The sequence below is a fragment of the Chryseobacterium candidae genome (genome assembly GCF_004916905.1).
In the GTDB taxonomy this organism is placed as follows: Bacteria; Bacteroidota; Bacteroidia; order Flavobacteriales; family Weeksellaceae; genus Chryseobacterium; species Chryseobacterium candidae.
Map to the genome: position 1 here is coordinate 115,344 of NZ_SDLV01000012.1, position 49,386 is coordinate 164,729.

41 protein-coding genes (1 of these 41 cut by a window edge) are annotated in these 49,386 nt (G+C 36.1%); 28 read left to right on the forward strand and 13 right to left on the reverse strand.

Annotated features, from left to right (window positions below; genetic code table 11):
- The 3 genes from EK417_RS06960 to EK417_RS06970 all read left to right on the forward strand — a co-directional run.
- A protein-coding gene (locus tag EK417_RS06960; protein ID WP_136521721.1) for an aldo/keto reductase crosses the window boundary here: on the forward strand, positions 1-751 show its 3' portion. The gene continues 125 nt to the left of window position 1, outside the view; only the last 751 of its 876 coding nucleotides appear in the window; the start codon falls outside the window, past its left edge; its stop codon occupies positions 749-751.
- Between the two features lie 101 nt (positions 752-852).
- The gene (locus EK417_RS06965; RefSeq protein WP_076596250.1) at positions 853-1,557 is read left to right on the forward strand and encodes a DNA alkylation repair protein; all 705 of its coding nucleotides are present in this window, start codon (positions 853-855) and stop codon (positions 1,555-1,557) included.
- A 153-nt stretch (positions 1,558-1,710) separates the two neighbouring features.
- On the forward strand, positions 1,711-2,769 hold the full coding sequence (locus tag EK417_RS06970; RefSeq protein ID WP_136521722.1) for an NAD(P)H-dependent flavin oxidoreductase: 1,059 nt from the start codon (positions 1,711-1,713) through the stop codon (positions 2,767-2,769).
- 75 nt (positions 2,770-2,844) lie between these two features.
- On the opposite strand, the gene EK417_RS06975 is transcribed toward EK417_RS06970, so the two are convergent.
- Genes EK417_RS06975 through EK417_RS06990 form a run of 4 tightly spaced genes read right to left on the reverse strand, consistent with a single transcriptional unit; the run spans position 2,845 to position 6,103 of the window.
- Entirely contained in the window at positions 2,845-4,182 is a 1,338-nt protein-coding gene (locus EK417_RS06975) for a UDP-N-acetylmuramate--L-alanine ligase (protein ID WP_136521723.1), read from the reverse strand.
- A gap of 6 nt (positions 4,183-4,188) precedes the next feature.
- Positions 4,189-4,626, reverse strand: a complete 438-nt coding sequence (locus EK417_RS06980; RefSeq protein WP_110367873.1) for a hypothetical protein — start codon at positions 4,624-4,626, stop codon at positions 4,189-4,191.
- Between the two features lie 16 nt (positions 4,627-4,642).
- A complete protein-coding gene (locus tag EK417_RS06985) occupies positions 4,643-5,446 on the reverse strand; it encodes a lysophospholipid acyltransferase family protein (RefSeq protein WP_076596254.1) in 804 nt (267 codons plus the stop codon).
- Between the two features lie 27 nt (positions 5,447-5,473).
- The gene (locus tag EK417_RS06990; RefSeq protein ID WP_136521724.1) at positions 5,474-6,103 is read right to left on the reverse strand and encodes an NUDIX hydrolase; all 630 of its coding nucleotides are present in this window, start codon (positions 6,101-6,103) and stop codon (positions 5,474-5,476) included.
- A 481-nt stretch (positions 6,104-6,584) separates the two neighbouring features.
- Between EK417_RS06990 and EK417_RS06995 the strand changes: the two genes are divergently transcribed.
- The 6 genes from EK417_RS06995 to EK417_RS07020 all read left to right on the forward strand — a co-directional run bounded on the left by EK417_RS06995 (position 6,585) and on the right by EK417_RS07020 (position 11,993).
- Positions 6,585-7,403: a hypothetical protein gene (locus EK417_RS06995; protein WP_076596256.1), complete on the forward strand. Its 819-nt coding sequence runs from the start codon at positions 6,585-6,587 to the stop codon at positions 7,401-7,403.
- A 115-nt stretch (positions 7,404-7,518) separates the two neighbouring features.
- Positions 7,519-7,917: a hypothetical protein gene (locus tag EK417_RS07000; RefSeq protein WP_136521725.1), complete on the forward strand. Its 399-nt coding sequence runs from the start codon at positions 7,519-7,521 to the stop codon at positions 7,915-7,917.
- A gap of 7 nt (positions 7,918-7,924) precedes the next feature.
- Complete coding sequence (locus EK417_RS07005) at positions 7,925-8,659, forward strand: CsgE family curli-type amyloid fiber assembly protein (protein WP_228457902.1); 735 nt, start codon at positions 7,925-7,927, stop codon at positions 8,657-8,659.
- Between the two features lie 11 nt (positions 8,660-8,670).
- A complete protein-coding gene (locus tag EK417_RS07010; protein WP_136521726.1) occupies positions 8,671-9,081 on the forward strand; it encodes a curli production assembly/transport component CsgF in 411 nt (136 codons plus the stop codon).
- A 24-nt stretch (positions 9,082-9,105) separates the two neighbouring features.
- Positions 9,106-10,470, forward strand: coding sequence for a CsgG/HfaB family protein (locus tag EK417_RS07015; RefSeq protein WP_136521727.1), 1,365 nt, complete (start codon positions 9,106-9,108; stop codon positions 10,468-10,470).
- A gap of 11 nt (positions 10,471-10,481) precedes the next feature.
- On the forward strand, positions 10,482-11,993 hold the full coding sequence (locus EK417_RS07020; protein WP_136521728.1) for a carboxypeptidase-like regulatory domain-containing protein: 1,512 nt from the start codon (positions 10,482-10,484) through the stop codon (positions 11,991-11,993).
- Positions 11,994-12,265: 272 nt separating this feature from the next.
- On the opposite strand, the gene EK417_RS07025 is transcribed toward EK417_RS07020, so the two are convergent.
- The 4 genes from EK417_RS07025 to EK417_RS07040 form a co-directional block, all read right to left on the reverse strand.
- Complete coding sequence (locus tag EK417_RS07025; RefSeq protein ID WP_228457903.1) at positions 12,266-12,916, reverse strand: response regulator transcription factor; 651 nt, start codon at positions 12,914-12,916, stop codon at positions 12,266-12,268.
- A gap of 617 nt (positions 12,917-13,533) precedes the next feature.
- Positions 13,534-15,093 (reverse strand): Rne/Rng family ribonuclease, encoded by a 1,560-nt coding sequence (locus EK417_RS07030; protein ID WP_076596261.1) that lies wholly within the window; start codon positions 15,091-15,093, stop codon positions 13,534-13,536.
- A gap of 367 nt (positions 15,094-15,460) precedes the next feature.
- Positions 15,461-15,751, reverse strand: a complete 291-nt coding sequence (locus EK417_RS07035; RefSeq protein ID WP_002984212.1) for an HU family DNA-binding protein — start codon at positions 15,749-15,751, stop codon at positions 15,461-15,463.
- A gap of 317 nt (positions 15,752-16,068) precedes the next feature.
- The gene (locus EK417_RS07040; protein ID WP_076596262.1) at positions 16,069-16,740 is read right to left on the reverse strand and encodes a response regulator transcription factor; all 672 of its coding nucleotides are present in this window, start codon (positions 16,738-16,740) and stop codon (positions 16,069-16,071) included.
- 179 nt (positions 16,741-16,919) lie between these two features.
- On the opposite strand from EK417_RS07040, the gene tssO reads away from it, so the two are divergent.
- From tssO to polA, 14 genes are all read left to right on the forward strand, one after another.
- Complete coding sequence (tssO, locus tag EK417_RS07045; RefSeq protein WP_076596263.1) at positions 16,920-17,456, forward strand: type VI secretion system TssO; 537 nt, start codon at positions 16,920-16,922, stop codon at positions 17,454-17,456.
- An 11-nt stretch (positions 17,457-17,467) separates the two neighbouring features.
- On the forward strand, positions 17,468-17,992 hold the full coding sequence (locus EK417_RS07050) for a type VI secretion system transmembrane protein TssO (RefSeq protein ID WP_076596264.1): 525 nt from the start codon (positions 17,468-17,470) through the stop codon (positions 17,990-17,992).
- Positions 17,993-18,039: 47 nt separating this feature from the next.
- Positions 18,040-18,951, forward strand: a complete 912-nt coding sequence (locus EK417_RS07055) for a PKD domain-containing protein (protein WP_076596265.1) — start codon at positions 18,040-18,042, stop codon at positions 18,949-18,951.
- A 47-nt stretch (positions 18,952-18,998) separates the two neighbouring features.
- The gene (gene tssR / locus EK417_RS07060) at positions 18,999-21,404 is read left to right on the forward strand and encodes a type VI secretion system protein TssR domain-containing protein (RefSeq protein WP_136521729.1); all 2,406 of its coding nucleotides are present in this window, start codon (positions 18,999-19,001) and stop codon (positions 21,402-21,404) included.
- A 372-nt stretch (positions 21,405-21,776) separates the two neighbouring features.
- Entirely contained in the window at positions 21,777-22,184 is a 408-nt protein-coding gene (gene tssD, locus EK417_RS07065) for a type VI secretion system tube protein TssD (protein ID WP_076596267.1), read from the forward strand.
- A 171-nt stretch (positions 22,185-22,355) separates the two neighbouring features.
- On the forward strand, positions 22,356-24,287 hold the full coding sequence (locus EK417_RS07070) for a type VI secretion system Vgr family protein (protein WP_136521730.1): 1,932 nt from the start codon (positions 22,356-22,358) through the stop codon (positions 24,285-24,287).
- Positions 24,288-24,289: 2 nt separating this feature from the next.
- A complete protein-coding gene (locus EK417_RS07075; RefSeq protein ID WP_076596269.1) occupies positions 24,290-25,675 on the forward strand; it encodes a hypothetical protein in 1,386 nt (461 codons plus the stop codon).
- Positions 25,676-25,681: 6 nt separating this feature from the next.
- A complete protein-coding gene (locus EK417_RS07080) occupies positions 25,682-26,290 on the forward strand; it encodes a toxin-antitoxin system YwqK family antitoxin (protein ID WP_083688853.1) in 609 nt (202 codons plus the stop codon).
- An 88-nt stretch (positions 26,291-26,378) separates the two neighbouring features.
- The gene (locus tag EK417_RS07085; RefSeq protein WP_136521731.1) at positions 26,379-26,870 is read left to right on the forward strand and encodes a hypothetical protein; all 492 of its coding nucleotides are present in this window, start codon (positions 26,379-26,381) and stop codon (positions 26,868-26,870) included.
- 523 nt (positions 26,871-27,393) lie between these two features.
- The gene (locus tag EK417_RS07090; RefSeq protein WP_136521732.1) at positions 27,394-29,892 is read left to right on the forward strand and encodes an ATP-dependent Clp protease ATP-binding subunit; all 2,499 of its coding nucleotides are present in this window, start codon (positions 27,394-27,396) and stop codon (positions 29,890-29,892) included.
- A 59-nt stretch (positions 29,893-29,951) separates the two neighbouring features.
- Positions 29,952-30,815, forward strand: a complete 864-nt coding sequence (locus EK417_RS07095) for a lytic transglycosylase domain-containing protein (RefSeq protein ID WP_076596273.1) — start codon at positions 29,952-29,954, stop codon at positions 30,813-30,815.
- Positions 30,816-31,160: 345 nt separating this feature from the next.
- Positions 31,161-31,574, forward strand: coding sequence for a type VI secretion system tube protein TssD (gene tssD, locus EK417_RS07100; protein ID WP_062675331.1), 414 nt, complete (start codon positions 31,161-31,163; stop codon positions 31,572-31,574).
- A gap of 367 nt (positions 31,575-31,941) precedes the next feature.
- A complete protein-coding gene (gene tssD, locus EK417_RS07105; RefSeq protein WP_076596274.1) occupies positions 31,942-32,355 on the forward strand; it encodes a type VI secretion system tube protein TssD in 414 nt (137 codons plus the stop codon).
- A gap of 278 nt (positions 32,356-32,633) precedes the next feature.
- Positions 32,634-35,468, forward strand: coding sequence for a DNA polymerase I (gene polA / locus EK417_RS07110; protein WP_136521733.1), 2,835 nt, complete (start codon positions 32,634-32,636; stop codon positions 35,466-35,468).
- A gap of 83 nt (positions 35,469-35,551) precedes the next feature.
- Here the strand turns inward: polA and EK417_RS07115 are convergent, their stop codons facing one another.
- Both EK417_RS07115 and EK417_RS07120 read right to left on the reverse strand, forming a co-directional pair.
- Positions 35,552-35,950 carry an immunity 22 family protein gene (locus EK417_RS07115; protein ID WP_110367896.1) on the reverse strand — a complete coding sequence of 133 codons (399 nt, stop codon included), beginning with the start codon at positions 35,948-35,950 and terminating at the stop codon, positions 35,552-35,554.
- A 15-nt stretch (positions 35,951-35,965) separates the two neighbouring features.
- Positions 35,966-36,550: a hypothetical protein gene (locus EK417_RS07120; protein WP_076596277.1), complete on the reverse strand. Its 585-nt coding sequence runs from the start codon at positions 36,548-36,550 to the stop codon at positions 35,966-35,968.
- Between the two features lie 189 nt (positions 36,551-36,739).
- Between EK417_RS07120 and EK417_RS07125 the strand changes: the two genes are divergently transcribed.
- Positions 36,740-37,387, forward strand: a complete 648-nt coding sequence (locus EK417_RS07125) for an MgtC/SapB family protein (RefSeq protein ID WP_110367897.1) — start codon at positions 36,740-36,742, stop codon at positions 37,385-37,387.
- A 39-nt stretch (positions 37,388-37,426) separates the two neighbouring features.
- On the opposite strand, the gene EK417_RS07130 is transcribed toward EK417_RS07125, so the two are convergent.
- Positions 37,427-37,912 (reverse strand): copper resistance protein NlpE, encoded by a 486-nt coding sequence (locus EK417_RS07130; protein WP_228457904.1) that lies wholly within the window; start codon positions 37,910-37,912, stop codon positions 37,427-37,429.
- 450 nt (positions 37,913-38,362) lie between these two features.
- On the opposite strand from EK417_RS07130, the gene EK417_RS07135 reads away from it, so the two are divergent.
- The 3 genes from EK417_RS07135 to EK417_RS07145 all read left to right on the forward strand — a co-directional run bounded on the left by EK417_RS07135 (position 38,363) and on the right by EK417_RS07145 (position 42,644).
- Positions 38,363-40,501, forward strand: coding sequence for a S46 family peptidase (locus EK417_RS07135; protein ID WP_083688855.1), 2,139 nt, complete (start codon positions 38,363-38,365; stop codon positions 40,499-40,501).
- Between the two features lie 71 nt (positions 40,502-40,572).
- On the forward strand, positions 40,573-41,571 hold the full coding sequence (locus EK417_RS07140; protein WP_136521734.1) for a polysaccharide deacetylase family protein: 999 nt from the start codon (positions 40,573-40,575) through the stop codon (positions 41,569-41,571).
- Positions 41,568-42,644 (forward strand): GNAT family N-acetyltransferase, encoded by a 1,077-nt coding sequence (locus EK417_RS07145; RefSeq protein ID WP_136521735.1) that lies wholly within the window; start codon positions 41,568-41,570, stop codon positions 42,642-42,644. The genes EK417_RS07140 and EK417_RS07145 overlap by 4 nt, the downstream gene beginning before the upstream one ends.
- Positions 42,645-43,064: 420 nt before the next feature.
- Here the strand turns inward: EK417_RS07145 and EK417_RS07150 are convergent, their stop codons facing one another.
- Positions 43,065-44,573, reverse strand: coding sequence for an RCC1 domain-containing protein (locus EK417_RS07150; protein WP_136521736.1), 1,509 nt, complete (start codon positions 44,571-44,573; stop codon positions 43,065-43,067).
- Between the two features lie 793 nt (positions 44,574-45,366).
- Here EK417_RS07150 and EK417_RS21000 point away from each other — a divergent pair.
- Positions 45,367-45,864: a helix-turn-helix domain-containing protein gene (locus EK417_RS21000; protein WP_168801943.1), complete on the forward strand. Its 498-nt coding sequence runs from the start codon at positions 45,367-45,369 to the stop codon at positions 45,862-45,864.
- Positions 45,865-46,096: 232 nt separating this feature from the next.
- Here the strand turns inward: EK417_RS21000 and EK417_RS07160 are convergent, their stop codons facing one another.
- Complete coding sequence (locus tag EK417_RS07160; protein WP_136521737.1) at positions 46,097-48,964, reverse strand: M16 family metallopeptidase; 2,868 nt, start codon at positions 48,962-48,964, stop codon at positions 46,097-46,099.
- Between the last annotated feature and the right edge of the window lie 422 nt (positions 48,965-49,386).

Sequence of the window (49,386 nt, forward strand, 5' to 3'; positions counted from 1 at the left end):
AGCTATTCAGACGGGATATAGAATGATTGATACTGCGGCTATTTATCAGAATGAAACCGCGGTAGGTACTGCTGTGAGAAATAGTGGCATTAACAGAGACGAACTGTTTATCACCTCCAAAGTATGGGTTCAGGATCATGGATATGAAAAGGCGAAAAGTGCTTTTCAGAGAACATTAGACAGATTGCAGATGGATTATCTTGATCTATATCTTATCCACTGGCCATACGGAGATTTTCTGGGTACATGGAAAGCTTTGGAAGAATTATACCACGAAGGAAAAATCAAAGCGATTGGAGTATGCAATTTTACAGTAGAAAAACTGGAGGAATTGAAAGCTAACTCAACTGTTTTACCGGTTATCAATCAGATTGAACTGCATCCTGTATTTCAGCAGAAAGAACTGCAGGTGTATGACAGAGAAAATAATATCGTAACTCAACCTTGGAGCCCGCTAGGAAACGGTAATGCGAATCTTTTAAGCAATCCTGATCTGAAAGCTATTGCAGAGAAATATGGAAAAACAGTAGCACAGGTTATTCTGAGATGGCACTTACAGGAAGGATTTGTCGTGATTCCAAAATCTGTAACCCCTTCAAGAATTGAAGAAAACTTTAATGTATTTGATTTTGAACTGACAGAAGATGAAATGAATGTTGTCCGTTCTTTAGATACTGGGAAAAGATTATTCTTTGATCCTAAAGATCCTGAATGGGAGCAAAAAATGTTAAATTCCGTAGCGGATATTTAATCTGGAATTTATAAAAAATACATCCCGCAGCTTTCACAAATTTACAGATCTACGAATCTGAGCTATTGTGAGATCTGCGGGATTTTTAAATTAATATAACCATGACTGCAAAAGAATTCATAGAAACACTCGCATTATTTAAAAATGAAAAAGAGCTTAATAAAGCTGAGAAGTTTTTCAAAGGAAATGATGGTATTACCAAGAGTTTCGGGACGAAATTCGGAGATGTTTTTTCTACGGCTAAAGAATTTTCGGAGATGTCTCTGGAGGAAATCAATAAGCTTCTTGACAGTGATTTTTATGAGGTAAGAATGGGAGCGGTAAGCATCATGGATTTTCAGGCGAGAAGTAAAAAAACGTCTGAAGACCATAAGAAAGCCCTTTTTGATCTCTATCTCAACCGCCATGACCGTTTGAATAACTGGGATTTTGTAGACAGAGCTGCCAGAAGTATTATTGGAGAATATCTTATTGATAAACCGAGAGACATTTTATACAAACTTGCTGATTCCGACAGTCCATGGGAAAGAAGAACAGCCATCGTAAGCACTCATGCATTTATTCGGAAAAATGAGGTAGCAGACACTTTTGCCATAGCGGAAATCCTTGTTCACGATCCAAACGAGCTTGTGAATAAAGCTGTAGGAAGCTGGATTCGGGAAGCCGGAAAAAAAGACAAAAAGAAATTACACGGTTTTCTCACTGCTTATGTAAAAACAATGTCTGCCGTTACATTTTCTTACGCAACAGAAAAACTGGATCCGGAATTAAAATTATTCTACAAAGAACTCAGGAAGAAAAAGTAAATCTTTATTCATTTAATATAGAATAGAAGTTGATCAACAACCTTAAACTCTAAACATTGAACCTTGAACTTTGAATAAATAGTGAGCAATATCATATCTTGGAACAAAAACTATTGCTTTGTTCTTCGTACATTTTAATAAAAAATAATTCTTATGTTTTGGCCGGATACAATCAGTAGAAAACTAGGTGTAGAATATCCTGTAATTCAGGCTCCAATGTTTGGAGTGAGCACGGTAAAGATGGCATTAGCAGCCACAAAAGCAGGCTGCCTCGGATCTTTGGCGCTGGCTGACCTTTCTGCAGACCAGTCTGTGGAATTAATCAGGGAAACAAGAAAACTGACTGATAAACCGTTTGCTGCCAATATATTTGTCCATCAAATTCCTGAAGTGACGGATGCTTTAAAAGAAAAGTATAGTAAAACCAAGCAATTTATTGAGCAGCTGGCCAAAGACAATGGTATTGAAGTACATCTTCCGGATTTTGAAGAAATCAGAGTCAACGGTTATCGTGAACAGGTGGATGCTATCATTGAAGAAAATTGTAAAATATTAAGTTTTACTTTTGGAAATCTGGAGGATCAGAGTATTCAGAAATTAAAGGAAAATGGTGTTATCCTTATCGGAACCTGTACTTCTGTGAAGGAAGCTTTATTTCTTGAAAAATCCGGTATTGATATCATCTGTGTTCAGGGAATAGAAGCTGGAGGACACAGAGGAAGTTTTGAAGCAGAAAATATTCCACAGATCGGAGGTTTATCTTTACTATCGCAGATCTTTGATCAGGTAAATGTTCCTTTAATCTATGCAGGAGGAATTTACGGAGCAAGAACATTAAAGGCTGTGAAAGACTTAGGTGCGCAAGGTTTTCAGGTTGGAAATCTTCTATTAACTTCTCAGGAAAGTGCTCTTTTGCCTTTTGAAAAAGAACGATTGAAAAAAGTAACAGAAGACGAAATTGTTTTAACGAAGAGTTTCTCCGGAAGGTATGCCAGAGGAGTGAAAAATCAGTTTATAGAAACAGTTGAAAACTCAGAATATATTTTACCTTATCCTTATCAGAACAAACTTACGAATGCCCTGAGAAAAGCAGCTAAAGCTCTACAAAATCCTGAATTTGTAGGAATATGGGTAGGGCAGTCTATCCACCAATACAGTGAACTTTCCACAGAAGAAATTCTGAAAAACCTGATCAAAGAATCTGAAAGATAAATTCTGACGTTTTTAATGGGACGGAAATTACAAAACTTAGTAAAAAAGCTTCAGATATACTCTGAAGCTTTTTATTTATTTTGTTAAATCTAATCCGCCGAAATTCCCGGAACTCATCATTAAATAAACACCATCCGTTTTATCTAATGTATTCCAGTAGGCATGAAGATCTTCAGCATTCGTGAAAACCCTTAGATTTTCATTCCTGAATTTTTCTTTGATAAACTCAGGAGAAATAGGATCCATTCTCTTGATCTTCAATGCATCTTCAGAGTAGAAAACAATGGCTTCTTCCAAACCATCCATGGCGTGGTCATATTGTTCAAGGAAAGCAGGATTTAAGCTGGAATAGGTATGAAGCTCCAGGAATCCGTATTTCTTATCATTTTTAAATTGCTCTGCAAAGGCTTTTACAGCTGCTTTCACTTTACTTGGTGCATGGGCAAAATCTTTGTAAAGAATTCCTTTGTCTTCTCTTTCTACTTTTTCAAGACGCTTGGATGCTCCTTTGAAACTCATGATTGCCTCATAGAAATCTTCATCCATAATACCAAGCTGCTGGCAGATATGTCTTGCACCTTCAAGGTTCAGAAGATTGTGTGCTCCAAAAACAGAAAGAGGCACATCTCCCATTTCGGTTTTTAAATATACTTTACCATTGTTGATTTCGTATTCTGGTGTTTTATAAGGAATCTTTCTAAAATAGTTTTCTGCATTTTCCACTACTTTCACTACTTCCGGATCTTCTTCATTATACACAAGAACTCCGCCTGCCGTAATGCTTGCCACAAACTTTCTGAACTGCTCAATATAATCATCAAATGTTTTGAATACATTGATATGATCCCATGCAATACCGCTCATTAAAGCGATATTGGGTTGATACAATAAAAATTTCGAACGAAGATCAATAGGAGAAGAAAGATATTCATCACCTTCCAACACCATAAAATCATTATCCTGAGTCAGTTTTACCATACAGTCGAAACCTTCAAGCTGTGCGCCTACCATGAAATCCACATCTTTCTGATGGAAATTCAGAACATGGAGAATCATTGAAGTAATGGTTGTTTTACCATGTGATCCTGCAATGACAACTCTTGTCTTATTTTTAGACTGTTCGTAGAGGAATTCAGGATAAGAATATATTTTCAGGCCCAGTTCTTTTGCTCTTGCCAGCTCAGGATTATCCTGATGTGCATGCATCCCAAGGATGACAGCATCAATATCCGGAGTGATCTTTTCCGGGAACCAGCCCATTTCCTCGGGCAGAATTCCTTTCTTTTCCAATCGGGACTTTGAAGGCTCAAAAATAGCGTCATCAGAACCTGTCACCTGATATCCTTTGTCTTTTAATGCGATGGCGAGATTATGCATGGCGCTTCCGCCAATGGCAATGAAGTGGGTTTTCAATTGTATTTACTGTTTTTTAACATTAGTATTAATGATTTGCTGGAAAGCTTCAACAATATTGTTCCAGTTGGTCTGGTAATTCGGAATAATCATACTCGCATCCGATTTACTGCCTTCATTAGGACCTTTCTTTACATTGATGGACGTTGAAATATTGTCGTACAATTTTTTACGGTCTTCCTGTATTCTTCTGAAATTATTCTGAGAAAGAACCTGATCCAGTTTCTTTAAATCTTCATCGGAAATTTTAAAATCCTGCTTATATTTCTTTCCCTGTCCTTCAAAAGAGTAGTGTACATTATTGCCCTTTATAAGCAGATTTTCATATGCCGGAGCAAAGCCTCCGCTTTTCGAATAGCTGATATCGAAATCCGAATATACTTTTTGGCTGTTGCATGAAACTAATACTATGACTGCGAATAATATTCCAAGTATTTTTTTCATAATTTTTCTATTTACTTTAATTATTTGAGTCCTTTTCTAATTTTTTAGCTTTAAGTTCTTCATCATAACTGTGTAATAGATTGAAATCTTCTGTCTGCTCAATGGCTGTCATAATTTTCAATAAAATTTCCGGTGCTTTTTCATTATCATAATCAATATCCAAAGGAGCTTTGAATTCCATCGTAGGTTTTACACCGGTTACCTTTACGCGGAGTCCTTTTTTATCAAAAGCTCTTCTGAATCCGTTTATTTTGATTGGAATTACAATAGGACGCTGGTTTTTCACCAATTTGGCAGTTCCTCTTCGTCCCTGTGCAAAAGCTGATGTAGTTCCTTGAGGGAAAGTAGCTACCCAGCCATTGTCCAATGCTTTCATAATATTATCTACCTCACTCATGTCAACCATTCTGTTGACATTTTTCCCTTCAGCTCTCCAGGTTCTTTTTACTGTTACAGCCCCTGCAATTTTGAAAATTTTAGGAAGAATACCTTTGTTCATAGTTTCCTCAGCTGCTACATAATAAAAATCAATCTTTGGGTTCAGTAGGTAGATCGGGTTTTTTATCGTATTTAAATATCCGTTGTTTACAGCACAGAAGGCATGGTACATTGCAGCCACATCTGCAAAATAGGTCTGATGGTTGGATACAAAAAGTACGTTAGAGTCCGGAAGATCCACAAGGTGTTCTGTGCCGGTTATTTTTAACTTATTAAAGCCGTTGAATCTTCTGTATGATACAACTCCTAATATAAAAATAATAAACCTTTTCAAAAAATAAGGTGTTCCGAATGCATCGGTGAAAATATTTTTCTTCGCCATCTCTCAATTAAACACGGTAGTGCAAAGTTACATTTTTTTCAGCAACTGACTGAATTCACTTAATATCATCGCTGTAGCACCCCAAATGATGTATCCGTTGAAATTAATAACCGGAACTTCATGTCCGCCTGTACTTGGCAGAGCCATAATTTCCGGGGTGTCTGACAGGTTTAAAAAGGAAGTGATGGGAAATTCAATGGTTTCTACAGCTTCCGTCTGCTGAAGAACAAAGGCCGGATTTTTTTTAGTATAAGAGATATAGGGATATACATAAAAATTGCTCGGCGGAATATAGATAGGTGACATTTCTCTGATGATCCTTACATAATGTTTATCTATTCCGATTTCTTCAGAGGTTTCCCGAACGGCTGTTTCAGCAAAATCTCTGTCCATTTCCTCACGCTTTCCTCCAGGCAGGGATATCTGCCCGCTATGCCTGTCGTGTTCATTAATCGTTCTTTGAATCAATGGAAAATACCATTCGTTGTCCTTCAGATATAAAACAATATTAACAGCTGCAAATTTGGGATTCTTTGACAATACTTCATCATAAGTAAAAACGGGACGGTAGGGAGGTGAGAATACTCCATGGGCGTGTTCACCGGGAAGTTCCACGCTTTTTATTTGTCTCAATAAATCTTTTCCAAAATTTTCCATAGCTCAAATTTAGCAATATATCTTGAAGAAATAAGTGCCTTAACATTAATTAACCTATGAGAAACACTGTAGTGTAGCCGAAAATTTTTGCCTCTTAATCCCAATGCGATATCATTGATGATAAAATACAAAGAATTGCAATTTTTAATCTTTAATTTTTAATTCAAAATTGATTTTAGGTTGATAAAATAAATTTGAATGCAGTTTGTAAAAAAAGGCTTAAAACCCTGGGCTGTGATGTTTTGAACAGATAAAAGGTCGGGTTTACTTAGAAAAGATCATAATACAAGAGAATTTAATATTCACTGTTATTGGATTTTACTGTAAACCAATATTTTGTAACGATGTTTTTTTGTAACGGTAAATAATGACATGAGCAACTGGAAACCGTGATTTTCAAAATTTACACCTTGATGGTGGTTTTTCATTTTGATGGGCAAGCTAACTTTGCCTTACTATTAACCAATTAATTTTTACTAAGATGAAAAACTTACTTACAGGTGTACTTACACTATTTGCAATGAGTTTCGGATTCGCACAATTCAATATTGATGTGACTACCCAGACAGGAAACTTAAATGTTGCTACAGTAGACCAAACTGGTCTTTTGAACATGAATTCTCTTACACAAACAGGGAATCGTAATACCGCAGATATCGACCAGATAGGAATTTTAAATGTCAATAATGCACAAAGTATCGGAAACAGAAACTCTATAGATGTAGACCAGGTGGGTATTGGGAACTCAAATGAAGTGATGCAGACGGGAAACAGAAACTCTGCTTCAACATGGCAGTTAGGAGTACTTAACTCTACAGAACAAACTCAGACCGGAAGAAGAAATGATGCTTCTTCAGTACAGATTGGATTAGGGAACTCAGTTTTTCAATATCAGGATGGGAGAAGAAATGATGCTTCTGCTATTCAGGTAGGTATTGGTAATGCCGCTTATCAGGTTCAGCTGGGAAGAAGAAATGATGCTGGCGCTCTTCAGCTAGGTGATAATAACGTTCTTGTTCAGTATCAGGATGGTAATGATAACAGTGCTACTCACGTACAAGTTGGTACAGGTAATATTGCTGCCTCAGTTCAGGTAGGGGATGATAACAGTTCTTCAGGATTTCAGGTAGGTAATGCCAACCAGCTTTATCAGTTCCAGATAGGAGATTCAAACTCAGCTATTGATCTTCAGATGGGTAATGGTAACTTTACCTGGGTAGCTCAGAGTGGTGTTAGCCAGGTTCATGTAGGAACTCAGATGGGTAATGGAAACTCAATGATTGTGAACCAGTCGAATTAAGTCCTATAACAAAATACTGTAAATCTTAGAAATTGTAAAGGAGAAACTACAGTGTTTCTCCTTTTTACCTTCAGTTTGACAGATTTGTTATTCATGAAACTTTAATAAACAAGCTATGTTTAACTTAAGATGGAGTGTTTTGGCTCTTTTTACATTCTTGCCACTACATGCACAGGAAATAGACTGGGATAAGATAAACAGTAATACAATCTTTAATCTTATAGCCATGCAGCAGAAAGATCAGAGTTCTTATGGATACGGTATTATTCAGATGGGAGACTATAATAATGCCGAACTTTCCGTTAACGCCCGAACGAATATTGTAGTAAAACAGCTTGGAGATTTTAATACCCTATATTTTATCAATTCATTCACAGATAAAGAAGCAAAAGCTGCCATTACTGCACAGGGAAATAATAATATTATTGATGTTACAGGAAGCAACAGTATTTCGGATGGAATTCAGATTAATGTAAAAGGAGATAATAAAACAGTTTTCATGAGAAACTATTAAAACACAAATGATGAAAATTTTATATTCCCTCAGCCTGGGTACATTTTTTACCTTCCTGTCTGTATGGGTTTATGGGCAGGAAGATAAAAAAGTAAACGCCAGGATAGAGAGCAGTCTCCTTGAAAACCAGGTCAGGTTGAAAGCTGTAGTAATCAATAACACCGCTGTTTATAAAGAACTGAATTACCTTTTGGTTTCTATTAAAAAAGGGAATGGCGGAAATCTCTCCAATAATCAGCAGAATGGTAAATTTTCTGTCAACCCCAATGAAGTAAAGGTATTATCGGAAATCAATGTGAATCTCGAATCAAAAGATGCTCTTAAAGCTTTCCTTTACATCAGGGATGAAGAAACCCAGAAGCTGATTGCCAAAGACAGTCTGGAAATGAACAGTGATCTTTTTAAGAAAAAAACAGCTAAGATAGAAGAAGATGCTGCTTACGAACTCAGAGGGCTTACTATAGATGATACAAAAACCAAAGTAGGAAAAGACTTTTATGATATGTTTTACATGCAGTACAGTCAGCTTCCCGATAAAAGCAGCAGCGTAATTACTATTTCAGAACTTCCTCTCCGTGGAACAAGTGGTCAGATTAATATTCAGATGGAAGATAAAATTATTTACAGTTTTATGACCAATCCGGCAGAGGAATATTTAAAAGAACAGCTAGGTTATAGCTTAAAATACATCAAAGAATTTAATGCCAAAAAAAATCTTATAAAAAATGAATTTATCTATTAAAAATGTCCGCCATGAAAACCTTTATCATTATTTTGATATGTATTGCGGGTGTTTTCTACGGAAAAGCTCAGCAGCTCGTCTATAAGCCGGTAAATCCTGCTTTCGGAGGAGATACATTTAATTACCAGTGGCTTTTAAGCTCTGCTAATGCACAGAACCCGTTTGATGAAAAAAATGATTACAGCAATTTGCTGGATCGTGTGAATTCCCTTGATAGTTTTACCCAGAGTCTTAACAGACAAATTCTCAGTGAGCTTTCAAGAAAACTGTTTGATGAACAGTTTGGTGATGGAAACATAAAACCCGGAAATTACCTTTTCGGATCCCTTTATCTGCAAATTACCAATACTAATCAGGGACTTTTAATCAATATTTTGGATACCAGCAATGGCGATCAGTCCGAGATCGTAATTCCGAAATAGGAAATCACTAAAAATAAACTTACCATGACAACCTACACTTATACCAGAATCTTTTTCTGCACCTTCCTGCTATGCATTATGCAGGCCTGTAGTTCAATATTTGGCTTACCTTCGGATCCCGAAAAGCCAACAATGGGAGAGGTTACTTCTTCCACTGCGGAACTGAAAAATCTTCCGCTTCCCAAAGAAAAGATTGTAATAGGAGTCTACAAATTCAGAGATCAGACCGGCCAGTATAAACCTTCCGAAAATGGAAACAACTGGAGTACGGCAGTCCCTCAGGGAACGACTACCATTCTCATTAAAGCATTAGAAGACAGCCGCTGGTTTATCCCTATTGAAAGAGAAAATATTGCCAATCTACTTAATGAAAGACAGATCATCCGTTCCACAAGACAGGAATACATCAAGGATGCAGACAAAAACAATCAATCACTTCCCCCTCTTTTATATGCCGGGATTCTTCTTGAAGGCGGCGTTATCTCATACGACAGCAATATTCTGACCGGAGGACTTGGAGCAAGGTATTTCGGAATCGGTGCTTCCACGCAGTACCGCCAGGACAGAATTACGATCTATCTCCGTGCTGTCTCTACCCTTAACGGAGAAATTCTTAAAACGGTTTATACTTCTAAAACCATTCTTTCAACCAGTGTTAACGGAAGCTTTTTCAGATATATTGATACGGAAAGACTACTGGAAGCTGAAGTAGGGCTTACTCAAAATGAGCCTGTTCAGCTCGCCGTGACAGAAGCGATAGAAAAGGCTGTAAAAGCTCTGATTGTTGAAGGGATCAGAGATAAAATATGGGGGAAAGCAATAGATGAGAATGGAGGATATCAAAGCTTAATCAACGAATATAACAGAGAGCAGGAGCAAAATAATGACAGAGTTGTTGGAGGCAGATATCCGCAGGATTACAGACAGAAAGTATCCATATTTGCGAATGTGGAAGGGCAGAAAGTTAAAGATGACTATGTAAGTCCAAAGATGAATGTTGGTGGAAAAATAGGATTTAAATATTTTCTTACTCCCTATCTGAATATGGAACTGAACGCAAGCTATTTTACGCTTGAAAATTCAAATATTGTAAAAAGAAACTACTTCGGTCCTGAAGTGAATCTGGAATACATCCTTTTTCCGAAATACAGATTCAGCCCATTTGTATACGGTGGAGCAGGAGCGATGTATTCAAAATATAAACCTCAATATAAAGCACAGTTCGGTGGCGGACTGGAATATATGATCAGCCGGAATTTTTCACTGAGAGCCTCCGCACAATATGACCTTGGTTTCAAAGACGACTGGGAAGGTCTTGTTAATGGGAAAAGAAAAGATCAGGCTTTGCGCTTTGGAATAGGAATCAACTTTTACTTCGGAAACAAATAAAAACACGAACTATGAAAACTATAATTAAAATATTCAGCATATTCATCTTTGCTTTTTGTCTGTTTTCATGCAATGAAGACCTTGTGGAACAGGCTCAAACAGGAATGTTAAAAGGAAAAGTCGTGAAAAGAGGCAGTAATGTGCCGATTCCTAACGTGAAAATTTTCACTAATCCTACGACACAAACTGTTTTCAGCGGTACAGACGGTTCATTTGAGATCCCTGCCATGCCAGTGGGGAATTATTCTGTAAAAGCAGAACTTTCAGGATATATTACAAGCTTTCAGTCAGTCAATATTCAAACTCAAAATCAGGTAGTAACGGTAGTTTTTGAGATGGATGATGATACTTCATTGAATTCTCCTCCCGCTACACCCCAGTTGCTAAGTCCGATAGATAACGCAGTAAATCAACCCTTGAGCGTCGAATTAACCTGGAGCGCAACAGATCCTGATACAGCGGATGTCTTAAAATACAGTTTGACAATTAAAAATAATCTTGACACTAATGTGATTCAGGTTAATGATTTGACAGCAAACCATTATACGCTATCAAATCTGAAGTTTGGTGTAAGTTACTTCTGGCAGGTGTCTGTTTCGGACGGCATTCACCAGCCAGTTTTAAGCTCTATCAGTAAATTCACCACCAATACAGTTCCGGCCAACCGGTATCATTACGTTCAGAAACAAAATGGAAACTTTGTGATCATTTCCAGTGATGACCAGGGAAATAAGTTCCAGCTTACCAATTCTTCCTATAATAGCTGGCGGCCACGGAAAAACAATAATGCCGGCCTCATTGCATTCCTTCGTACAGAAGGGGGAAGTACCCATCTTTATACTGCCAACCCGGATGGTTCCAATCCTTTTAAAGTAACAACTGTTGCTGTTGCAGGTTTCAATAATTATGAAATGGACTTCGCATGGAGTACAAATGGTAAGGAACTTATTTATTCCAACTTTAATAAACTTTACAGAATTAATAAAGATGGAAGCGGTCTGAGCTTAGTGTATACAACTCCGGATGGAAGTATGATCTCGGAATGCGACTGGAGCTACGACGGTAGTAAAATAGCATTGAAAACCAATGATTATAACGGATATAACACTAAAATTTATGTGATCGATGTCAATGGTGCCGTTCTTAAAACTGTATTGTCTGGTACAGCAGGGGCCAGCGGAGGTTTGAACTTCTCGGTTGACGGACAGCTTCTTCTCTTTACCCGTGATGTTTCCGGATATTTGGACGGAAGCGGAAATTACCGTCAGCTGGATTCACATATCTTTATCTATAACCTTATTACAGATGCTGTAAGTGATATTTCTGCAGAAAGCGAAAAAGTAATGGGAACTAATGATCTCGATCCAAGATTCTCCCCGAACAATGCTCAGATTATCTTTATGAATACCTCCAACGATAATATTTCGCAAAGAAATATAATGGTAGTTGACCTCAATAGTACGATGACTGATCTTACAAGGGTAATACTGTTTAGTAATGGAGAAATGCCGGATTATGAATAATATATAACGTTTAGCGCTCAAAGTCCAAGGTTTTAGTTGTAAAGTGAGGTGGGAGAGATGATCTGTACCCATTAGAGATAAATTTAAAATGAATTAAATACTTTTTTAATTGTTAAGTCTCTTATTTCTCTGCCTCACTTTTTACCTTATAGATTTTGATTGTATGTATCAATAAAAATTTCCCTGAAGAATTATTGGAATTAAAATCAGGAGTAAAAAAAATTCCAGGCTTTACAAAGTCTGGAATTTTTTGAGTAATTCATGGAAGTCTTTCAGTCGATGATATGATTCTCTATTGCATATTTTACAATTCCGACTGAGTTTTTCGCATTGAGTTTCAAAAGAATTCTTTTTCGGTGTGTTTCTACCGTATTGATACTGATAAATAATTTTTCTGATATATCTTTACTGCTGCATCCGTCGCAGATGAGTTTAAGAATTTCCATTTCGCGACGGGTGAGAGGTTCTTTGATGTGTGGGTTGGGCTTGCCCTCTTCATTACTGATAAAATTGATCATTCTTTCCTTTGCATGATCGCAGATGTAGATCTCATTAAGAAGCAAAACATTAATGGATTTAAGAAATTCATCGTAGGTACAATTTTTATCGAGATAAGCTTTAATCCCTTTGTTGAAGAGTTTTCGGATGTCAATTACATCATATGAGTTTCCAATGATTGTGATTCTGGTATTTTTATGCTCTGAAATAATACTTTCCACCAACTTGCAGATTTCCGAAAGCATAAGCATATTGGAACTCATAACAAGCATTTCCGGGGGCGTTTCTTTTAAATTTTTGGAGAGGTTTTCTAAAGAATTACAAATATCTATAGTGCTAAAAATATTACTTTGTGAAAGTAGTCTTGATAATCCCTCTGTATACAGCATGGGTTCATCAAAAATGGTCAATCTTGGTTTCATCATGGTCTGTTTTGTTTATATAAAAATAGGAAAAAAACTTTACATTTTAATTAAAATTGATAAATATTTTAAAATTATTATGTTTTTATTGTTAGTAAAATGTTATTTTTATTGATTTTTCATTAAATAATTCTCTTTCTGTAGAGTTTTTTGGAGTTATTATTGTTAAAACCTAATATTAATGATCTTTTTTAGAGTTTATTTTGAAACGTGGTACTATATAAATAACATGCTGGGGATATGTTTTACCGGAAAATTATCAGAATTAGCTTATGATGTAGCTGTTCTGCTTTTCTTTCATAAATTATTGCCGCAGGAGGCAGGGTAACTTCTCTAAAATAACCAATTCCACTGGCTTTTTCTGCCATAATACCTGTGCTTTATCAAAAGATAAAAGATCTTGTCATTAAAATTTATCGGTTTCAGCCAAAACTTAAAGGGTAGATCATATTTTATATTTATAAATACAAAACAAAAAAGAGGCTGTCTCAAAAGTGTCATTCTGAACGAAATGAAATGTAGTGAAGAATCTCATATGTTTGGTTATCAATGAGATTCTTCCTTCGTCAGAATGACAAAAGCCAGATTGTTTGACTTTTGAGACAGCCTCTTTAAATTTTTTAATTAGAGAATTCTATCAATTCTTCTTTTTTGGCATTGTAGATTTTGTATTCTAAATATTTAAAAGAATCTCTCGGAACAATGGTTACCCATTTTTTGTATTTCATGAACCATTTCATCTGGATACTTTTAATGCCTTTTGTAAGGTAGGCTTCCACAAATGGGTGTACATGCAGGTAGATCTTTCCTTTTTCTTTCTGCAGGATGTTTCTTAGGGTTTCACCCATTCTTTCCACGATAACAATAGGAGCTACAATTTCTCCGTCTTTGTTCGGGTTTTCTTCTTTGGTTTCGATCTGTTTTTCCGGACGGTTTCTCTGTCTGGTAATCTGGATCAGGCCAAATTTACTAGGAGGAAGGATTTTGTGGCGAGCTTTGTCGCGCTTCATTTCCTCTTTCAGATGCTCGTAGAGATCTCTTCTGTGATCAGAATTCGGCATGTCTATGAAATCGATAACAATAATACCTCCCATATCGCGGAGGCGGAGTTGTCTTGCAATTTCTGTAGCAGCCATTTTGTTCACTTTCAGTGCATGCTCTTTGTTGACAGCCGTTCCGGTAGTAATATTGTTTCCGGAGTTGACGTCCACAACGTGAAGTGCTTCTGTGTGTTCAATAACAAGATAAGCTCCTTTGGAACTCGGAATGTTTACATGTTTCCCGAAGCTCTGTTTAAGCTGTTTTTCAACATTGTAATATTCCAGAAGCGGAATATGAGAATCATAAAACTGGACAATATTTTTCTTTTCAGGCGCAATTACTTCAATGTAATTCTTCATTTCGGTCACCATCTGCTCATCATCACAAATGATATTCACGAAGTCCTGGTTAAAATTGTCTCTTAAAATAGCTGAAGCTTTGTCTTCTTCGCTTAAAACTTTAGACGGAACTTTATTTCTCTGGATATTTTTGAAAGTGCTTTCCCATTTCTGAACCAGCTGGTTCATGTCATTATGCAGATCTGCTACTTTTTTTCCCTCCGCTACAGTTCTGATGATTACTCCGAATCCTTCAGGCTTAATGCTGTCGATAAGGGTTCTCAACCTTTCTTTTTCCTCAGAACTTCTGATTTTTTTGGAAATAGAAACTTTATTGTCGAAAGGAATTAAAACCAGAAATCGCCCTGTTAGTGAAATCTGGGTAGAAATTCTGGGACCTTTGGTAGAAATTGGTTCTTTGGTAATTTGTAACAGTACCAGGTCATCTTTTACGATCACTTTGTCTACCGTTCCGTTTTTGTCTATTTCGGGTTGTATCTCGAAATTTTTTAAGCTCGAAGTGCTTTGTTTTTTAGAAATAGTATCTTTTAAAAACTTTTTGTATGTAAGATACTGAGGCCCCAGGTCCTGATAATGCAGAAATGCATCTTTGTCGTATCCGATATTCACGAATGCTGCATTCAGATTGGGTGCCAGTTTTTTTACTTTTCCTATAAACAGATCTCCAACTATAAAATCGCTTTTGTCTTCTTGCTCATGAAGTTCACATAGTCTTCCGTCTTCCAGCAGCGCAATCTTTGTAAGATCATCTTCATGCGAAACTATTAGTTCTTTCTTCATTTTTTAATAAGATAAAATTGTTAAGATTATAGGAAGTGGATGTTTTTATCGATTAATTCATCTATTAAATATAAGGATTTTGAATGAAAACCATTATATGTTTATTAAAATAATATTTGAAACCCTCCGTTTTCCGCGGAATCTTATAGTTGCAAACAAAAATATAGTTAGTGAACTTTAAAAATTTAAATCCACCAACTATATTATTATATTGTAAATCTCGAAAAAAAGAGATTATTTTTTCTTATGTCTGTTTGCTCTTCTTCTTTTCTTTCTTTTGTGAGTTGCAACCTTGTGTCTTTTTCTTTTCTTTCCGCTTGGCATAATTTTAATTTTTTAGTAACTAGTTAATATTCAGTTAATGTTCTTATTTTACTGCAACTTTAGTTTTTACTTTCTCAACAAAAGATTTTGATGGTTTGAAAGCAGGAATGTTATGAGCAGGAATCTCAATTGCAGTGTTTTTAGAAATATTTCTTCCTGTTTTAGCAGCTCTTGTTTTAATGATAAAAGATCCAAAACCTCTTAGATAAACGTTATCCCCATTATACATAGAAGTTCTGATCTCCTGCATAAAAGCTTCTACAACTTTCTGTGTTTCATTCTTTTCTGTTCCCAACTTATTTGAGATGGTGTTTACCAATTCTGCCTTTGTCATTTCCTTATTTTAATTTTAAATTTTAGGTGTGCAAATTTAGTTAAAAAAATTGAATACTAGCAAATTAGTGGCAAAATATTTTTATTCAAAGAGTTGGACTTTTTATGTATACACTATATTAAGGGCGGGTGATAATAATTTAACAATAAAATAATGTAACCGGATAAAGGTATGAAAATTTAATGAATAAAATTTAATAAATGCTGGTTATAGCAGGCTTTACAACGCTTTCTAACCTTGAGCATAATATTTTAATATCCTCGTATCTACCCTCATTTGTAACCCGTAATTGAATTTTTTAACTGAAATCAGAAATTTTATAAACTGGAATTATAATATCCGTTTTCCACACAGAAACGGATAAGGTGAAGCTTGGTTTTTAATCCCAGCTTTTCTGTAAGCCTGTTGATGTAGGTATCTATGGTTCTGGTGCTCAGATTAAGTTTTTCTGCAATTTCTTTATTGCTTAATCCTTCATAGCAGAATCTCATAAGCTGTATTTCTGCCGGTGAAAGCTCCTCCTGTCCTTTCTTCTGCCTGTCCATATACTCCTGTACAGCAAGAGGCTGCTGCTCCCATTCTTTGGAATAAGCCTGATAGTCAAAGTCTTCAGAAGCAATACTTCCTTTAATGATATCCTTTATGATTGTACTTTTTTTCTGGCAGTAATAGATATTAGGAATTTTTGAAAGGATCTCGGCCATATCTTCCTGATAAGTGCCGGAATAGGTAATGATGGGTGTTTCCGTATTGTTTTTTCTGATGTACTTTATGGCCTCAATTCCGCTTAATACCGGCATGAAGAGTTCAATAATGAACACATCTTCCTGTCTTCTGTAGATTCTGTTTACCAGTTCATGCCCATTGTTACAGTCATTCAGAAGCATATAGAAAGGATTTTCCATAAGTGTTTTGATCATTATTTTTTTAAAATAAAAATCACTGTCAGCAATGGAAAAACGTACGGTATTAGATAATATTTTACTCATTCTTAATATCGATTTGGCGAATGATATTTGAAATTTAAAGGTCTAATTTATGAAAAACTTATCAAAGTGAAAATTAATATTAATTTAATCAGGGTTTTCACGAAACAGGCTTGGGGAAATTACGTATTGTGCATAAATTTTTTTTTTTATATTTTCACAGGCCAAACAAATCGCAAATTATGTCTTCTAACAGGGAAAAAAAATTAAACAAATCTGACGTCAGAACGGGCATTTGGAAGTTTATTCTGTCATTTGTCGTTTTGTCGGCTGTATCTTTTACTTGCTTATTTCTCTTCTTTAAGAGTTATGATATACAACGGGAAGGAATTAGCCGTGAAGCAGAAGCTTATAAAGAACTGATGCTTCGAAGTGATGTACTTAAGGACCACATTGATGATATTTACGACAAAATGAACCAGCTTAGCATTAATAAGGTGGAGAATGAAGTATTTCTCAGAACCAGTATTATGGATAATGTGAGAGATGCTAAAAATATTATGGGTAAAGACAGTGTACAAAGCTTTAAACATTATGCTGTACTGATGAAACAGATTGTACCCATGATGAATTTAAAAGCCAGGATCATTGAAGTGGAATATCAGAAGAAAACAGTGTTGAGAGATCTTGATGAATGTATGGGAAAGATCAAAGTAACCAATAATGAACTTAGAAAAGACCCTACAAGAAATTTCACAGGAAGTAAAAGAAGAAGATAAAAAGAAAAGATATGCAAGGACAAATCACATTATCTAAGAAAGAAAGGCATTATCAGTTTTTTTATTTAATACTGATGCTGGTAACAGCAATGTTATTTTTGGGAGTGATCTTTTTAAAAGGATTTGTATCTCCTTTTTCTGATGAAGATGTAAGAGGCATTCAGAATCTTGAACAGAAAGCCGAATTTGAACAGCATCAGAAAGTTGTTCTTCCCATCATGGACAGTACTTATACCATGATCACCAAACTTACCAATGACGGACCACAGCCTTTTATCGAAAACAATATCCAGCTGGGAGTGAATGATCTTAACAGCTATTTCAATAGTACTGACGTTGTGGATATCCGTAAAGATGCCTATCCACAGATCGCAAAATTTTATAAAATGTATTTTGATGATAAAAAAGTCATTTCAACAACCTCGGAAGACATTAAAATTTTCCAGAAACAGGTAGATGAATGCAGAATCGGATTTAAAGATAAGCAGAATAAGCTCTATCAGCGCGAGCAGGATCTGAAAGCAAGGATGCAGTAAGCAAATGGATACTAGGAATTTTAAACAACACATCACAATTATTAACTATGAATTATTTTCAAAAGAACAAGAAAAACATTATTATCGGTGTTATTGCAACGTTGCTGATTGCTGCATTGGTTGCTCTGTGGCTGCAGAAAAAGGTAATACATTCAGCCGATGATATTGTTGGGGTGGTTTATCCGTCTTCATTGGCGGTGGGAGATACACTTTTATTTGAAGATAAAACCCAGTTTGCGAAAACCAAAAGATGGAATTTCGGAGATGGAACAACTTCAGACAAAAACAGTGGTATTCACTTCTATAATAAGCCAGGATATTACCAGGTAAGTTTGATCGTGGACAATAAGTATACGAAATCTTTCCCTGTAATGGTAAGTGCAAGAAGCGTTCAGAAACCAAAAGATACTGCAACGGCAAAAACAACTATTGAAGCTGTGAGCCAGGCGATGCAGAACGAGAATGTAACCTTCCGTGCTATTTCCGAAGCAAAGCAGTTTGCATGGAAATTTGGTGAGTCCGGGAATACAGATGCTAAGGATAAATTCACTATCTATTCCTATAAAAAACCCGGAGATTATCTGGTAACTCTTTACACGGAACAAAGCCAGGATCCTATTTATCACCGTATTAAAATCCTTCCGGCTTATGATGCTCTTGCAGAAGATGAAGTTTCAGTAGAAGACTCTTATGCAAAAGTAGATAATGATTTCAAATATCACCTGCAGCAGATTGCTAACGGAAACAGTTTCAATATGCATTACAATTACCTGTTGAAAACGTATCTGTGTAACAATGAAAATACAGTGGTAAAAGTAAATGACAGCAAAGTAAATAATTTCTACATGTATTGTGCAGGCCTTCAGTTTGATAAAAATACAGTGATCCAGACGGTAAAAGTAAATCTGGATGATACACAGAACTGTGTAACGAAAGTAGATATTAATCAAAGCAAATAATTTCGTCCGGTCTTACGGATGCACCAATCATAAAAAGATTAAATAGGATGAAAAATACATTTCCTCTAGCAGCATATTATATAGGGTTATCAGTATTATTAACGAGTTGCCAGGTAAAGCTCCCGTCAAAGAAAACCCCGGAACCTTCACAGTATGGGCAGGTGGATGCTTCCCCTGTCGTTAACGGATATCCAAAAAAGTCAGTTCCATGGATTGTTATTTCAGACAGATCAAGAAATACGGCTTATCTGGATAAAGATGATGAGAAGTCTTACAAAGAAGTAAAATTTCTTGAACCTTTAATGGTTTTAAAACATAGAGACGGAATGGTAAAAGTAGCGGAATATGTTCCGGATGCTTTAATGAAAAAGATTTCTTCAAAATCAGTCAAAACATATGGCTGGATTCAGGAGTCTGATCTCCTTCTTTGGAATAACGCTTTAAAAAGTGAAAAAACAGGGTATCCTGTAAGAGTAGCAGTAGTACCGAATAACAGTGAAGTCATCAGAAATGCCGAGAGATACTACAAAAACGACTCTATTATGGTGTTTAATTCACCAAGTCTTATTGAAACAGCCAACGTGAAAATTCCTAACGGACAAATTGTTTACGTATACAAGATGGCTGAAAATAATAAACGTTTCCTGGTAGGTAAAAAACCATCTGTTGATATGGACAGTATCAACAAAGGACTTTACGGATGGGTAAGCTCAAATGTAATTTCCAGCTGGGGAGAACGTTCTGCGATCAAATTAAAAAATACAACAGGAATTAATGATACGGCATTAGGAATCCATGAAGGACATCCAGGCGGATCTGCTTCAGATGCTGATAACAAAACAGCTGTTCTTCTTACTGATGTAAACAAAAGAACACCTCTGGAAAATATCTTCCCGGTAAATCTTCCTTTAGAAGAAACTCCAACTCCTGATACCAAGACAAAATATTTCACCAATATTTTAGATTACAGCAAGAACTTTGTATCCAATGTATTGGGTGAGCCTATTTATTTTGATCGCTACAGAGAGATTACGGAAAGAGATAAAAATATCAATATTGTTTTTGCATTAGACATAAGTGCTGCCAATGCACCTTATGCACCTATCGTAAAATCACTTTTACAGGATCTTCAGCTGAGGTTTGAAAAACCATCTTATTTTAATCATGTTAAATATGGTGTGGTTTTATACAAAAACAATCCATGTGGAGATAATATTTCTGTATCCAACTTAAGTACAGACTACAGTAAAATCATGACATTTATTGATCAGAAAACCAATGAAATGAACTGTGCAAGCAATAATGGCTATCAGCCGGTAGGAGAGGCGCTTACTGCAGCAGGGAATCTTCTTTCAAATGTTTCTGATGAAACCAATATTGTTATAACTGTAGGAACTTCTGCCAATCAAAGCGGAAATATGTACAGTGTAATCAGTTCGTTAACACAGGCTCAGGCAAGATTAATCATGTTCCAGACCAGTGCAAGATCATCTGATACTTACAACGATTTTGTATTGATGGCAGAAAATGTGGTAACGAATACAGCTAAAAACATTGCTGAACTTAAAAAGCAGAAGATCATCAACCAATATGATGTTTTAACCAAAAATAATTTCAGCCTTGTGGAAGGCGATACGGGATTCTTCTCTTTAGCTTATCCTAAAGAGAGCATGTCTCAGGGATTTGTTATTTTCCCTAAAAAAGGAGATATTACCACTCCCGGATTCCTTAAAAAGTCTGTTGACAGTCTTATTGCACAAGTTACTTTAGATAATCAGACTGTTGATAAATCTCTTAATGAATATTTCCATTCATCCGTAGGAGCAGGGAGAACAGATGTAGATTTAAAATATAAATACCTGTATCCAGGGCTTACCAATCCGGTTTCTGCCGGAATTGCTGCACAGCTGATCAACTATGGAAGCCCGTTCCTTGTGAAAGGATATATTCCAAAAGAGCTGAAAGAGTTTACGCCAGGAATAGAAAAGGGAATCCTTATTTCTGAATCGGAATATGATAACTTAAAAGCTTTCTATACGGAAGTTTACAGAAATACTCAGGCAGACCGTGCAGACTTTAACCAGGCTAGAGCAGTAAAGGAGTATGTAAAGCTGCTGAAAAAGTATAATCCTACAATAAAATTCTTAGATAAAGGAGCACTTTATGAGCTGCCAATGTCTTACGCTATTGGAATGAGTACCGGATTTGACCTTTCTGAAGAAGAATTGATGGCTAAATATAAACTGAAAGGTTGGAAAAAATCAAAAGTGGTTCCTAGTGAAACGGTAAAAAATTATTTCCAGCACTACAAGAACTTAGCAGACAGACTGCTTGCCAACAGAAACAATCCGGCTGTAAAAATTCAGCAGAACGGACAGACTTTCTACTGGCTTAATGAGTACTTTACGCCATCCAGAATTCCAACAGAACAACCGGAATACACAAAGCATTAAGAAATTTATTTTATGATATTAAAAGCAGGAGTATATCTTCTGCTTTTTTTGTGTCTTAAAGTGAGGTCACATATATTGATTAATTGTAAACCTTAAACTTTGAATTTTTGAAACCTAAACTCTGTTTATTTCTCTTTAAAGTGTAAAAATATTTTTTATCTAAAAACTGAGATATAATTTAAAATACTTTATTAATGGATGTTATGGTGTGGTTTGTAAATCCATTGTCGTAGAATTACGACAACAAATCGTAGAACTACTACAAAATATCAGATTTATAAGGAAAAGTTTTTTTTAGCGGAAAAGAGCCTCTATATTTGCTAACACAATCACCGAATCACAAAATATTACTAACGATTAAATTTACTAATCATGGCCGAAAGAAACTCAAGAGGAATCTTAAAATTCAATAATGGAGAAGGGCAGAAGCTGTTAAAAATGAACTACAGCGTATCAAGATCTACAGATGTTTCAGGACGTGTAGCATCAGATCCTTCCAATGCATTAATCAAGGTTACGGTAGAAGCTACTGAAAAGTCAGATATCCTTGAAAGCTTACTAAACGGCAAATATAAGCCGACAGTAGGAGAAATTACTTTCAACAAATCTCACGAAGAAGGAACACTGATCACTTTGAAATGGGAAAACGGATACGTCATCCAGCATGAAGTAGACTTCGACGCAGTAGACAGCAACAGTATGCTGATCAGCTTCGTCATCAGTGCAGAAACCATTGATTACGGTACTTCTCAATACGCAGGGCTATGGCCATCCAGCTAAGATTGACACATATTATCAACATTCATAAGAAGAAAGACTGTCCCTATTTAAGACGGTCTTTTTTTGCCTGAATGAAAAAACTATACCTGAAATTTTATTCTATAACATATTTATATAGTGTCTGTTATGTAAATTTTGTTATCTTTAATACCCAACACAAACACAAAGCATATGAAAACCGAATCAAAGACCAAGGGATCTTCCTTCCGTCCTTCACAGAATGCAGACGGAATATCCGAGAATCATCACGCAGGCATCAACCGGCTGGTTAAATTGTCACTGGTTGTAGAAGGTAAAATTATTAAGTACTATAAACATTTCACCCTTAAACAAAAAGCGGGGCACCACCACGAATTCAATCTTATTCTTGCTCACGATGCTTTGGGAGAAAGGCAAAGCCATACCCTTGAAGAAGCCAACAAATTTCTGGGTAAACGTCTTACAGCGGTCATTTCCTACAAAGATATTGAGAAAAGTCCGGAAAGGAATTTTGTCGGGATCATTACCAAAGTAGGATTCAGTCAGGAAAAAATGAGTCTGGGAAATATTGTGCTTTCCGGATACAGCCCAACGATCTTGCTGGACGGGGCTCCGCATATCCAGAGTTTTGGCGGCAGCCAGCCCGTTAATATGGGAATCATAGCCAAAGAAGTAATAAAACAGGGAATAGATAAAGAGCGGTTTGATATAAGAGTCGATACCAATGATTATTCCCAGATTATTTACAGCAGCCAGTATAACGAAACCCATTATAATTATCTGGCGAGAATGGCAGAAGCTTATGGGGAACAATTTTATTATGATGGTGAAGTCTTGCATTTTGGAAAGCTTCCTCCGCAGAATAAGCCTATAAAATTATTATATGGGAGCAATACAGATAATATTAAAATAGAACTAAAAGCTGTTCATACAAAGCCTCAGTATTATGGCTATAACAGCAGTAAACATGAAAAGCTGACTTCAGGAGAAACTCCGGTAAGCCATTTAGGCGATCTTGCCCGTACAGCATACAGTCACAATGACAAGATATATAAAACCCCGGCACTGCAGGTTGCACCTATCAAAGCAACAACGCATCTGGATATAGAGCATTCTCAAAGAAGTTCATCAGGAAGCGAGGCTGTTAATGTATTTTCAGTTTCCGGATCTACAACCGTTCCTTTTTTGCATCCCGGATGTATTGCGGATATTCATATGAGAAAGCCGGACAGCAGTGAAACATCTTATTTTACGAAGGTTATGGTGACAGAAGCCATTCATGAAATTGATACGATCGGACATTACACAGGAACTTTCGAATCCATTGCCGCAGACACGGGTTTTCTACCCAAACCGGAATTTACGGTACCGGCTGCCCAGCCACAGATTGCAACGGTAATTTCCAATACCGATCCGGAAGGCCAGGGAAGAGTTCAGGTAAGATTCGACTGGCAGATGAATGATAACACTCACTTTGTAAGAGTAATGAGCCCCGATGCAGGAGGAACCGATCAGATCACTCAAAATCGTGGTTATGTAGCTATTCCCGAGATAGGCGATCAGGTGATGGTTAATTTCATACATAGTCATCCTGACAGACCATTTGTAATGGGAGGGATGTTCCATGGAGGAATTGGCCTTGGCGGTGGAGCTGACAACCGTGTAAAATCCATACAAACGCGAAGCGGCCACAGAATCGTTTTTACAGAAGACGAAAGCATTATTATTACAGACAAAAGCGGAAATGAGATCCATCTGGATACAACCGGAAGTAATATCAACATTACAGCACCGGAAACCATGACCCTGAACTGTAAGAATATGAATATTAATGTTGGAGAGAATATGACGACGACGGTGGGAATGAATAAAGCAGACAGTATCGGATTAAATAATACTGAGACTGTAGGCGCTATGAAACTAACTTCGGTCATAGGAAATGTAAGTACATTCATTACAGGTAAACTTACTGAAATTATTGAAGGAGATGTACACAGCGAAACAAAGAAGGAAAGAAATGAAATTTCTGAAAAAGAAATTAACATTACCTCCAATGCTTCCATCAATAAACACGCCCAACAAGAAGTACAAAACAACAGCGGAGAGAGATCTAAAGCCTATTAATTATGAGCAGAACGAGAATTGTAAAAGGCACCTACAACAAAATCTCTCATGAAAATCATAATATGTATTCTCAGGAGAGTATTATTTCACGTGCCATGAAATGGATTTTTGAAAAGGGTAATGATAAAGGAGTGAGCCATAATACGCCACAATCTCCACCACTACAACAGCTTATACAATTGATTGTACAATTCAGACCGAACAAAAACTGGAAAGGGGAGTTTGGCTTTGATTGGATGAGAATAGGGGATACGAGCCTTTTTAATGATCAAAAATTTGAGGATATTGTAGCCTATCAATATGAAGATGCCAAGTTTACTACAAAAGTAAAAAATGGCAATAAATATGATGGATACTTTGAGGTTAATGAAACGATGTTTAATAACCTGAAAAAAGAGTATAATCCTTTCTCTGTTGCATGGAAAACAAAAAAAGATAAAAAAACAGGAAAAGATGTTCCTGAAGAATATTTTATACCGTGGCTATCCATCCTAAAAGATAAAGAAGTTAAGATTACTTTTTTTGCAGAAATCCAACAGGAAGCTGATTATTTGGAGTTTACCAAATCTGATTATTTTACTTTTACTCCTGATAAAATAGAAATAAAAGGTAAAAAGAAAATAGCTTTGAACGATTATGAAGTAACAGTCAAATGCATAAAAGAGTTTACAAGTAATCAGATTATAGAGTTAAAAGCATTTAAAACTGAAGCAGGTGCAACGGTTGAATCAATTGCCGGGAAAATAAATGTCTGGGCAAATGATAATACGAAACAGAAGAAAAAGGATGTAGTATTTGTTGAAATAAAAACTCCGGAATTGTCAATTGGGTCAGGGAAGAATAAACCTAATATTAATGATGAAAAAAATAGGATTAATCAATATCTTGAGCAAGCATATATCAAATTATCGGATGATTCAGATATTGTTGAATTGGATTTAACAGCAGATAAAAATTTTATTAATTTCGTAACCAATAGTGAGGTAGATCCTGATAAAAAGAGTGGTGGAAAAGAACTTCAGGACTATTTGAAAGTCCAATTGGAAAAGGCTTATCCTAAGAAATACACAAAGCATTTCAAAGCATTTTATTTTGCTGAGCATGGTTACGATGTAGGTGGACATGTTTCCGGATATTCAAATTATGGAGCAGATTATGTGGTCGTATTTAAAAGTAAAAACGATCAGACAGCAGCACATGAATTTCTTCATTCTATGAATTTAGCCCATACATTTGCAAATAAGGAAGCATCTTCTCATGCATTGTATACGTATGAGTACAAAAAGACAGATAATTTATTAGATTATTCGCATCATGGAGGGAATGACAATAAGCGATGTTCATTATATTATTGGCAGTGGAAAAAAGCCAATTCATCTATCAAATAAGTAGTTATGAATAAAATAATAATGTTAATGTGGTTGAGTATATTTATACAATGCCAATCTCAAAAAATAGATAAATATATGATACCAAGTGTTGATAATAAGTATGAAAAATTTGATATTGAAAATTTCCAAAAGAAATCAATAAGAGGTTACTTGAAAGTGCGGGAGGATAGCAATACCTACATTCAGGATTTTCAATCACCAGGTTACAGAGAAATAATTTACAATGATAATTTGTTTTATAAGGTTACTAAATTTTTCTATGGTAATGGTAATATTGAGAAAAAAGGATGTTTGTTCAATGAAGGCTCAGTAGTTGGTATTTGGTATCATTTTGACGAATCTGGCAAACTCCTTAAAGAGGAAAACATGGATGAAGGCTATGACTTAAAACCTGCAGATATTATTGCATACTGTGAAAAGAATAAAATTGATCTACCTAAAGGCTACCATGATTCTGGTTACCAAGCTAGAGTATTAAAAAAGGATTTTGAAGGCAAAAAAGTATGGAGAATTTCTCATCAAATTGCAGGCGACAAAATTGAGGAAATCATTCTGGATGGTAAAACAGGAAAAGAACTTCAAAAGAAGACAGTACCATTTTATAACCCGTAATTGCTAATACTTGTATGAACAGAGTACTAGAGCATTTAAAGAAAAAAAATAATAAGCATTTAAAATGGGATTCTACCGAAACAGTTTTATGGAAAATTCAAAGAAGATGATGTACTGTTTTTTATTTTTACCATTTTTTATTTCTTGTAAGCAAGAAATAAAAAATAAAGAGTACATAACCATAAAGGAAAGCATATTGTATTTCAAACATTTTACTTTTAGTAATATAATAAAACAGGAAGGCAGCTATAAAAAAGATGATTCTATTTTTTTCAGCAAAGTGTTTTTTGAGAACAAGAATATTTCAAATAATAAGATTATTGATCCAGAAACATTTGATGTTTTATATAATGACATTAATGATAGGAAAAAAGTATCAAATGATTATTATCTGAGAGGAGATGATTATTACTTTAAAGATAAAAATTACTTATATATTTATCAAGATGATATATCTGATAAAAATAAGTTTCCTCTTTTTTTTGTAGCTGGAAAAGTAAATGAATATAGTGTGATTGGAGGTGGATACTTACGTGTTGGAAACAAAATTTATTGTAAGGGAAATGAATTAGTAGATTAGTAGATGTGGATATTAATACTTTTAAAATAGCTATGATGAGATTGAAACATTCTGAATGATTCCAAACAATAGGATTTGACAAAAATTCAATCTATATGGAAAGTAAAAAAGAAAATAAGGAGAAATTAGATCAATATAAGAAAGATATAATAGGAATTAATCTGGATTCTCTCCAAAAAAGATATTCGGAATAATATGATTACTATTTTTAGTACTAAGCAAATAAGTTGATGGATGAGATTCAATTGTTTTAAATAAACTGTACAAAGCATTCCTATCCAGAAAAGTAATTTACTACAATATATCACCATCAGAACTAGGATTAAAAACAAAAAGACACCGTTATTATTTCTCTGATTAAAGAATTAACTATCTTTATATCATTTAGAATAAAATAGCTAATTTTAGCTACACAAAAAGAATAATTTTTGATTCTTTGAAAAAAGAGGTGAAAAACATACTTTAAAATCATCAAATCGCAAGCACAGCAGAATGCAAATATATTAATATAAGAAAATTATAAATGGGAGTACTAGTAACCAATGAAACAGTAAAGCAACTATTTCACATTGCTCAGTCGATAGCGAAGGAAAACTATAATGGAACCTATGGAGGCCCGCATATCCTGCAGGCTTTAATGCATAAAGATATCGGGCTTAATGAATTCCTGAAAAGTATAGATAAAGATCCAGGTTATTTCTATGAATGGGCAGATGTCCGTATTGAAGAATATCCGAAAACCAGCCATCTTCCGGATGAAGTAGGACAGGATGATGCGGTAGATACCCTTATTGAAGAAGCTGATGATATCCGTTTAAAATTAGGACTGGATGAGATTACTCCTATCTGCATCCTTACAGCCATTGTAAAACCTCAGGTTGTATTTTCTCTTCAGCAGTTAAAGTCACTTCCTTTGAGAGAACATGAGATCTTCAACCTGTACAGAAAAGACACTCCGTTTACCGTGTCTGAAGACGGTGATTTTTCATCATTATTTTCAAATGGTACATCAGACTACTCAGATTCTTCATTTCCTTCCATTAAAAGCTACTGTGTAGACAGAACAGCACAGGCAAGAAAAGGAGAAATCGAAAATATTATCGGCAGAGATAAAGAACTCAGAATGCTGGTGGAAATCCTTTGCCGAAGAAGCAAACCGAATGTGATCATCATTGGAGAGCCGGGAGTAGGAAAAACAGCTTTGGTAGAAGGTTTTGCTACAGAAATTATCAAAGGAAATGTCCCCGAAATGCTTAAAAACGGGACTCTCTTAGAACTTGACACCGGAGCTTTATTAGCAGGAACTTCTTACAAAGGTGAAATTGAAGACCGCCTGAAAAAAGTAATTAATGAATGCAAGAAAATTGAAAAAGCCATTCTCTTCATTGACGAAATACATACCCTTCTGGACCCGAAAGGAAGCATCGGAAACGTTGCCAACCTTCTGAAACCTGAACTTGCCAGAGGTGAAATTACCGTAATCGGAGCTACTACACAGGAAGAATACAGAAAAATTATAGAACCGGAACAGGCTTTTAACCGCCGTTTTGAAGTTTTGACGGTTCATGAACCCGATGAAAAGACTTGCGTGAAAATGATTGACGTGCTTCTTGAAGGCTACAAAAAACACCACGGTATTGAAGTGGAAAAAACAGCCCTTCCAGAATGCGTGCGTCTGGCTAAAAGATATGCAAAAGGTAAAAAATTACCGGATGCTGCTATTGACTTATTAGACAGAACAATGGCTGCCATCAAAATGCTGGATGAATTATCAGAAAAAGAACTGGACAGCTGGAAAGAAAGCTATGATGCGATTTTAACAGAAGAATATGCAGACAGCAAAGATAAAGCAGATGAACTGATCTGGACTTACAACCTGCTAAGAGACAAAATAAGCCCGATTCTTTGGGGTTCACTGAGTGAACAGCCAACTATTGACAACTCTATGCCGGTAGATCAGATTCAGAAGATCATTGAAGATACTTACGCAGAACTTTTACAGCATGCAGGCAAAAAAAGAGAAAAAGTAGACAGGCTCGAACTCGCTGCTGTAATGGCCGCCAAAACCAATATTCCCATTGGGAAGATCCAGGCTCAGGAAAAAGAAAAACTCCTGAATATGGAATCTCTTCTGCTAAACAGAGTCGTAGGACAGGATCACGCATTAAAAATCCTTTCTGATGCCATTGTTGAAAACCGGAGCGGATTGAACAAACCGGGACAGCCTATCGGTTCGTTCTTCCTTCTGGGACCTACCGGAACCGGTAAAACCGAGCTGGCAAAATCGATGGCAGAATTACTTTTCAACGATGAAAAGGCAATGGTACGCTTTGATATGTCAGAATTTAAAGAAGAACATTCCGCAGCCTTGCTATACGGAGCGCCTCCTGGATATGTAGGATATGAAGAGGGTGGTATGCTGGTTAATAAAATAAGACAGCAGCCTTACACCGTTGTTTTATTTGACGAAATTGAAAAGGCCCATCATTCAGTTTTTGATGTATTCCTTCAGATTATGGACGAAGGAAAAGTTCATGATAAATTAGGTAAAGAAGGAGATTTCAGCAATGCACTAATCCTGTTTACCTCCAATATCGGAAGTGAAGAAATTGTAAAACAGTTTGAAGAAGGAAAAATTCCGGAATCATCTTCACTGATGCAGATCATGTCGAATTCAGGACGATTCAGACCTGAGTTCCTGGCAAGAATTACAGAGATCATTCCTTTTGCACCTATCACAGAATCCATTGCAGAAAGAATCTTTAACATTCAGCTGAAATCACTTCATACTTCTTTAACAAGATTAGGAATTGCTTTAAAAATTACAGACGAAGCTGTGAAAAACCTTGCATTAGGAGGCTTCAGCAGCAAGTACGGAGCAAGACAGATCTCCGGAGTAATCCGTGCACAGCTTGCAAGACCCATTTCTAAAATGATTGTTAGAGAAGAAGTGAAATCCGGCCAAACGATTCATGTAGATTGGAATAAAGACGAAGAAAAACTGAGCTGGAAAGTAGATTAAGTATAAAGCAAAGGGGATTGGCCATCAGCTTTTACCCTTTACTTATAAATGAAATTACAATGAAAACGATTGTCAGAAATATCTTTACAGGTTTTCTATTATTAGGATCCGTTATCATGATCAACGGACAGTTTCTTGCCGCTTCCGATACCTCGGAAAACAGTGTGAAAAAGTATAAAGGTATCATTAATGCCAATAAAGATCTTGTAGAATTTATTGAACAGTTACTCCTTCAGAAAGGTCTTCCCAAACATTTGAGAAACCTGGCCCTGATTGAATCCCATTTTGACAGAAATATTACCTCGGGAGCAGGAGCAGTTGGTATCTGGCAGTTCATGACAGCCCATGCCAACCAGTATGGACTTACAGAGCAGGGGCGTACAGATATCTATAAAAGTACCAAAACAGCTACTATTTCCTTAAGTAATCTTTATAAAAAGTACAATAACTGGGTGACAGTGGTTGCGGCTTATAACTGCGGTGAAGGAAATATTGCCAAAGCAATGGAAGCCGCAGGTTCCTCCCAGTACCATGAGTTTTATAAATACCTTCCGGCAGAAACCATTAATCATGTGAAGAAATATCTTAATGCATGCTATGCAACCGGAGAGCTTCAGAGTGTATTGAATAATTATAATTCTGCAAGACTCAATAAGATTTTCTTTGAGGGAGACCGTAAAGAGACCGCTGCTTCGCTTTCAGAAACAGAGATCAATGCCGGGTTCAACCTGAACGTGGTTGCTGCTGAATTGAACGTTGATGTAGACAAAATCCTTGCATGGAATCCCGGAATCGAGGAAGAACTCCAGAAAAAAGGGGAAAGTCCATTCTATCTTCCCGTGGATCTGATGCCGGATTTTCTGCTGAGAAAAAATAAAATATTGGTTCGTTCCTTAAAAGAAGGCGGAAAGACCCAACAGTAAAATAACAGCAATACCATACAAAGCAATCAGTTGATCTGGTTGCTTTTTTATTAAGTAATCTGCTGAAAACAGATCTATTTTTTATTGATAAATTCTTAATATTTCTCACCTAAGTGTAAAATTATTGTTTTTGTTGTTGGTTTTTAGTTGATTCAAAACCTTTGTTGATGAGGTTTTGGATAGCTTTGTTAAATCCATTATCGTAGAATTACTACAAGAAATCGTAGAACTACTACAAATTTTCAGATTTCCGTTCAAAAGCTTTTTTTAGCAGAAAAGAGCTTCTATATTTGCTAACACAATCACCACATCACAAAATATTAATAACGATTAAATTTACTATTCATGGCCGAAAGAAATTCAAGAGGAATCTTAAAATTCAACAACGGAGAAGGACAGAAGCTGTTAAAAATGAACTACAGCGTATCAAGATCTACAGACGTTTCAGGACGTGTAGCATCAGATCCTTCTAATGCATTAATCAAGGTTACAGTAGAAGCTACTGAAAAGTCAGACATCCTTGAAAGCTTACTAAACGGTAAATATAAGCCGACAGTAGGAGAGATCACTTTCAACAAATCTCATGAAGAAGGAACACTGATCACTTTGAAATGGGAAAACGGATACGTCATCCAACACGAAGTAGATTTCGATGCTATTGACAGCAACAGTATGCTGATCAGCTTCGTCATCAGTGCAGAAACCATTGACTACGGTACTTCTCAGTACGCAGGACTATGGCCTTCAGCAGGTAAATAAGCCTATTCATCATCTTAGTAAAAATAAAATTGGTACAGAACAGCGGACAAGAGACGCTGTTCTGTTTTTTTATTTAATAATTAGGTTTTTTGGAATAATATTTAATATAATATATCTCTTTATAGTGTAATAATATTTATTTAGATTCTGTTGTTAATGTATTTATTATAAGGTGTTTATGTTGTTTTTTTTCAACTTAATGTCGTAGAATTGCGACAACTAATCGTAGAACTACTACATCAAATCGTATAATTACGACACTTTTTCAGATTTCCTTTCAATTGCTTTTTTTTCAAAACCAGGGGCTTTATCTTTGTTATATAATTATTGAATTACAATTTATTACTAACGATTAAAATTTACAATCATGGCAGAAAGAAACTCAAGAGGAATCTTAAAATTCAACAACGGAGAAGGACAAAAGCTGTTAAAAATGAATTACAGCGTATCAAGAGCTACAGACGTTTCAGGACGTGTAGCATCAGATCCTTCCAACGCATTAATCAAGGTTACAGTAGAAGCTACTGAAAAGTCAGACATCCTGGAAAGCTTACTAAACGGCAAATATAAGCCGACAGTAGGAGAAATTACTTTCAACAAATCTCACGAAGAAGGAACACTGATCACTTTGAAATGGGAAAACGGATACGTCATCCAGCATGAAGTAGACTTCGACGCAGTAGACAGCAACAGTATGCTGATCAGTTTCGTAGTAAGTGCTGAAACCATTGACTACGGTACTTCCCAGTACGCAGGGCTATGGCCTTCTTCAGGTAAATAATCCCATAAACTTAAATAAAAAAGAAACAGTATGCCTTTGGGTATGCTGTTTTGTTTGTATAAAAGTAGCTGTACAAAGCAAAAAATGGAAAACAGTCGAAATGAAAATAGACCAATCAGTCTTAAAACCACCGCTGCTGAAAAGTGATTGTCATATTACGTACCCCGCAACTCGGGCCTCGTACTCTGCACTCCAAAACTCAAATCCGATACCCGAAACCCTTTAACAGGCTACCAATTTTTACTCCTATTTTCTTATATTTGTTCATTATTCAAAATATGGACGCAACACAAGATAAAAGGCTGTTTCTCATCGATGCTTATGCGATGATTTTCAGAGGATATTACGCATTGATCAGGAATCCGAGACTCACCAGTACAGGTTTGGATACTTCTGCCATCTTCGGTTTTACCAATTCTCTCATAGAATTGATCAGAAGAGAAAAACCAACACATCTGGCAGTAGTTTTTGATGTAGGCCAGGCCAGTGTGAGGACGGATGACTACTCAGATTACAAAGCCAACAGAAGCGAGACTCCTGAAGCGATCAAAATTGCTGTTCCATACATCCATAAAATTCTGGAAGCAATGCATATCCCGATTCTTGGAGTGGAAGGATATGAAGCCGATGATGTCATTGGGACTATTGCGTGCAAAGCAGAAAAAGAAGGATACACCACTTTCATGGTGACGCCGGATAAAGATTTTGCACAGCTGGTTACCGATAAAATTAAAATTTATAAACCAGGCTTAAAAGGCGGTGATATTGAGATTCTGGGAGTTGAAGAAGTAAAGGCAAAATATGAGATTGAAGATCCAAAGCAGGTGATTGATTTCCTGGCCATGATGGGTGATGCAGTAGATAATATCCCTGGACTGGAAGGAGTAGGAGAGAAAACTGCCATGAAATTCCTGAAAGAATTCGGAAATATTGAAACGTTGCTTGCCAATACCGATAAGCTTAAAGGAAAACTGAAGGAAAAAGTAGAAGCTTCTGCGGAGCGTGGTATTTTGTCTAAAAAATTAGCGACTATCATCTGTGATGCTCCTGTAGAATTCCATCAGGAACAATATGACCTTGAAACTCCGGATTTTGAAAAAGTAAAAGAAGTCTTTGATGAAATAGAATTCAGAAGACTATATGAAAATCTATACAGAGCTTTTGCTCCTTCCACTACAGAAACATTAGTGGTGAGTGAAGTAGAAGTGAAGCAGAGTCCAACAGGAGCAGAAGTTAAAGGGCAGGCGATGCAGCTTGACCTTTTTGCCAATTTCGAAGAATTGGAGCAGGCTACTTCTACAAAGTCTACCATTGAGAATAATGATCACCTTTATCAGTTTATCAATAATCCGAAAGCACAGAAAAAACTGGTCGAAAACCTGCTCCAGCAAAAAGTAGTTTGTTTTGATACAGAAACTACTTCATTAAATGAGCTGGAAGCAGAATTGGTAGGAATGAGCTTCTCTTACAAGAAAGGACTTGCTTACTATATTCCACTTTCTGAAAACAGAGAAGAAGTGTTGCAGACCCTGGAAATTTTCAGACCGTTTTTCGAAAAAGAAGACCTACTGAAAATTGCTCACAATCTTAAATACGATTATAAAGTTTTAAAACAATACGATATCACCGTGAAAGGGGCCATGTTCGATACCATGATTGCCCATTACCTCCTGAATCCGGACGGAAGACACGGGATGGATTACCTTTCAGAAGTATACCTGAACTATAAACCTGTATCCATTGAAACCATCATCGGAAAAAAAGGAAAAAAACAGGGGACTTTCAGAGATGCTGATCTGAGAACGCAAACAGATTACGCAGCGGAAGATGCAGATATAACTTTCCAACTGTATGAGCTTTTTGCACCACAGCTTAAAAAAGAAAATCTGGAAGAGCTTTTCTACAATATTGAGATGCCTCTGATGGAAGTGCTCGCGAAAATGGAACTGGCAGGAATTTCTCTGGATGAAAAATGGCTGGCTCAGGAAAGTGTTGACCTTGAGAATGACCTGAAACAACTGGAAGCAAAGATTTTTGAACTTTCAGAAGAAGAATTCAATATGAATTCACCTAAACAACTGGGAGAGATTCTTTTTGAAAAATTACAGCTGGATCCGAAAGCCAAAAAAACAAAGACCGGACAATATGCAACCTCAGAAGATGTTCTTCAGAAGTTATCTTCAAAACATGAAATCATCAAGCATATCCTGGAATACAGAACCTATCAGAAATTAAAATCAACCTATGTAGACGCTCTGCCTTCACAGATTGAGAAAAAAGATAACAGAGTACATACCAACTTCTCACAGACTACAGCCGCTACAGGCCGTTTGGCAAGTGTAAACCCGAACCTGCAGAATATTCCGATCCGAACGGTGAGAGGGCAGCAGATTCGTGGAGCTTTTGTTTCCGGAGAAGGGAAAAAGATTATTTCTGCCGATTATTCACAGATTGAACTTCGTTTAATTGCTGAAATTTCAGGAGAGGATAATATGATTAAAGCCTTCCAGGATGGAGAAGATATCCACGCTTCTACAGCAGCCAAACTCTTTAAAATTCCTTTGGCTGAGGTGTCTAAAACCCAGAGAAGTCAGGCTAAGACTGTAAATTTTGGGATTATCTACGGACAGGGAGCTTTTGCTTTGGCTGAGCAAACGGGATTATCCCGTACAGAAGCTAAACAAATGATCGAAGCTTATTTCGAAACGTATCCGAAACTGAAGGAATATATGGCAGAGCAGGTGAGTAAAGCGCGCCAGTTAGGATATGTGGAAACCATATTGGGAAGAAAACGTCATCTGAAAGATATCAACTCTAATAACTTTGTGGTAAGAGGTCATGCAGAAAGAAATGCTGTAAACGCACCTGTTCAGGGAAGTGCGGCAGATGTTGTAAAGCTTGCCATGATTAAAATAGACCGAGAATTGGAAGAGAAACAGCTTAAAACAAAAATGCTGCTTCAGGTACATGACGAACTGGTGTTTGAATCTCCGGTAGATGAGATTGATACCGCTTCAAAACTCATCAAAACTGAAATGGAAAGTGCCTTAAAAACACAGGTTCCATTATTGGTAGAAATTGGAGTAGGGGACAACTGGTTAGAAGCACATTAATAAACAGAACGTATCCCTAACGATATAAAAAACTTCCGCCTTTTGGGCGGAAGTTTTTTGTTGTACTGATTTTATCTTCTTTTTTAAATATCGTATTCTATTTCTCCCACATAATGCAGTGAAAAATCATCATTTTCTACAGAAACCGGATTAGGAATAACAAATCGTGTCGCAAAGATGATCGCATTCACGGGCGTGTCCAGACTAAGTTCATTCAGCTTTTTTTCTAAGATCGGAATCCATTGGTCAGCATAAGAATATTCTGCAAATTTGTCATAAAGACTAAGGCTTTCATCCTCAAAACCATATTCTATAAAGTCATCGTCAAACCACTTGATATTCTGTGATTCTGCAAACTTGGAAACATACTGATCATCAGTTTCTTCCTCTATATAATAATTTTCATCCTCCTCTACGAAGCTATAGAAATCTTCTTCATTTTTGAAATATCCTAACCAGAAGTGTGAAATTTCTTTATCCATAATTGTATATAAGTTTTATTTTTTAATATTTTTTAGCAAGTGAGATTTTTCACCGCTGATAAGCATACTGGTCATTATTGTGAAGCCTGTTTCATCTCCTATATTCACATTGATTTTTTCTGAAAACTGCTGAATGAAATCTCCATTATTAAGATCATAGAGCCGGAATAATGAATTTCCAAAGGTCATTCCCATAGATTGGTTGATATTGAAAACAACCGGAAGCAGTAATAGATCTGCATTGCCGAATTTTTCTTTAATATAGTTCATTTCCTCACCAGTTATTATGCCTGTAAGATTAGGAAACATTTTTACTTCTTTGGATTTATAATCTTTCTCAGCGATTTTCTTTAAAATATCGATCACCCTTGTATCCATATTTGCCCGTAAAACAGCTGCATCTTTAAATTTTAATTGAAGAGTATCCCTTAAAATTTGATTTGTAATATCGTCATTATCTTTAAAATCATTGATAATGGGTACAAAAGCAACCGTTGACCCATCACTTTTAAAAGAATAATTTTCATTAAATACTTTTTGGGCATGTAAAAATGTCATTCCGGATAATACGGTAAATAATGCGAAAATAAGGTTTTTCATAGGCGTTTTTTATGACAATCTCTTTGTTGAATCCCTTTTATGCAAGGAAATTGCTGTAACTAAAATATAATATTACAAAAGTTTTTTCCAGAAATACATTTTTTGAGGAAACAACATAAAATCCCCGCAGCAAAGATAGTTCCTTAATAGTATTTATTGTAAATTTATTATCTGTTTAAATTGTAAAATATGGATTTTCTTCAGGATCATTACGCCATTAAAAATGAATTGCTGCTTATCCTTATATCTGTTATTTTAGGACTGTTCATTGGTGCCGAAAGAGAATACCGTAATAAATCGGCTGGTCTCAGAACCTTTATTCTTGTGTGTTTTGGAGCCTGCCTGTTTACCATACTTTCTATAAAAATAGGTGTTGCCAATCCGGATCGTTTGGCAGCCAATATCATTACGGGAATCGGATTTCTGGGAGCAGGAGTTATTTTCAAAGGAGATAATAAAATTGAAGGAATTACCACAGCAACCACTATTTGGGCCACCGCTTCTATAGGAATGGCGGTAGGTTCCGGCTATATTTATATTGCGCTCCTGGGAACGGCGTTAGTTTTAATTGTTTTGAGTGCCTTAACCTATCTTCAGAATTTTATTGATAATTTCCATAAAGTGAGAGAATATAGAATAACACTTACCCATTCAGAAGATATTAAATATTGTGAAAATATTTTTAAAGAATATCATTTAAACTATCAGATGATCAAGCAGCAGTATTCACAGGGAAGTTTGGCTGTCATATGGAGACTGACAGGTAAAAATACCCATCACGAAGAAGTAATCAGAAGGCTGGTAGACGATCCGAAGATTATAGCCTATCAGTTTTAGGATATAAAAGCAAAAAAATAAAGGCTCAAGCCTTTATTTTTATTTTTTCTTGAATACATAAAGATCCTTGTTTGGGCCATCAATCTCTTTTCCTTCCATATCCAGTTGGATCAGCATATTCTCACCTACTTTATATTTATAGTTGGCAGATTTCCCTTTTAAAGTAATCATGCTTCCTGTAGCATCCCATACAAAAGAACCTTTATCCTGGTTTTTTGAATTTCTCTCAAGGTATTCCTCGGTAATACTGAATGTTTTATCATCATTTAATGTCAAAGAAGTCTTTATTCCCGGGCAGTCGGCGCAGGGAACTGTTGCTTCATAAGTTCCCGCCCAGTCCAGTGCATTTTCAGAGGTATCACCTGCAGCTGTAGGAGTAGCTTTAGTGATGCTGTCTGTAGCAGCAGGTTGTACAGCCACAGCAGAATCTGTAGTGTTGGTCGTTTCAGTAGCTTCCTTTTTAGAACATGAAGCGAGGAAGAGAACAGATGTCATTCCTAACACAAACATTTTGCTTTTCATCATAATAATTAATTTAAGGATGTTTTTTAACAATAAAGTTACTTCCAATCAACAAAAACTGAGCCAGAGGAACATTGAAGAGCAGATTTCAGCAATGGTGAATAGTCAATTCGCTTTACTTGTCAATTTTTATTTTTTGCATCAATTTTAAATGAGTAAATGATGAATTGGAAGTGCCTTCTGAGAAAAAAATCACCATTCACTTGCGAAGCAAATTCACCATTGACTATCCAACTTTTGAATGCATTGTGAAGAGTGAATAGTCAATTCGCTTTGCTTGTCAATATTTCATGAATTTACTTCTGTCTGATCATAAAAATTCACCTTTCACTTGTGAAGCAAAATTGGCCATTCACGATCAACCTTTTTAAAAAAGACCTCGCAACAGTTTTTCCATCTCTTTTATAAAGCCTGTTCATATTTTTCTTTGTAAATTGGGGCAAAATTTTGATTATGACAAAAAAGATACTTTTATCTGTATTTCTTTTGCCGGCTGCAATGGCATTTGCGCAACAATATGGAGGAATGTGGATTCCTACAGAGCTGAATGAAAAGGAAATGAAGGATTTAGGAATGAAGATCTCTGCAAAAGATATTTTCAATCCTCAGAAACCAAGCATTAAAGATGCGGTTGTACAGTTTAACGGCGGATGTACTGCAGAAATTATTTCACCTAAAGGATTGCTTTTAACCAACCATCACTGTGGTTTTGGGCAGATTCAGGCACACTCTACCGTTCAGAATGACCTGCTTTCAAACGGATTCTGGGCAAAAAATACAGCAGGAGAACTTCCCAACCCGGGAGTAAAAGTAGATTTTATTGTAGATATAAAAGAAGTTACTGATCCCATATTAGAAGGTACAGATAACCTTACAGAACCTGAACTTACTAAAAAGATCAACAACAATATTGAGGTGTATAAAAACTCTCAGAAAATTGAATCTTACCAGTCGATCATGGTAAAGCCAATGTATTATGGAAACAAGTACTATGCTTATACCATAGAAACGTATAAAGATATCCGTCTTGTAGGAGCACCTCCTCAAAGTATCGGGAAATTCGGAAGTGATACTGACAACTGGGTTTGGCCGAGACACACAGGGGATTTCTCTATGTTCAGAATTTATGCGGACAAGAACAACAAACCTGCAGAATATTCAAAAGACAACGTACCTTACGTTCCAAAACACTACTTACCGGTTTCTATCAAAGATAAAAACGAGAACGATTTTACTTTTGTTTTCGGATTCCCGGGAAAAACTACAGAATACCTTCCTGCAATCGCTGTAGAGAAGATCATGAAAGATATTGATCCTGCAAGAATTGCGGTACGAGATGTTGCTTTAAAAACGTTGGATGAAAAAATGCGTGTTGATAATGAAACACGTATCAAATATGCTTCAAAATATGCTTCCGTTGCAAACTACTGGAAAAAGTGGATTGGTGAAATAGAAGGATTGAAAAAATCCAATGCAGTAGAAAAGAAAATAATGTATGAAGGTTCTTTGGTAGCTAAAAACCCGGAGATTAAAACTACTTTGGATCAGCTGAATAAACTGTACAATGATCAGGCTCCTTATGCATTAAACAATGCTTACTTCACAGAAGTTATCAAAAATGCTGAGACTTTGAAATTAGCTGGTGATTATTATGACTTCGTTGCTTCTGTAGAAGCAGGGAGAATGGATGAAAAGGAACTTTCAAAACTGAAAACAAAATTAACTTCTTTCTATAAAGACTACAGTGCAGAGCTAGATGCTAAAGTAACAGCAAAACTATTGGCTTTATACGTTAATAAAACGGCACCTCAGTTTTTACCAACGGGATTCAACAAATATAAAGATGAAAATGCCAATATTCCTGTTATAGAAGATATGTCTAAAAACTCTGTTATTACAGGAAGAACAGCTGTAAACGGAGGAACATTGACTGCCGATATTGATAAAGCATTTTCTAATCAGGATAAACTGATAAAGACTTTAAAGAAAGATCCTATTTATCAATTATATGTTTCGATGAAAGAAACCTATACGAAAACTGCAGATCCGCAATATACTTCTATGCAGGCAAAAATTGATGCTTTACAGAAGAAATTCATGGCACAGCAGATGAAGACGGATAAAGACAGAAAATTCTTCCCGGATGCGAACTCAACACTTCGTGTAACGTATGGTAAAGTAAAAGGTTCTACTCCCAGAGATGCGGTTTCTTACGGATACCAGACTCATCTTGCAGGGGTAATGGAAAAGTACGTTCCCGGAGATTATGAATTTGATGTTCCAAAGAAACTGATTGATCTTTACAACAAAAAAGATTTCGGAATCTATAAAGATAAAACTGGTGATGTTCCTGTAGGGTTCACTGCAACGAACCATACTACCGGAGGAAACTCAGGAAGCCCAGCTCTTGATGCCAACGGAAACCTTGTCGGATTGAACTTCGACAGACAGTGGGAAGGAACAATGAGTGATATCAATTATGACCCGCGTTTCAGCCGAAATATTATGGTAGATACAAAATATATCCTTTTCATCATTGATAAGTTTGCTGATTCAAGATGGCTTGTTGATGAAATGAAAATCATAAAATAATTTTAAAAGTTATACCTTTAAGAATCTATTTGAATTTAATTTTGAATAGATTCTTTTTTATTTAAAATAGGATGAAAAACAGAATCATCAATGTTTTGGCAGCTTTTGAATCTGAGAATATCGGGAAATCATTTCCGCTGGATTATTGTCTGCCGCTTTATCATAGTGTTTCAGACAAAGAACTGCCTCATTTAAAACATGTGATCCGCTATAAGACGACCCAGCAGTTTGAAGACGATCTCGATCATATGGCCGGGAATTTTCAGTTTGTGAATTGGCAGGAGTTTAAAGAATTTACGTCCGGGAATTTCAAGCCTCAGAAAAAGATTGCCATGCTCACTTTTGATGATGGTTTCAGAGAATTCTATGATATTGTCGTTCCTATTTTGGAAAGAAAGGGAATATATGCCTGCAATTTTATCAATCCCGCTTTCATAGACAATAAAGATATGATGTTCAGATGCAAAGCAAGCCTTCTTGCCGATGCTGCTGAAAAAAAGAAAACCATTGATCCCGAAATTTATTTTATCTTATCGTTGAAAAATGCAGACAGAAGCATTTTACAAAAGAAAATTTTATCTGTAAATTATCAGCAAAAAGATATTTTGGACAGGCTTGCTGAAAAATTTGAAATAGATTTTAAAGCGTATTCAAAAGAATATCAGCCTTATCTAAGCACAGAAGAATTAAAAGAACTTACCCGTAAAGGTTTCGGAATTTCTTCGCACAGCTGGGATCATCCGAAATATGGAGACTTATCTTTGAAACGGCAGATGGAAACAACAGATAAAACCTTTGATTATTTAAAAGAAAATGGTTTTTTATACGAAAGTTTTGCCTTCCCTTTTACCGATTTTGAAGTAAAGAAAGAATTTTTTGATGAACTTTATAAAAATGAAGACATCTACTGCAGCTTTGGGTGTGCAGGTATAAAACTGGACAGCGTAAAGAGAAATTTCCAGAGGATTCCAATGGAAATGGGAGAGAGCGGAGCACAGATACTGAAAAGGGAAATCACTTACTTCAGACTGAAAAGCCTTATTAATAAAAATATGATAGTGAGAAAATGATAGCGCTGAAAACTTTCAATAGAAACCAGCTGGACGATTTTATATCATCCGGAGCTTTCCGGCAGTATGATTTTCTTCCGATTACCGGACATCGGGCGCTGTCTCATATTCAAAATCCAAAAGCATCAGATGAAGATGTACTTCTTATTCTTGCCTTTTATGAAGAAAAACTGGTAGGTTATGTGGGATGTTTTCCTGATTCCTTTATTATTGATGGAAAAGAAATCCGTTATGCCTGGCTCAGTACTCTGTATGTAAACCCGGAATACAGAAAAAAAAGACCAGCCAAAGCATTACTGAAAAAAGCTTTTGAAGAATACGAAGGCAGAATTGCCATTACAGAATTTACCAAAGAGGCAGAAGCACTCTACAATATTATGGGTGTTTTTGAATATGTTTTTCCTAAAGAAGGCAAACGATATTACTTCAGAACCGATGCGGCGAAAATGATTCCTGAAAAGAAACCGGGAACGAAACCTTTGAAACCTCTTTTTCAAATTCTGGATGCTGCAGCCAATGGACTGATCTCAATAAAGAACCTGGCAGTACAAAAACCAGATTTCAAATATGAAGTTCTGAATAGGATCGACAAAGAAAGTACAGATTTTATTAATGGATTTTCTGGGAGACGTGACGCATATGAAATCAATACCTTTATCAGTTATCCCTGGGTTTTGGAAGGTAAAAAAGATGAAAAATACCTGTTTTCAAGTTTTGCTGACAGCTTTAAGTTTTATTGGATTAAAATTTTGGATCAGGATAATAACATTTCCTCTTGCTTCCTGTTGCAGCTCCGTGATGGCTATCTTAAAATACCTTACCTTTTTTCAAAATCTGATCTGGCTGAGGTGGTTCGGTTTTTAAATTATTTTATGATAATTCATAAGGTGAAAGGCTTTACCAGTTATCAAATCAGGCTGAATGAAATGATCCGGCATTCAAGCGCATTTTCCCATATCTACGAACGTAATTTTACCAGAGAATATCTCTTCCATACGGACTTACTGAAGCTGCTTCCGGAGGGTTTCAGCCCCAGTTATCAGGATGGAGATGCAGATTGTATGATGGTTTAACAGATCTGCAATATATTTAATCTGGGTTTTGAGACAATAAAATTAATATTCGGGCTATTGAACGCTGGAAAAAAGACTGAAAGTTACTTTCTGTCCTTGTTATTTGCAGAGGTTATCCCGAATCCAATTAATGTTTAGAAAGTTACAATACAGAAAAGCTGGTCTTTATTACCAGAATAGTTTTTTTTATAGTTCTGGTCTTCACGCTGATTAGAACAGGAAGTTCTTATCTCGGACTCAGGCTGTTTAGCAAAAATAGAAATGATAGCAACAGGCTCTGTTTTGCCGGTGTGTAACAAAAAAGGAGATCGAAATGATCTCCCTTTCTGTATTTAGTGTGTTCAATAAGTATTCCTCCGAATATTTTCTTGAGTAAAAGTAAATAATACCTTATTTCCACAAATCACACATTATCTTTTATTAGTACAGACCGTAAGTAGGGGTTGAAATATTTGTGTTGCCGCTTGGTGACAATTGCCTGTAAGAGTTACTGCCGGAAACAATTATTCTGTTTGAATTTTCAAGATCGGTTCCCACCAGCATAGCATTATAACCTAAGTCTACAGAAGTAAGCTGGAGAACTCCATCATAAAGCTGGCTTTGCACCTTGATCCATATATTAGATGTTCCACCAATTTGGGAGAACCTATTAGATAGATCTGTTCCGAATATCCATACATTATGGTTTGTAATAATAACCCCACCATTATCACTAAGGTCAAAGTCTACAATTTTTTCTCCTGCATCCATAGTGATATAGCTGGTAATGTCCTGTAATTCTGAGGTGCTGGCAGTACCAGTTCCCAAGCCGATATTAGATTTCGGAGCATTCACGGATTGAGATGCCCATATGGAGCCGTTGCTAAACATCGCAAGAGTTCCGTTATGTCCAATCATTACTTTCTTTATAACACCCGATGATGCAGTTGCTGATGCAAAAGATGCTGTGATGTCTATCGGAGTAGGTTTATTTCCATTATTTCCAAGGCTGGAACTCATACCTGCTCCTAAATAATATCCCCATGCATATATTTTATGATCATTAGTAATTGCAGTGAACATACTGGAACCGCTAAGGTCTTCGCCTCCCCAGATAGATTTTACATTGCTAAGGGTTGGGATTTTGGTAAAGGTTGGTGTATTACCAGTAGTAATACCTAAACCGGTTTGTCCATTTGTATTAGATCCTGCAGAATATACATAACCTTTGTTAGTAAGAATTATGGTAGCATTCGGTGATGTCTGTACCTGAATGGCTTTCTCGTCAGTAGCAGCTCCTGTTAAAGTAACTTCCTTCCATGATGTGTTTATATTTGAAGTGTTTCCTGTTCCAAGTTTCCCACTAGTATTAGATCCTGTAACAAAAATTTTTCCATCCGTATTGATCATAACATGAGATGATTGGCTTCCGCTTACAGTAAGAACATTACCTTTATACAATCTCTTGGCAGGAGATACGCTGGTTGCTGTTGTTGGTAATCCCAGACCATTAGTAGCATATCCTGAACCAGTGATATATCCATTGTCAGCCGCATTACCAAACACCGCCGTATACATATTGACACTAAATTTTTTCTGCATTAATGGCTCTGTTAAGTTAGAAAAAGAATTGGCTACCCAATAAACACTGCCCAAAGCCGTTATGCTTACACTCGACTGGTCTATAAGACAGTTGGACCATCCTGTTCCTGTTTTTACACGGATACATTGGGAACCCTGGTCATATACTAATGTGCCTTCTACAGCAGTGTTTCCCGATGGGGTGAGTGTATTATTAGCATCATCAACGATGGGGAGAACCAGCCCATTCTTTTTGCCGGTTTGGTTTTTGATGTCCATTACACCCTGAGGATCATGGGTGTAAATCCCGACCTGCGCATTGTATATACAGGATAGCAAGAACATAAATAGAAATACATTTTTTTTCATTTGTAAAATTTTATAGTTTAACATTTATATTTTTAAGATTTGTGATTTTATAGAATATTGCTCTGCGAAGGTAATAGGGATTTTAAATTTTAATCACAAAAGATTAAATCAAAGTGTAAAAGAATGAATCATTTTAATAAAGTGCTGTAAAATATGATGTTATATGTTTTCAGAAAATGTTTAATTGTTTTTTTTATTTGTGAAAATGATTTTTTTTTGAAATTTAATTGTTTAATTGATCTCTTTGTATATTAGAAAATGAAAAATATTGTTAATTTTAAAAATGGAAACAAGTGAACTATTATATGTAAAGGAAAGAGAATTCATGAAGAATTTCGTTTTTTGTATGTCTCCTTTCTACTTTTATATGGGATGCTTTTACTATATTGTGGACCCAAATGGGATCACGCATCTTATAATATTCACTTATTTTGCATCGATTTTAATAGGATTATGGCTTGGATTAAAATTGAATATGACGTTTAAATTTCTCACAACTCTTCATATTCTGGTCTATACTCTGATGCAGTATTGCTTTTATATTACCTACAATACTTTTTTAATACAGGCACTGTACTATATTCCGGCATTTTTGATACTTAATTATCTTTATAGCCTCAAAGTACTGATTCTCTGGTCGGCTTACATAGTGATTTCTTTTCTCAGCCCTTTTGTTTTGGATAATTTTTTTAACTTTTCACATCCGTTGAAGCTGAGCCGGACAGAAGAAATGATCCAGAATATATCTACTTTTGTAGCCGTTATTTTTGGTATATTTTTTATTTTTCATTACTTGAAAATTTTTAACAAAATAAAACAGGATGGATTGCTGAAAAAAGGAAATGAAGAAATTCAGTCAGCTGAAAACCACTCTGAACCTGAAGCTGAACTCCTGGAAGACCATTCCATGGCTCATATTGAAATACCATCAGATTATGCAGATAAATTTGATGAACTCTACCAGCGAATCATTGCTTATATAGAAGAAAATAAGGTATGGCAGAATGCAGATTTTTCTATCAGCCAGTTAGCAGAAAAGCTGTCTTCTAACCGTACATACATTTCTAAGGCTCTGAGAGAAAAAGGAAAAACAAATTTTAATAATCTCTTAAATACTTACCGTGTCCGGCAGGTTTTACAGGATTTTGAAAATCTGGAGCACAAAAATTATAAAATCTCATTTATTTACAGAAAAGCAGGATTCAGCTATCAGGCTAGCTTTAGCCGCGTATTTAAAGAAATTACAGGATATACAGCCACTGAATACCTGAAGCGTAAAGAGAAAATGTAAAAGTTGTCAGAATTCAGTAATACGCTATCAAGATCCATGATCTTATATCTTATACCATCAGAATATAATGAAAAATCTTCAACAGTATATGCTTGAAAACTCCCATAAATTTTCTGTAAACATTAATGATAAAATGGACAAAGAAAAAGGATGTACTAAACTTTGGTACATCCTTCTTTTTGTTATTTAAACATAGGAGTTCGGGATAATGTCTAACAGAATCTCAGTTTATTTAATGACCAAAAATATCCTTAAGACTTACTTCTTTAAATGCTCCCATTTTGTTGACTGCTTTCATATCAAGATTCTCTTTCTTGCCGATAATGGCCGTGTTAAAATGTATTGATTGAACTTCTGTCTTATAAAAATGGTTGATATCCTCAAATTTCAGCTGCTTGATCTGTTCATAAATATCCTTTCTGAAATCATGATAGATATTCAGTTTCTGTAATCTTAAGGTATTGAAGAATATATTATTTCGGGTAACTCTTGTGGAGGCAATCTGTTTCAGCGCTGCATTTCTGGCATTTTCAAACTGAATGGGTACTTCAGGAAGTTCGTTCATCAGTTCATTCAGAGTGTCTACAGCGATCATCAGCTTGTCTGGCTGGGTTCCGATATAGGTAGTCACATAGTCAGGATGGTTCAGCTCAGAGTTTGCAGCATAAGAAACATAAGCAGAGTAGGCCAGACTCTTACTTTCCCGCATCTCCTGGAAAACAATAGAAGACAATCCTCTTCCAAAATATTCATTGAAAACATTGATCTTTCCGAAATGAAGCGGATTCACCTCGTTTCCTTTACCAATCTTGCTCATTTCCATCTGAACCATATCGTAGTTGATGAAATTCACCTTTCCTCCCGTTTCTGGTTCCGGATATTGCTTGGCTTCCGGGATCTGAAGACTTTCAGGCCTTATATAATGACCGATGTATTCTTTAAAGTTCTCAAAGTTTTTACCGTAGAAGAATACCTGATAAGGATATTGGAAAAGCTTTTTCATTCTGTCTGTGAATACTTCAGAATTGCTGTTTTCAAGTTCTTCTTTAGAAATGACATCTGTAAAACGTGAGTTGCTGCCCAGTTTCGTATAATTGTTCAATGCCGTTATAATACGGTTTTTATCTTTCTTGATGGCCTCTCGGTTTTCCAGTACTGTGCCCACAAACTGATTATAGATTTCCTGATCAGGTTGTACATCATGCATCCAGTGCTGAAGAAGAGCAATTCCTTTTTCTATATTTTCTTCCAGTCCGCTTAGGGATATGATCAGTTGGTTGTTCGTGGTTTTAAAATCATTGCTGATTCCGATTTTGAAAAATTCCTTTTTTAAATCCTCCGGTGAAAGGGTATCAGTTCCCAGATACTGCAAAAGCTGAGTAGAAATTCCTAAATCTCTGTCATTATCACTTCCAAAAGGGAAAATAAAATGTACCTGAGCAATATCGTTATACTTATTCTTTACAAAGCTTAATTTCTTTCCGTTACGCTGATCCGTGATGATCTCTTTTTGATAATCAATAAATTCAGGTTTAATATCTTCAGTTTTATCCGCCAGAATCTCTTTTAAAAATTCCGATTGAGTATCACGGTTGATTTTAACAGGAGTAATTCCGGGATTCTCAACCCTGATCAATTTGTCATTCACCCCTTTTTCTTTATTGACAACCACATAGTTTTCTTTGAAAAACTCATTGGCAAAATTTACGACGTCATCTTTGGTGAAAGCAGCATATTCATCCATTTCATTCAGATCCTCTTCCCAGGTTCTTCCTTTTATATAGCAATCGTAAAGATTGGTGGCAAGACCTTCGGCGGTTTCAAGACCTTTCATTCTCTGAAGTTTGAAATCATTGATAATGGCTGGCAGCATCCAGTCCGGAAAATCTCCTTTCTTGATCAGCTCAATTTCATCCAGTACCATATTCTTTGCATCCTCCAGAGTCTGTGTTTCCTTAGGAACTGCAACGATGGAAAAATATCCATACTTTCTTAATCCTACAGAAAAAGCCTGAGCCCAAAGCATCTTCTGGGTCTGATTAATATGCAGATCCAGTAATCCTGCTTCCCCTCTGTTGCTGAGGATATTCGCAACCACATCAGCCAGCATTGCTTCTCTTGTTCCATAGCTGTCTGTTCTCCACGCAAGCTGAGTACGTGGAGTAGTAGGGCTTTTTACCGTTCTCACTACAACTTCTGTAATAGGCTGTTCAGTAATGGGTGTTTTTGAAGGAAGCTCCTTATAAGGTAAAGTTCCGAAATACTGATCGATTAATCGGATCGTCTCATCAAAATCAAGGTCTCCCACCAATACCATAGCATAATTATTGGGAACATAATATTCATCAAAATACTTATGAATAGCTTTCATGGATGGATTTTTCAGATGTTCCGGTTTTCCCAGCGTTGTTTGCTGCCCATTAGGATGAGTGGGGAAAAGAGCATCCATCAGTTCATAGCTCACAAGTCTTGTGTCATTGTCCTGCGCTCTGTTGAACTCCTCATATACCGATTCCAGCTCAGTATGGAAAAGACGAAGAACAATTTCAGAGAATCTTTCCTTTTCTATTTTAAGCCATTTTTCAAGTTCATTGTTCGGAATATTGTTTTTGTAAACCGTTTCATCAAACCAGGTATGCGCATTGGTACCACTTGCTCCCAGAGAAGAAATTGCTTTGTCATATTCATTGGCAATAGCATATTGGCTGGCTTCCTGCGAAACTTCGTCTATCTTTTTATAGATTTCCCTTTTCTTTTCAGAGTCCTGTTCTGCCTTATGTTCTTCATACAAAGCTGAAATCTGATCAAGAAGCTCTTTTTCCTTTTCCCAGTTCTGAGTCCCGATTTTAGATGTTCCTTTAAACATCATATGTTCGAGATAATGCGCCAATCCTGTATTATCAGAAGGATCATTATTACTTCCTGTTCTTACCGGAATAAAGGTCTGTATTCTTGGTGCATCAAAATTCTGAGCAAGAAAAACCTTTAATCCATTTTTCAAAGTATAGATTCTGACCTTGTTTTCGTCATGTGTTACTGTAATATATTCGTAGTGGTTTTTATCTGTATGAACCGTCTCCTTATATTTTCTGTCTATCATATATAAAACTCATTTCATTCCTTAGAAACCGGAATGCACTACAAATGTAAGCAATCAAAAAAAATGTTAGCCTCTTTTTATCATTATTACATCTATTGTTATAGTTGAAAAGGTGAATCATTCACTATAAACTGTTTCTCAAACCCGAATATCATCATATATATGGTAACTATAATTTCATACTCTCACCCTTAAGAGTATAATTCTCTATTTCTTACCAACCCTCTCACCCTCTCACCCTCTCACACTCGAACTCTCGAACTTTTTTTTGGGAGCTTAATCCTACTCTCCATTCCTACTCCTCAGGCTGTCACCCAGAGCGAAGTCGAAGGGTTTCCCACGCTCCAACCTACCGACTCTCCCACGCAAGCTGCGTGGTAACCATTTCTATCAGGGCTAGGGGGGGAGTTATAAATGATAAA

Excerpts from the sequence above, each read along its gene's own strand:
- EK417_RS06965 (WP_076596250.1), top strand. The coding sequence starts at position 853 with ATGACTGCAAAAGAATTCATAGAAACACTCGCATTATTTAAAAATGAA.
- EK417_RS06970 (WP_136521722.1), top strand. The coding sequence starts at position 1,711 with ATGTTTTGGCCGGATACAATCAGTAGAAAACTAGGTGTAGAATATCCT.
- EK417_RS06980 (WP_110367873.1), bottom strand. The coding sequence starts at position 4,626 with ATGAAAAAAATACTTGGAATATTATTCGCAGTCATAGTATTAGTTTCA.
- EK417_RS06985 (WP_076596254.1), bottom strand. The coding sequence starts at position 5,446 with ATGGCGAAGAAAAATATTTTCACCGATGCATTCGGAACACCTTATTTT.
- EK417_RS06990 (WP_136521724.1), bottom strand. The coding sequence starts at position 6,103 with ATGGAAAATTTTGGAAAAGATTTATTGAGACAAATAAAAAGCGTGGAA.
- EK417_RS06995 (WP_076596256.1), top strand. The coding sequence starts at position 6,585 with ATGAAAAACTTACTTACAGGTGTACTTACACTATTTGCAATGAGTTTC.
- EK417_RS07000 (WP_136521725.1), top strand. The coding sequence starts at position 7,519 with ATGTTTAACTTAAGATGGAGTGTTTTGGCTCTTTTTACATTCTTGCCA.
- EK417_RS07005 (WP_228457902.1), top strand. The coding sequence starts at position 7,925 with ATGATGAAAATTTTATATTCCCTCAGCCTGGGTACATTTTTTACCTTC.
- EK417_RS07010 (WP_136521726.1), top strand. The coding sequence starts at position 8,671 with ATGAAAACCTTTATCATTATTTTGATATGTATTGCGGGTGTTTTCTAC.
- EK417_RS07015 (WP_136521727.1), top strand. The coding sequence starts at position 9,106 with ATGACAACCTACACTTATACCAGAATCTTTTTCTGCACCTTCCTGCTA.
- EK417_RS07020 (WP_136521728.1), top strand. The coding sequence starts at position 10,482 with ATGAAAACTATAATTAAAATATTCAGCATATTCATCTTTGCTTTTTGT.
- EK417_RS07025 (WP_228457903.1), bottom strand. The coding sequence starts at position 12,916 with ATGATGAAACCAAGATTGACCATTTTTGATGAACCCATGCTGTATACA.
- EK417_RS07030 (WP_076596261.1), bottom strand. The coding sequence starts at position 15,093 with ATGAAGAAAGAACTAATAGTTTCGCATGAAGATGATCTTACAAAGATT.
- EK417_RS07035 (WP_002984212.1), bottom strand. The coding sequence starts at position 15,751 with ATGACAAAGGCAGAATTGGTAAACACCATCTCAAATAAGTTGGGAACA.
- EK417_RS07040 (WP_076596262.1), bottom strand. The coding sequence starts at position 16,740 with ATGAGTAAAATATTATCTAATACCGTACGTTTTTCCATTGCTGACAGT.
- tssO (WP_076596263.1), top strand. The coding sequence starts at position 16,920 with ATGTCTTCTAACAGGGAAAAAAAATTAAACAAATCTGACGTCAGAACG.
- EK417_RS07050 (WP_076596264.1), top strand. The coding sequence starts at position 17,468 with ATGCAAGGACAAATCACATTATCTAAGAAAGAAAGGCATTATCAGTTT.
- EK417_RS07055 (WP_076596265.1), top strand. The coding sequence starts at position 18,040 with ATGAATTATTTTCAAAAGAACAAGAAAAACATTATTATCGGTGTTATT.
- tssR (WP_136521729.1), top strand. The coding sequence starts at position 18,999 with ATGAAAAATACATTTCCTCTAGCAGCATATTATATAGGGTTATCAGTA.
- tssD (WP_076596267.1), top strand. The coding sequence starts at position 21,777 with ATGGCCGAAAGAAACTCAAGAGGAATCTTAAAATTCAATAATGGAGAA.
- EK417_RS07070 (WP_136521730.1), top strand. The coding sequence starts at position 22,356 with ATGAAAACCGAATCAAAGACCAAGGGATCTTCCTTCCGTCCTTCACAG.
- EK417_RS07075 (WP_076596269.1), top strand. The coding sequence starts at position 24,290 with ATGAGCAGAACGAGAATTGTAAAAGGCACCTACAACAAAATCTCTCAT.
- EK417_RS07080 (WP_083688853.1), top strand. The coding sequence starts at position 25,682 with ATGAATAAAATAATAATGTTAATGTGGTTGAGTATATTTATACAATGC.
- EK417_RS07085 (WP_136521731.1), top strand. The coding sequence starts at position 26,379 with ATGGAAAATTCAAAGAAGATGATGTACTGTTTTTTATTTTTACCATTT.
- EK417_RS07090 (WP_136521732.1), top strand. The coding sequence starts at position 27,394 with ATGGGAGTACTAGTAACCAATGAAACAGTAAAGCAACTATTTCACATT.
- EK417_RS07095 (WP_076596273.1), top strand. The coding sequence starts at position 29,952 with ATGAAAACGATTGTCAGAAATATCTTTACAGGTTTTCTATTATTAGGA.
- tssD (WP_062675331.1), top strand. The coding sequence starts at position 31,161 with ATGGCCGAAAGAAATTCAAGAGGAATCTTAAAATTCAACAACGGAGAA.
- tssD (WP_076596274.1), top strand. The coding sequence starts at position 31,942 with ATGGCAGAAAGAAACTCAAGAGGAATCTTAAAATTCAACAACGGAGAA.
- polA (WP_136521733.1), top strand. The coding sequence starts at position 32,634 with ATGGACGCAACACAAGATAAAAGGCTGTTTCTCATCGATGCTTATGCG.
- EK417_RS07115 (WP_110367896.1), bottom strand. The coding sequence starts at position 35,950 with ATGGATAAAGAAATTTCACACTTCTGGTTAGGATATTTCAAAAATGAA.
- EK417_RS07120 (WP_076596277.1), bottom strand. The coding sequence starts at position 36,550 with ATGAAAAACCTTATTTTCGCATTATTTACCGTATTATCCGGAATGACA.
- EK417_RS07125 (WP_110367897.1), top strand. The coding sequence starts at position 36,740 with ATGGATTTTCTTCAGGATCATTACGCCATTAAAAATGAATTGCTGCTT.
- EK417_RS07130 (WP_228457904.1), bottom strand. The coding sequence starts at position 37,912 with ATGATGAAAAGCAAAATGTTTGTGTTAGGAATGACATCTGTTCTCTTC.
- EK417_RS07135 (WP_083688855.1), top strand. The coding sequence starts at position 38,363 with ATGACAAAAAAGATACTTTTATCTGTATTTCTTTTGCCGGCTGCAATG.
- EK417_RS07140 (WP_136521734.1), top strand. The coding sequence starts at position 40,573 with ATGAAAAACAGAATCATCAATGTTTTGGCAGCTTTTGAATCTGAGAAT.
- EK417_RS07145 (WP_136521735.1), top strand. The coding sequence starts at position 41,568 with ATGATAGCGCTGAAAACTTTCAATAGAAACCAGCTGGACGATTTTATA.
- EK417_RS07150 (WP_136521736.1), bottom strand. The coding sequence starts at position 44,573 with ATGAAAAAAAATGTATTTCTATTTATGTTCTTGCTATCCTGTATATAC.
- EK417_RS07160 (WP_136521737.1), bottom strand. The coding sequence starts at position 48,964 with ATGATAGACAGAAAATATAAGGAGACGGTTCATACAGATAAAAACCAC.